Consider the following 55,837-nt stretch of genomic DNA (forward strand, 5'->3'; position numbering starts at 1 on the left):
AATGTGAAATGATCATTGGGATCGGCACGGATTTGTGTGATATCCGTCGAATTGAAACCGCGCTGGAACGCCATGGGGAGCGTTTCATGAAGCGTGTTTTCACCGACGTTGAAATTGCCCGCGCAATTCGAAAGCCGCATCGGACCGCATCATCGTTTGCGATGGCGTTTGCTGCAAAGGAAGCCTGTTCAAAGGCACTTGGTACAGGGTTTCGCCGGGGTGTTTATCACAACACGATGGGTGTGGTACATCAACCAAGCGGCAAGCCGGACATGGTTCTTGTTGATGGGGCGTTGGCGCGATTGAACGAATTAACCCCGGACGGGAAAACTGCTTCGGTGTATGTGACCTTGACGGACGAATATCCCCTGGCGAATGCCGTTGTGGTAATTTCGGCCGACTGACAGATAAATTGATTGGTTAAAAACGGAATGGAAAAGCTTGTGCAGAAAAAGAAAACGGGTGGCCTTTTTGACACCTTGAAGACCGTTTTCTGGGCCATTGTCATTGCACTTTTGGTTCGGACATTTGCCTTCGAACCGTTCAATATTCCGTCTGGTTCTATGATCCCGACCCTGCTGGTGGGGGACTATCTGTTTGTGTCGAAATTCTCCTACGGGTATTCGAAACACAGCATGCCCTTCAGCCTGCCGGTCATTCCGGGCCGTGTATTTGAAACCGAACCGGAACGTGGTGATGTGGTGGTTTTCAAACTGCCGTCCGACACCACCCAGGACTATATCAAACGCGTGATCGGCTTGCCCGGTGATACCGTTCAGGTCACTGACGGGCGCCTTTATATCAACAACAAGCTTGTTGAACGCGAACGGATCGAAGATTACATCCTGACCGATGGTACGGGCCGTTCCGCAGCGGTTCCGCAATATCTTGAAACGCTTCCGAATGGCAAGGTGCATCGTATTCTGGAACTGTTTGGTGATCAGGGTCCAAGTGACAATACCGAAGCCTTTACCGTGCCCGAAGGCCATTACTTCATGATGGGTGACAACCGCGATAATTCGGCAGACAGCCGTGCCTTCCCGTCGCGCTTCCGTTTTGTGCCGATCGAAAATCTGGTCGGCCGTGCTGAATTCCTGTTCTATTCCAAGGACAGCTCGCAGCCGGTCTATGATCTGGGCAGCATCCGGTTTGATCGCCTGTTCCAGGGGGTCAACTGATGAGCGACGGCATACCGGTGATCACCGAGATTGATCACGGTTTTTCCAATCCTGACCTGCTGCGTGTGGCGCTGACCCATCGCAGTGCGGCAAAGGGCAAGGATGCGCTAAGCGGTGGGAACGAGCGCCTTGAATTCCTGGGCGACCGGGTTTTGGGGCTTGTTGTGGCCGAAATGCTTTACACCCGGTTCGGGCGTGAGCGCGAAGGTGCGATGGCCAAGCGTTTCGTTGCGCTGGTGCGTCGTGAAACTCTTGCGCGTGTGGCCAACCAGATCAATCTGGGTGACCATATCCAGATGGCAAAGGGTGAACGCGCTGCCGGGGCGGACGCCAATCCGGCAATTTTATCTGATTGCATGGAAGCCGTGATTGCCGCACTCTATCTTGATGGTGGACTTGAACCGGCGCGCCGCTTTATTGAAAAGCTCTGGACGCCGCTGCTTGATGAAGACAACAAGCCGCCGCAAGATGCGAAAACGCAATTGCAGGAATGGCTTCAGGGGCGGGGCAAGCCGCTTCCGAAATATGAAATGGTCGGACGTGAAGGTCCGGCGCATGCACCGATCTTTACGATCGAACTGACCACCAGTGATGGCGATCGTGTCAGTGCAGAAGGAAAATCGAAACGTGAGGCGGAACAACTCGCCGCCCGCATGATGTTGGACAAACTAAGCGATGAATGAGGTTCCCACACCGGTGGCCGAAGACAGATTACCTTATCAGCAGCGTTGCGGCTTTGTTGCGCTTGTTGGCGCGCCAAATGCTGGCAAGTCGACGCTTCTGAACCAGCTTGTCGGCACCAAAGTGTCGATCGTCTCGCCCAAGGTCCAGACGACGCGTACGCGTGTGCGCGGCATCGTCATGACCGAGGATGCGCAGATTGTTTTCATTGATACCCCGGGTATTTTCGCACCCAAACGCCGTCTTGACCGCGCGATGGTCAAGGCCGCCTGGAATGGTGCGGATGATGCGGATCTGGTGGTTCTTGTCATTGATGCCGGTACCGGCATTACCGACGAGGACCTTGCCATCATCAATCAGCTCAAGGATCAGAACCGCAAGGCTATTCTGGCCCTGAACAAGGTCGACAAGATCGCAGATAAGGAAAAGCTCCTGCGTCTGTCGCAGGATCTGTTTGCCCACGATGTCTTTACCGATGTCTTTATGATTTCGGCCAAAAAAGGTGCCGGCACCCAGGATCTTGTGAACTTCCTGGCTGCAAAAATGCCAGACGGTCCCTGGATGTTCCCCGAAGACGACGTTTCGGACATGCCGTTGCGTCTTCTGGCAGCCGAAATCACCCGCGAAAAGCTTTATTATCAGCTTCAGCAGGAACTGCCGTATTCCGCAACGGTCGAAACCGAGTTGTGGGAAGAACGCAAGGACGGATCGGTCAAGCTTGAACAGACGATCTTTGTCGAGCGCGAAGGCCAGAAGGCCATCATTCTTGGCAAGGGCGGAAAACGGATCAAGGCGCTTGGCAGCGAAGCCCGCAAGGAGCTCGAAGCCATTTTCGAACGCCGGGTGCATCTGTTCCTGTTCGTCAAGGTTCGTGAGAACTGGGGTGATGATCCCAACCGCTTTGCCATGTGGGGCCTTGATCCCAACGCATAACCGTGCGCGTTGCGCAGACAGATTATCAATTGCCGGGTAGATAATGGAAATCGGATCATTCTGGGGTGTCGTGATGATTGTTGTTGGCGCTGCTGCCGCAATGATTGTTGCCCGTGTGGCCAGACGACCGTTCCGTAACCGCCGCGATTATAACGCTGTGCAACGCGAAAAATCCTTTTTGCATCGCCCGCTTAATCTGATTGCGCTTCTGGTTGCGCTTGGCATCTTTGTGCTTGGCCTGTTCTGGAAAATGACGGGCGGAGGACCAAACTGATGACGCCAAATTCAATCGATCCGATCGATCAGGCCATAGACGAGGTCGAAAACCGTTCATGGCTGCGTAAAGTGGTGTTCGGTATTGCGATCTTTGCGCTTTTCTCCTGTCTGTTGGGCATGTTCTTTCTGGTGACCCGTCTGATCGTGCCCAGCGGTTATTTCTAAGAGACCGCGATGGATTGGCGTGATGATGGCATCGTTCTTTCGACACGCAAACTGGGCGAAAGTTCGGTCCGGTTATCCGTCCTGACACGGGATTATGGTCGCCATGCCGGTATGGTCCGTGGCGCCATGAGCAAATCAATGCGCGGCACCCTGGAGCCGGGCAATGAAATCAGGGTAGGGTGGTCGGCCCGCCTTGCCGAACATCTCGGGCAGTTTCGCTGTGAACTGACCGGCGCACATGCCGCGGATCTGTTGTTGCAGCCCGGTCCGCTGATGGCGATGAGTTCTGCCTGTGCGATGCTGGATGCAACATTGCCCGAACGCGAAGCCCATCCCGATCTTTATCATGGCACGGTGGCCCTGATGGCTGCCCTTAAGCTTGACCAGTGGTTGCCGGCCTATATCCGCTGGGAAGTGGGGCTTTTGGAAGAACTTGGCTATGGCCTTGATCTTCAACGATGTGCAGCGACCGATCTTGCCAGTGATCTTGCCTATGTTTCCCCGAAAAGCGGCCGTGCTGTTAGCGAGGCCGCCGGGCAGGCCTATCGCGATCGTCTTTTGCCGTTGCCGGCGTTTCTTGCCCTTGGGCGGGCATCGGGACCACGAGCGGATGCCGATATGCTGGAACAGTTGCGTGACGGCTTGAAGTTGACCGGTTTTTTCATTCACCGCGATATTTTTGAAGCCAAGGGCATAAAACCGGTGGCCGCGCGCGACCGGCTGGTTAGCCATGTCTGGCGGCTGTCAGGGGATGATGAAAAATAAATTGGTCAATTTGGTTCGCATCTGTTGACCAAGCCTATGCCCGGCGTAGTATGTTGCCAATATCGCAAGACATTCGGGGTTAGAATGCCCTTGCACCTGTCCATTCTGCCAAGCAACAAGAAAAATCGTTCATGAGCACCAAGACTTCCGAACCGGCCGGCGCCGGTCAAATCAGGGAAACCCGACTTGCTGATGCGCTAAGCGAACGGTATCTCGCATATGCGATGTCGACAATCATGTCGCGTTCCCTGCCTGATGTACGTGACGGCCTTAAGCCCGTGCATCGTCGTCTTCTTTATGCCATGCGTCAGCTCAAGCTGAACCCTGAACAGGGGTTCAAGAAATGTGCACGTGTGGTTGGTGACGTGATTGGTAAATATCACCCGCATGGTGACCAGTCGGTCTATGACGCACTTGTCCGTCTGGCCCAGGATTTTGCGGTACGCTATCCGCTGGTCGATGGTCAGGGCAACTTCGGCAACATTGACGGCGATAACGCCGCGGCAATGCGTTACACCGAAGCCCGCATGACCGCCGTTGCCGCCGCCCTGATGGACGGTCTGGACGAGGATGCGGTCGATTTCCGCCCGACCTATGACGGGGAGGAGCAGGAACCCGTTGTCATGCCGGCAGCGTTCCCGAACCTTCTGGCAAACGGGGCCGCGGGTATTGCGGTTGGTATGGCGACCAATATTCCGCCGCACAATGTCGGTGAAATCTGTGCCGGCCTGATCAAGCTGATCGACAAGCCCGAAACATCGATTGCCGAACTGGTGCGTTGTGTGCCGGGGCCGGACTTCCCGACAGGCGGGGTTCTGGTCGAGCCGCATGAAAATATTCTCGAAGCCTATGCCACCGGGCGCGGATCGTTCCGACTGCGCGCGAAATGGGAAGTCGAAAAACTCAGCCACGGTCTGTATCAGATCGTCGTGACCGAGGTTCCCTATCAGGTGCAGAAGGCCAAGCTGGTTGAACGTATCGCCGATTTGATGGTGGCCAAAAAGCTGCCATTGCTTAATGACGTGCGCGATGAGTCAACCGATGTCATCCGTCTGGTTCTTGAACCGCGTACCCGTGCGGTCGAACCGGAACATCTGATGGAAATGCTGTTCAAGAATACCGAACTGGAAATCCGGTTTGGCTTGAACATGAACGTTCTGGATGCCGACAATACGCCGCGTGTGATGAACCTGCGCGAAGTGTTGCGTGCGTTCCTTGCCCATCGTCAGGATGTGCTGATCCGTCGTTCAAACCATCGTCTGGCAAAGATCAATCATCGTCTTGAAGTTTTGGAAGGCTATCTTGTTGCCTATCTGAACCTGGACGAAGTGATCCGCATCATCCGGTTCGAGGATGAACCGAAAAATGCGCTGATGGCGGCCTTCAACCTGACGGAAGTTCAGGCTGATGCGATCCTGAATATGCGTTTGCGGTCGTTGCGCAAGCTCGAAGAGATGGAAATCAAGAACGAGCATGCCAAACTGACCGAAGAAAAGCAGGGTCTTGAAGCACTTCTTGCCAGCGAAACGCTGCGCTGGGAGAAAATCCGCGATGAAATCGAAGTCATGCGCGAGAATTTCGGCAAGAAAACCGCGCTTGGCAAACGTCGCACGGAAATTGGCGATGCCCCGGAAGAAATCGAAGTGCCGCTTGAAGCACTGATCGAACGTGAACCGATCACGGTGATCTGTTCGAAAATGGGCTGGATCCGCGCCCTCAAAGGGCACACTGCCGATATCAGTGATCTGAAATTCAAGGATGGCGACGAACATCGCTTTGCCATCAAGGCCTTTACGACAGACAAGCTTCTGATCCTGTCGACGGCGGGGCGTTGCTACACCATGTCTTGCGACAAGCTTCCGGGCGGTCGTGGTCATGGCGAACCGATCCGTCTTTCCATCGATCTGCCCCAGGAACATGACATTGTTTCGATGGTGGTTCACAAGGAAGGCCGCAATCTTCTGGTGGCAAGTTCTGCTGGACGCGGCTTCCAGGTCGCGGAAAAAGACGTTGTTGCCCAGACCAAGAATGGCAAGCAGGTCCTGAACCTTGGAACCGGGGAAGTTGCCAAAATCTTCATCCCGGTTGAAAAGGACCATGTCGCGGTTCTTGGCGATAACCGCAAATTGCTGATCTATCCGGTTGATGAAGTGCCGGAAATGACCCGTGGCCGCGGCGTCATCTTGCAGAAATACCGTCAGGGCGGTCTTTCAGACCTGATCCTGTTTAATCTGGAAGATGGCCTGAGCTGGGCAATGGGCGGCAGCGAAGGGCGGACCCGAACCGTCACCGAACTTGCCGAATGGACCGGCAAACGCGCTGGTGCCGGGCGACTGCCGCCAAATGGTTTCCCGCGTTCGAACAAGTTCGAATGACGAAAACAGACCTGAATTAATGCTTCAAAAGCCGGATGGAATATCGCCATCCGGCTTTTTTCATGCCTGAAACCGGCCCGCGAAGATGCAAACAACATCATATGCTGAGAATTTGGCGAGAAATGGCGGAATTGCGTGCCAAAAGATATGGCGTTTTGGGTGGTTAAAATGTAACTTCGCAACCTGATTAACAGGAAGCCCGCAATATTCCTGTGTGATTCAATAAGGGCTTGGGAGTGAAAAGTGAGATTTCTGGGAAATTTCGTCCACGCGATAGACGGTCTGAATGACTGGATCGGTCGCGGGATAGCCTGGCTGGTAATCCCGATGGTCGTTATCACGTTTCTGGTTGCGACATTGCGTTACGGCTTTGCGGTTGGCTGGGTATCGATGCAGGAAAGCTATATGTGGCTTTACGGCATCATGTTCATGGTAGGGGCGGGATACACGCTTTTGCACGGTGGCCATGTTCGGGTGGACGTTTTCTATCGTCCGGCTTCGGCACGATACAAGGCATGGGTTGATCTTTTCGGATCCCTGTTCCTGATGACCCCGGTTCTGGTCATGATCCTGATGTACAGCTATCCGTATGTTGCGACGAGCTGGCACCGTCTTGAAGGATCTCACGAGACAGGTGGTCTTCCGGGTCTGTTCCTGTATAAATCGGTGATTTTGGTGTTTTGTGTGCTGATGCTGCTTCAGGGGCTTTCGCTTGCTGCGCGCAGTATTCTGGTACTTGCCGGTCACAAAGAATTTGAAATCAAAGAAGAAGAACACGAGGGCGTTTGATGACGGGTGAAATTCTTAGCCTGGTGATGTTCGCCGTGGCCTGCGGCGTGCTTCTTCTTGGTTTTCCGGTTGCTTTCTCGCTTGCGGGCACCGGTCTTGCTTTTGCCCTAATCGGCAATGCAATGGGTACATTCGACATGCCGCTTCTGGGGTCGTTGCCGTCGCGCTATTTCGGTGTGATGACCAACGAACTTTATGTGGCAATTCCGCTGTTCGTGTTCATGGGGGTTATGCTTGAACGCGCGCGGATCGCCGAAAAGCTTCTGACCACCATGGGTATGCTGTTTGGCACCATGCGCGGCGGTCTTGGCATTTCGGTGGTGATTGTCGGCATGTTGCTGGCAGCATCGACCGGTATTGTCGGGGCGACCGTTGTGACGATGGGCCTGCTCAGCCTGCCTGCGATGCAGAAGGCCGGTTATGATCCAAAACTGTCGACCGGTGTGATCTGTGCGTCCGGTACGCTTGGGCAGATCATTCCGCCGTCAATCGTTCTGGTTCTTCTGGGTGATATCCTTCAGGGCGCTTATGCCGAAGCACAGCGTGCGATTGGCAACTGGGCACCGGAACCGATTTCGGTGATGGACCTGTTTGCAGGTGCCTTCATTCCGGGATTGTTGCTGGTCGCACTTTATATCACCTGGATCATTATCAAGTCGTTGATTGATCCCAAGGCAGCCCCGGCACTGGTCGAAGGCAAACGTCCGGAAGGCCTGTGGGGGGAAGTTCTTCGTGCCTTGCTGCCTCCGGGGCTTCTGATTGTTGCTGTTCTTGGCTCGATCCTGACCGGTATTGCAACGCCGACTGAGTCCGCAGCATTCGGCTCGATCGGTGCGATTGTCCTTGCGGCATTCTACAAGCGCCTCGATATGGCGGTTCTGCGCCATGTTGTGCGCCAGACCGTTCAGGTCAGCGCGATGGTGTTTGTCATTCTGCTTGGCGCCTCGGTCTTCTCGCTGGTGTTCCGCGGTCTTGGCGGGGATCATCTGGTTGAAGAATTGCTGCATAACCTTCCGGGTGGCGTTTTCAGTGCCATGCTGGTGGTCATGCTGCTGATGTTCTTCATGGGCTTCTTCCTCGACTTTATCGAGATCGTGTTTGTCGTGATCCCGATTGTCGGCCCGATCCTGCTTAAGATGGATATCGACCCGGTCTGGCTGGGCGTGATGATCGCCATCAACCTTCAGACCAGCTTCCTGACACCGCCATTCGGCTTTGCGCTGTTCTATCTGCGCGGTGTGGCACCGGCAGCGATCAAGACACTTGATATCTATCGCGGTATCATTCCGTTCGTGATGATCCAGATGCTGGGCCTTTGCCTTGTCGCGGCATTCCCGTGGCTCGCAACCTGGCTGCCAAGTGTTCTGTTCTGATCAGACAACAGATGACCATTTCAAAGAAAGGCACCCGAACGGGTGCCTTTTTTATTGCGCGATCCGTGGATCGAGGAGGGGGCATGTCTGGGAATTCCAGCCGTTTTCTCATGTGCAACGGGCAAAGAAAAAGGGCCGGCAAATTGCCGGCCCTTGATCGTTTCCAGAAATGGAATACTTAGTATTTGAACGGCAGGACACGTGCCTGGGCAAATGCCGATTCCGAGAATTTCGACCATGCGATCGACTGGGTACGGAAGGCGATCAGGCTTTCGAAGACTTCCTGAGACAGCGGGTTCGAAGAAACCAGGTCACGCAGAACCTCACCCGAAAGTTTGCCAAGGCCGGTCAGAATGTCGTCAGAGAACGGACGAACATCGACATTATGCTTGTTGCGCAGAGTGTCGAGTGCCTGAACGTTACGGGCGGTGAATTCCGACAGAACCATCTGGTTAACAGCGCGGTTTGCCTGCTCGACAATGGCCTTCAGATCATCCGGAAGCGCATTCCATGCATCCAGGTTGATGAAGTTGTCAAGAACGGTCGCCGGCTCGTGCCAGCCCGGGTAGTAGTAATATTTCGCCGATTTATAAAGACCGAATGCCAGGTCGTTATACGGGCCAACCCACTCGGTCGCGTCAATCGCACCGGACTGAAGTGCCGGCGGGATTTCGCCGCCCGGAAGGTTCACAACGTTTGCGCCAGCCGCTTTGACAACTTCGCCACCAAGGCCCGGAATACGCATTTTCAGACCCTGATAGTCTGCAATGGTGTTCATTTCCTTGTTGAACCAGCCACCCATCTGCGTGCCGGTGTTCCCCGACGGGAAGAACTTACAGTTCAGTTCGGCATAGACCTTGTCAGCAAGTTCCTGACCGCCACCCCACTGGAACCACGCATTCTGTTCCTGAGCGTTCAGACCGAACGGCATTGCTGCGATATACTGGGTCGCGTCAACTTTGCCTTTCCAGTAGTAAGGCGCACCGTGGCCCATTTCGACGGTGCCGTTGCCAACAGCGTCAATGGCTTCGAATGCCGGGACGATTTCGCCCGCACCGAAAACGGTAACTTTCAGGCGACCATCAGATGCCTTGGTGATGTATTCAGCAAGAAGGTTCGCACCGGTACCAAGACCCGGGAAGTTTTTCGGCCAGGTGGTGACCATACGCCATTCACGGACGTCCTGTGCAAGTGCCGGTTTGGCAAAAGTGGATGCGGCAGCAGTCGCACCTGCTACGGCAGCGCCAGAAAGAAATTGGCGACGTTTCATTAGTTACAGCCTCCCAAAGATGCAAGCTCATGATTTATATGTATCAAAGCCGGTTAACCGGCTTTGTAAGGAGCTTATATGCGTCTTTGGATGCAGGCAACCGGGGATCGAGCTGATTTCTAGGACTTTAGTCTAATGTAGAATGATACGAAAGAAGGGTATCCCATCCTATGCACAGGTATCGGGTCCGGTGTCGCTCATCGACACCCATTGCCCGTCCCGGAACCCTTCAAGCGGCTGAAAGCGCATCTTGTAGGACATCTTGCGACAGTCGCCGATCCAGTAACCCAGATAGATATGTGGCAAATCAAGAAGTTGTGCTTCTTCGATCAGGTCAAGGATGATGTAGGTCCCAAGGCCGCGCTTGCGTTCTGCCGGGTCAAAAAAGCTGTAAACCGCAGATAATCCGTCGGCAAGATTGTCCACCAGTGCAACGGCAATCAAACTGTTGTCGGCACTACGATATTCATAGATCGATGTATCAATCGTGCTGTCTTCGATCATGGCGCGATAGTCGCGCGCATCCATCCGGGCCATATCGCCATTGCCATGGCGGGCATCCTGATAGGTGCTGAACAGCTGGTATTGTTCCTGTGTGGCTGTCGGCGGCAGGATGGAACGCGTAAGGTCACTATTCTTGTTCTGGATGCGGCGGAATGACCGACTATATTCAAAATCCGGGCATCTTACCCGCACGGGAACACAGGCATTGCAATCGCTGCACGCCGGAAGATAGGCGATGGAATGGCTGCGGCGGAAACCGGCGCGCGACAACAGATCGTGAATATTGTTGGCCTCTGGGCCTCGCAATTCGGTCACCAGCTTACGTTCAAATCGTCCGGGCAAATAGGGACACGGCATCGGGGCCGTCATGAAGTAATGCTGCGTAAGGCGGCGCTGGTTGACTGTCATCTGGTATTCTCAATCCCGATCACACGCGATCATCTATATTATGAGATTAAGTGCTGTTTGTGACAGTTTAAAGGTCATGCAGCCAAAAGGGCATTCAAATCTGTGACATCGCCATATGTTTATGGTTGTGACGGCACGCCGAAGGTCGGACGACGCGGGGCAGCACCATTGGCCGGTGTCTCGGATTGCTGGGCCGGGGATGCACCGTTGGCAGGGGTGCCATTGCCATTCTGTCCATCTGATCCCAGTTCGGCGCGTTCACCGGTACCACGCAAAAGCGTGATGCTGATGCGACGGTTTCTTTCATTTTTGGGATCATCAGGTACCAGCGGATCGGTATCCGAAAGACCGGCGACCTTGGCAAAGCGGGCGGTTTCCAGACCCAGGTCTTGAAGGGCGCGACGCGTGGCCAGTGCACGGTCTGTCGACAGTTCCCAGTTTGAATAACCGTCAAGGCGGTTGAACGGTACCGCGTCGGTATGGCCTTCGATCGAGATGTCCTGGGGCATTTTTTCAATGACCTCGGTAACTTTTTCGAGAAGAAGCCGCGTATGTTCAGCCATATCGGCACTGCCGCTCGGGAACATGGCAGTCCCGTCTTCATCAAGGATCTGGATCCGAAGACCTTCGTCGGTTTCCTCGATCCGGATGTTCTTTTCAAGACCCTGAAGTTCCGGGCTTTCATCGATGGCCTTAAGGAGTTCTTCCTTGGCCTCGTTGAATTCCTGTTCTTCCATCTGGGCAACACGGATGGCTTCGCGTTCGTCGGGGGACTGCTGAGGCGGGATGTCCATGCTGACAGTTGGCATGCCGAATTCGGAGCGCAATGCGCCTTCTTCTGCAAGGCTGGTCCCGCCGAGCAAGCCGCCCGAACCAGAATCATTCTGTGATATGGTTTCAGGTGTGAAATACATCGACACACCCTGAAGCTGTTCTTCGGTCGCGCTTGAAAGCAGCCACAGCAACAGGAAGAATGCCATCATTGCCGTCACAAAGTCGGCATAGGCAACTTTCCAGGCACCGCCATGGTGCCCGTGCCCACCTTTTTTGATCTTTTTTATAACGATATCGGGCATGTGCTGCGTTGTCCTCTAAACCAAAGCTCCCGGCTCAAGATCAAGCTGTGGGCGCATCTTGCAGCGCTTCGTCAAGTTCCTTGAAGCTGGGCCGAAGGTTATGGGGAAGGGTCTTGCGCGCGAATTCCACCGAAACCTGTGGGGCGTAACCCTGCATGTGACCGATCAGTGCGGCTTTGATACAGCCATAATATTTGCCATCGGAATCAACCGTGTTCTTGATGATCGATGCGGTCGGGCCAACAAAGCCGTATGCGCCAAGAATACCAAGGAACGTACCGACAAGGGCCGCTGCGATCAGGCCGCCGAGAATTTCAGGCGGTTCGGTCACCGAGCTCATGGTCACAATCACGCCAAGAACCGCGGCAACAATACCAAGTGCCGGAAGGCCATCGCCCGCGGTCTGAACGGCCGATGCAACGGCGTGTTCTTCTTCGTGGTGGGTGTCGAGTTCCTGATCCATCACCGCTTCGAGTTCATAGGCGTTGGTGGTTCCCAAAGTCAGCAGGCGCAGATAATCACACATGAATTCCATCGCGTGATGATCTTTCATCAGATTCGGGAAGTTGGAAAACAGGCTGGAACTTTCCGGGTTCTCGACATGGCTTTCAAGCGCCAGATCACCCTTGGATTTGGCCAGACGGAAAATGGCATAAAGGCATATCAGGAGTTCCAGATATGCGGCCTTTTTCTTGGGGCCCTTCATGGCGCGCAGGGTATAGGTGAATGATTTTTTGACGATGCCAAGCGGGTTGGCGGTCAAATATGCACCGAATGCTGCGCCGAAGATGATCAAGACTTCAAGCGGTTGTACGAGAATGCCAAAGTCGCCATGCGGCAGATAGCCACCCAGGACAGAGCCGATTACGACGATATAGCCAATGATCAAGAACATTCTTTTTTCTTCTCCGCTAGCCCAAGCCAGATACCTGAACGATCAACCCCGAGTTCATTGAAACATCTGTCATCTGCGGCACTGCAAAACATGTTTCTGATATCTGTATGCTCTTATTAAGTTTTAATCTTATTAACATCGCGTTTAAATTAGCTGCGAGTTAGGTTTGACAGCGGGATGATTAGACGCCATTTTCCCCAAGCTCCATTCAGCGTGCGTCAACCATCCATATTTGTATACGAGAGCTGCCTTCAATATGTCTTTCTCTGCGCGCGATTTTCGCGATTGCCTTGGTCAATTCACAACCGGTGTTGCTGTGGTAACCACCCGCGCTGCAGACGGTGCAAAAGCCGGCATTACCATCAACAGCTTTGCTTCGGTCTCACTCGATCCGGCACTGGTTCTGTTTTCGGTTGATCACCGTGCGGCAACGCATGCACTGTTTACCGGGGACGCAAAGAGGTTTTGCATCAATATCCTGAGCCAAAGCCAACAGCAGGTCTCCGAACTGTTTTCCGCACCGGGGCAGGATGGCTGGGATCGCGTGGCCTATGAAGATGACAGTCTCGGCATGCCGCGCCTGACAGGAAGTGTTGCGGCACTGACCTGCGAACGTCATGCCCTTCATGAAGGCGGGGATCACAGCATCATCGTCGGCCATGTCCGCGAACTGGTAATGGGCGAAACCGGGGCACCGTTACTTTATTATGGCGGTCGGTATCGTAGCCTGGGTGACTGATCTGCTGGCGATCATGTGATCGGGTTTATACAGAAAAAGGGCCGCGGTGACATACCGGCGGCCCTTTGTCGTTTGGCTGTTGATCAGGCAAAGCCTGATCAGTCGAGTGATGTGTTGCCAAGCAGGCGCCCGCCAAATCCCGCCTTGATCAGGCGTTCGATAACCTGTTGGGCATGGATGGTATCGCGGACTTCCAAAACCATATCGACGTCGGTCTGTTTTGCTGGCACGTCATAGAAATGACGCTGGTGATAGACTTCGATGATATTGGCTTCTTCTTCGCCGATCAGCGAACTTATGGTTGCCAGCGCACCCGGCACATCGGGAATTTCAATACGAACGCGGACAAGACGTCCCTGACGGGCCATGCCGCGCATCAGCACCTGGGCAAGAAGGCGGGTATCAATATTGCCGCCGCTGACAATCAGGCAAACTTTCTTGCCCTTGAATTTTTCTGGATGGTCAAGCAGGGCTGCAAGCGGCGCCGCACCGGCACCTTCGACCACGCTTTTTTCGATCTCGATCAGCATCTGGATGGACCGTTCGATACTGCTTTCATCAACCAGTACGACGTCGTCGAGCTTTTCCTTACAGATTTCAAGCGTCAGGCCACCGGGCTGTTTGACCGCAATGCCTTCGGCAATGGTGACACCGCCGCCGGTATATTCTTCGCCGCGAATGCCCTCATACATGCTGGGATAAAGCTTGGTCTCGACACCGATAATCTCGATATCCGGGCGGCGTGATTTGACAGCCGTTGCCACCCCCGATGCCAGGCCACCACCGCCAATCGGCACGACGATGGTGTCGATATCGACATTTTCGTTCAGGATTTCGAGCCCGACCGTACCTTGGCCGGCAATGATATGGGCATCGTCAAACGGGTGGACAAAGGTCAGGCCGCGCTCTTTTTGAATGCGTCCGGCGGCCTCAAGGCTTTCGGCGAACACATTCCCGGTCAGGACAACTTCCGCCCCGTGGGATCGCGTATGATGGACCTTTGTAAAGGGCGTATTTTTGGGCATGACGATGGTAGCCGGAATGCCAAGCCGTTTGGCGTTATATGCAACACCCTGGGCATGGTTTCCGGCCGAAACGGCAATAACGCCGTTTTCGCGTTCTTCGGGCGTCAGGCTGGCAAGTTTGACATAGGCGCCACGTTCCTTGAACGAGGCGGTATATTGCTGGTTTTCAAGTTTAAGATAAACTTCTGCCTGGCAAATGCTTGAAAGTGTAAGTGATTTTACCAGTGGTGTTTTGGCGACAATGCCATCAAGCAAGCCGGATGCGCGTACAATATCGTGATAGGAAACAGTCATAATTTCCATGCTCCTGCGGCCACCATCGGTGTGATGTGGTGGCAATAATATCATGTGGTGGGTGAATAACGGTAGTTAACCGGACCTGTCATCCGCAGATGACAGGGATCACATTCGCAGGTCGGAAATCCCCATAATCATGGCCATCGCACCGGCACGAAGCGTCGGACGGGAATGCGATGAAAGGATGTCAGTATATGCAGACATAGCCATGTTCTTTCTGGGTTGAAGATGTGTTTTCAAGCGGCAGCTTTGCGGATAAGTCGCCCAAGGTCAAGTGCCGCAATAGAAAAACCGGGTTGCGTGTACCGCAACCCGGCCAAGTGGAACGCCTGGTTTGGGGATCGGGCGTTATTCCATATTCAGAATGACGGTTTTCTTGTAGGTGAAATGTTCAAGCATACTTTCAAGCGATGCTTCCTTGCCAAGTCCCGACAACTTGATGCCGCCATAGGACAGGTTCGGCTGAACAACAAGGTTCTGGTTGACCTGAACAAAGCCCGCTTCAAGGCGTTTGGTGGCGACAAGGGCGGTTTTCAGATCCGTGGTCCAGACCGTCGCCGCAAGGCCAAAGTCGCTGTCATTTGCCAGTTCAAGGGCTTCTTCAAAGGTCTTGAATTTGAAGACACAGGCAACCGGGCCAAAGATTTCTTCGCGGGCGATCCGGGCATTCGGGTCAACATTGGTGAAAATTACCGGACGGACAAAAAGGCCGTCGGAAAGTTCGGCGTCAGCGGGAAGGGCGCTGAGCTCATGCTTGGTTGCACCTTCTTTTTCCCCGATATCGATATAGCCGCATACCTTGTCGAACTGCTTGCGGTTAATGATCGTGCCGATATCGGTTTCCTCGTCAAGCGGGTTACCCATTTTCAGGGTATTAACCTTGTCAATCAGTCGCTTGACGAACTCATCATGAAGTTTTTCATGAACCAGCATGCGTGACGATGCGGTGCAGCTCTGACCCTGACGGGTGAAGCGCATGCCGCCGATTGCACCGGCAACCGCCTTGTCGAGGTCGGCGTCATCCATCACGATCATCGGCGACTTGCCACCAAGCTCAAGGGTGACCGGGATCAGCTTTTCGGCAGCGGCCTTATACACCGTGCGACCAGTTTCAACCGATCCGGTAAAGGAAACCTTTTTGACATCCTTGTGTTCCACAAGCGGACCACCGCAAGACGGCCCAAAGCCCGACAGGATGTTCAAGACGCCAGCCGGAAGAATTTCCTGCATGATCTGGCAGACGCGCAGCACGGTAAGCGGCGTGTCTTCGGCGGATTTCACGACAACCGTGTTGCCGGCAACCAGGGCCGGGGCAACCTTGATCGCCATCAGAAGCAGCGGGACGTTCCAGGGAATGATGGCGCCGACCACACCAACAGCTTCGCGGGTGGTCAGGGTCATCATGTTGGGGTTGAAGGGAACGGTTTCACCTTTGAGTTCCGAGGCAAGCCCGCCAAAGAAGACGAACATGTCGGCCAGAACCGATGCTTCGACACGGCTTTCAGTGCGCAGCGCCTTGCCCGATTCCAGGGCGACCAGTCGACCGAGTTCCTCAGTATGGGCCATCAGGACGCGACCGCATTCGGCAACCAGCTTGCCACGTTCACGGGCAGGGCGTTCTGCCCAGTCTTTCTGCGCTTTCTTGGCAATATCAACTGCAATTGCCACATCGTCAGCATCGCCGTCGGCTGCCTGACCGATAACCTTGCCGGTGGCCGGGTTGATGACGTCAAAGGTCTTGCTGTTTTTGGGGGCAACAAGTTTGCCATCAATCAGGTGGTGGCCGGAGAGTTCCGTCGCCAAAGACATCGGATCAAGGTTCGGTTCGAAAGGCATTTCAGGCTCCCTGTGGGTTGTGTGTGGTTGCGCTTTTTTGCGTGGGGCACACAATATTGGTTATTCGGTATTGGTTTACCAAATTATCGACAGGATGCCGCAATATCAAGATCAATTCGTGTTTACAGGCATGACAGTTTCGCAAAGGGCTGATAACCTTGTCGTGCAAAAAGGCCAGCCCGGCGGCGGTACGTGTCTGGGCGCCAGCATTTCGCAAACGATGGAGTATTTATGCCACGTCATTTCGATACGACGTTCGATGTTGTTAAGGAACTCAAGCCTTCCTATCCGGTTTATTGTCTCAGACCCAATATTCTTCGAGAAACAGCGCAGCGCTTTGTCGAAATGTTCCCGGGCGACGTCCTTTATGCCGTGAAATGTAATCCGCATCCCGAAGTGATGCGCTATCTCCATGAAGGGGGTGTTCGGCATTTCGACACGGCATCGCCAGAAGAAATTTCACTGGTGCGTCGCCAGTTTCCGGGCATGAAGGCCTATTTCATGCATCCGGTCAAAAGCCGTGATGCCATCCGAAATGCACATCGTGTGTATGGCATTGATCACTATGTCATCGACACGATCGAAGAACTCGAGAAAATCCGCGAAGAAACCGAAGGCGACAAGAACCTTGTCATTCATGTGCGCCTGGCAACGCCCCCGGCCGGGGCGACCTATAACCTGTCGGCAAAGTTTGGCGCGCGTCCGATGGTCGCAGCAGAGCTTCTTAAAAAGGTTGATGAATACGGATATGAAGCCGGTCTTTGTTTCCATGTCGGGTCGCAATGCACCACGCCGAACGGCTATCGGATCGCGGTTGAGCTGATCCGCCAGGTTGTCGATTTCTCCGGTGTTCAGGTCAAGCATATTGACGTCGGTGGCGGTTTCCCCGGTCAGTATATGAACCAGCGCGGTGCCAGCCTTGAAGAATTCATGGACGAGATCAAGGATTGCATTCGCTGGCTTGATATGCCTGAAACGACCTTTATGTGCGAACCGGGTCGGGCACTTGTTTCAAGTGGCATTTCCCTGATTACCCAGGTTCACCTGCGCAAGGAAGATACCCTGTTTATCAATGACGGTGTGTATGGAAGCCTGTCGGAAACCGTGACAGGGCAGCTTCGCTATCCGGTGCGACCAATGCGGATCAATGGTGAATTCATCGAAGATGAAACGCTTGATTTCACCATTTATGGCCCGACCTGCGATAATATGGATGTGTTGCCAGCGGCTGTTTCCCTGCCGGCGGACATCCGCGAAGGGGACTGGATCGAATTTGGCCATATCGGGGCCTATAGCAACGCACTTGCGACCCACTTCAACGGGTTCTTCCCGGAAATGCAGGTCACCGTTGGCGAAGCGTTCCCGTTCGTGGATGGCGAATTCCCCTATGTGGCCTGACCGCGCACCGAGTTGCGACGGTTAATTAATTGCCATGCGGGTAAGCAGGGTTCACTGCTTACCCGTTTTTCTTGGGGTGTCGCATTTGGAAAATATCATTATCGGTAAAAAGGTACTTGTTTACCAATAATGATTGATTGCACTATGTTGCCCGCATTCGGAACCGGCAGGGGACCTGTCGGCCAAAAGACCAATCTTCGGGGAAGCAATACAGTGACCAACAGCCTTTTCATGCGTATCCGTGACCGGTTTCCAAAAGACCTTTCGTCGGTTCTGATCGAAACACCGACCGGCAAGACATACAGCTATGCCGACGCGGATACGGCATCGGCGCGGATTGCCGGTTTGTTGACGTCACTTGGTGCGCGCAAAGGGGATCGGGTGGCTGTGCAGGTTGATAAATCCCCCGAGGCACTTTTCCTGTATCTGGGGTGCATCCGGGCTGGCTTGGTTTACTTGCCGCTGAACACCGCCTACCAGGCCGGGGAACTTTCATATTTCATGGGCAATGCATCACCGGTGGTGTTTGTTTGTCTGCCCCATCGATTGGAAGAAGTCACCGCAATCGCCAAGGAGCAGGGGGTAACCCATGTCCTGACACTTGGCGCCACAGGTGATGGCAGTCTTATGGATGGTGCCGCCGGACAATCCGGGCAGTTCGCGCCTGTGGCCTGTGCCGATGATGATCTGGCCGCGATCCTTTATACGTCGGGCACCACAGGAAAACCCAAAGGCGCAATGATGACCCAGATGAACCTGTGGTCCAATGCGGCAACGCTTGAAAAGCTTTGGGGCTTTACCGGGGATGACACCCTTTTGCATGCCTTGCCGATTTTCCACACCCACGGGCTTTTCATCGCCTGTCACTGTGTGATGTTGTCGGGCTCAAAGATGTTCTTCCTGCCGAAATTTGACCGTGACGAGGTCATGGCGCTTTTGCCGCGCAGTACGGTAATGATGGGTGTTCCAACATTCTATGTACGATTGCTGGCAGAAGATGACTTTGATGCGGATGTTACCGCTAACATGCGTTTGTTTATTTCGGGATCGGCCCCGTTGTTGCCAGAAACCTTCACTGCGTTCAAGCAGCGCACAGGCAAGGCTTTGCTGGAACGTTATGGCATGACGGAAATGGGGATGGCGACGTCGAACCCGCTGGACGGGGAGCGTATTGTTCATACTGTTGGCCCGGCACTTCCCGATGTTGAAATCCGCGTCTGTGATGGGGACGGTAACGTTCTGGGAACCGACGAGATCGGCGTTCTTGAAGCGCGCGGGCCGAATGTTTTTGCCGGTTACTGGCAGATGCCGGAAAAAACAGCAGAAGAATTTCGCCAGGACGGATTTTTCATTACCGGCGATATCGCTAAGATCGATGCCAAGGGCTATGTCCATATTGTCGGACGGGCCAAGGATCTTGTGATTTCTGGCGGCTTTAACGTGTATCCGAAAGAAATCGAAACCCTGATCGATAAAATGGAAGGGGTTGTTGAAAGTGCCGTGATCGGTGTTCAGCATCCCGACTTTGGCGAGGCGGTTGTCGCCATAATCGTTCCGACCCGCAAGGACGCCCTGTCAGAAGATGGGGTAATCGGCGCCATCAAATCGCAGCTTGCGAACTTCAAGGTGCCCAAGCGGGTGTTCTTTGTCGAAGAGCTGCCACGCAATGCGATGGGCAAAGTCCAGAAGAATGTCCTGCGCGATGACTATAAGGGCCTGTTTGCCAACTAGGCCGTTGCACAGCCAAGATGTTGAGGTCGCATGAGTGCGGACGTGGCTGGATACTGACAATCCTGAAATGCGGACAAAGAAAAACCCCGGCAGATGATCTGCCGGGGTTTTTCTCAAGGACGCTACGGTCGTGGCTTAGCGACCGAAAGCAACACGGTGTGCTACATCGTCGATCATGTCGCGGTTCAGACCGATGTCAGCCAGTTCGCGCGTATCAAGTTTACGCAGCGCAACCTGGGTCTGGTACTGAACGCGAAGAGCGCGAAGGAAAGCGAAGATTTTAGTTACGATCATTTCATCACCTATTTCAAACCGGCCGTTTAACACGGCGTCTATTCAGATAACCGGCATGTTCTCACCGAAGGTATTCCGTGAAGGAATAGTTAACTGGTTTGACGTGTCGGTTTGTTTACAATGTATCGAATGATCATCTGCTTGATGGCGCATTTACCAGTCGATACGTCCTATTCATTTGGTGAAGGCAATCTACGTCTGATTGTTGTGTTAATCCAATGCGTTTTTTGCATGGCAGCGGCTTGGAAAGCGCAGAAAGTCACCAAATTGCAATGAATTGGCGATAATACGGTTACATGAGGCTTCTTTTGCAACTTTAATTGCTATGCTAATGGTGCATGGCTAATGAAATTGCGTGACGCGTATCGGTTGATTTTGGCAGTTGCGCGCATTTAACAGGAATTGGGATGTATTTGGGGTCGCAATCGCCCGGAAAAGACCGTAACTTGCGCGACCAAATGCACGAACAGGAGAACTGACCATGAGCATCAATCGGCCGCGTTTGAATTTTACGCAGGCAATCGACGCATATTTGCAATATGCGCCGCGATTGCCGCAAGTGCAGGCTGATGCTGTTCCGGCGAAAACCGACTATGTCGAAAATCTTCTGGCGATTGCCGATCAGTTTGATCTGATTGTGTTTGACGCGTTTGGCGTTCTCAATAGCGGCCCGACGGCCATTCCCGGTGCTGTGAAAACCATCGCCACGCTTCAGGAAGCGGGCAAGAAGATTGCCGTTGTCACCAACGATGCGTCCAGTTCGGCAGAGGCCATCCTTGCCCGCCATCGCAAACGCGGGTTTGATTTTGACAACAGCAACCTGATCAGCAGTCAGCAATTCATTGCACCACTGATGCATGAACATGCCGATATTACCCATTGGGGCGCAATGGCCCCGGCGGACTGGCCGTTTCATGTCTTGCCTGACACTGTCGAGCCGCTTGGCGCGGACCGCGCACTCTATGACCGTGTCGATGGTTTTCTGTTGATTGATTCGGAAAACTGGTCAGATCAGCAGCAGGAAATGCTGGAACAAAGCCTTGCGGCCAATCCGCGGCCGATTTTGGTCGGTAATCCGGATATCTGTGCGCCAATGGGGGACTTCCTGTCCGTGGAATCGGGCTATTTCGCCCATCTGGCAGCGGATGCATGCGGGGTGATGCCCCAATGTGTTGGTAAACCGTATCATCACGTGTTTGAAGAAGTTCTGCGTCGCCACCCGGATGTCAGCCGTGATCGCGTCCTGATGGTTGGTGATACGGTGCATACGGATGTCCTGGGCGGTCTTGCATCGGGGATCAAGACGCTTCTGGTGCATCAGGGGGGATTCCTTGATGGTCAGGATATCGAAAGTGTCTTTGCCAAATCCGGTCTGCGGCCGCATTTCTGCGCGCGTGCAATCGGCCATGGTATCGCCGACCCGGTCAGCGAAGCTGCCTGTTGCGCCTGATCATCTGACTTTATGATCCCGGTAAATGCAAAAGGGCCTCGTTTGAGGCCCTTTTTTGTGTTCTGGATCGGGATTGCGTGCTGTGGTTTATCCTTCAAGCGCCTCGGCGACTTCAATGGCGCTATAGGTCAGAACCCCGGATGCGCCCGCACGTTTGAAGCATGAAAGCGTTTCAATCGCGCAGCCGATATAATCCAGCCAGCCATTCTGGCCCGCAGCCCGCAACATCGCATATTCCCCCGATACCTGATAGGCAAAGACCGGCACGCCAAATTCCTGACGCACGCGATACAGAACATCGAGATAGGGAAGACCCGGTTTGACGATGACCGAGTCTGCACCTTCTTCGAGGTCATAGGCAACTTCACGCATCGCTTCGTCGCTATTGGCAGGGTCAAGCTGATAGGTTTTCTTGTCTGCCTTGCCCAGCGCGCTTGCAGAACCGATGGCGTCACGGAACGGTCCATAGAAAGAGGACGCATATTTCGCGGAATAGGCCATGATCTGAACGTTCTTGAGACTTTCGCCTTCAAGTGTTTTGCGGATCGCACCGATGCGGCCATCCATCATGTCGGATGGCGCGACAACGTCACAACCTGCCTGGGCCTGGACAAGAGCCTGACGGACCAATGCTTCGGTGGTTTCGTCATTCAAAATCTGACCATCGACGACGATCCCGTCCTGACCGTCGGAATTAAACGGATCAAGGGCGACATCGGTGATGATGCCGATATTGGGGCAGGCATCCTTGATCGCCTTGGTCGCACGGCACACGACATTGTCGGGGTTATAAGCTTCGCGCGCGTCCTTGGTTTTAAGGTTCGCTTCGATATAGGGGAACAGTGCCAGGGCAGGGATACCGAGTTTTTCTGCATGTTTGGCGGTTTCGACCAATACATCGACAGACTGGCGTTCAACGCCGGGCATGGATGGGATCGGGGTTCGCTGGTTGGTGCCATCAATCACAAAGACCGGCAAAATCAGATCATGTGCGGTCAAGCGGCTTTCCGCGACCATGCGACGGGACCAATCGGACATGCGGTTACGACGCTGCCGGGTGCTGGGAAATGTGCCATAGGCGAATTTGTTGGCCATGATCTGTACTCTGTTCTGTGAGGCGGGGCGAACCTTGGATCCTGCCCGAGGAGTGGACAGGCCAATTTATGGGACAGATTTCATGCGCAATCAACCATTGCTGGCGAATTGCAGCCGTGCACGCATGGTCAGAAGGTAAACCGGGATAATCAGGGCAAGGAAGCTGGCGGTGATCGCAAATGCTGTGACCAGTCCGGCCACCTGGCCGATTGCGCCAATAATCGGCGGTCCTGCCATGATTGCCGAATAACCGGTGGCCGCGATGATCGACACCACCGCGCCGCCACCCTTGCCCGTGGCCTTTGATGCCGCCGACAGCAAAAGCGGAAGAATAACCGCAAGCCCGGTTCCGGCAATGCCGCACCCGATCCAGGCCACGATATAATGCGGTGACAGGGCGATGATAAAGGTGCCAAGGGATGCCAGAACCGAGCTTGTCAAAAGAACCGGTGCACGGCCGAATTTCATCACCAGTGCATCGCCCGACAACCGGGTTGCAGCCATTGCGCAGGAATAAATGGCAAAGCCGACAGCGGCCATGGTCGCACCCGATGACAGTTCGCTATTCATAAAGACTGTCGCCCAATCGGTAATGACGCCTTCGCCGAATTGCCCGATAAAGGCACAAACACCGAACGGAAGCAGCATCAGGAACATCGGGCGGTCCTTTTGCGCGCCGGATGTTCCCCCATTCCCGGTGGCAGCATTGTCTTCCGTTTCCTGATTGTCCTGCAAGACGGCGATTGCATCCCGGTCGGGCAAAAGTTTGGTTTGGGCAATGATATGGGCGATCAGAAAGACCGAAAGAATGACGGGCAGGTGGTAGCTGTTATCAAAGGGCAGGGCGAACCATGCCGCGGCAATCCCGGCACCGGCAAAGCCGCCAAGGCTCCAGCAGCCATGAAGGCCTGACATGATGCTGCGTCCTTTGACCCGTTCGACATTCAGGCCATTGGCATTCATTGCCACATCAAGAAACGCACCGGAAAATCCAAGGGCAAACATCGCAACAGAGATGCTGACATAGGATTGCATGAAAACCGGAATGCCAACCGCAATGAAATAGGCCAGCCCGGAATAGCGCACGACCAGTTCGCTTCCGATGCGATCAGAAAGGCGGCCGGCGATTGGCATCACGGCAAGCACCCCAATGGCAGCAGCCAGCAGAATACCACCCAGTTCGTCATGACCAAGGCCAAGCCGTTCCTGCACCAGGGGGATATGTGGTACCCAGCTTGAAAAGGCGGCGCCATGCAAAAAGAAGATGGTGCGTACCCGGTTATGGGGCTGGGAATATTTTTGCATCTTTGGTGGCTCCGGTCACTGGGCGTTTGGGCAGTCAGGCCTGAACAACGTTCATGCCGCGCTTGGCATAGTTTTTGAGATATCCGGCCGAAAGTTTGCGACCTGTTACAAGGTGGGATATCGCATCAATATCACACACCCGGAATGGCAGGCTGGTTTCAAGTTTGTCGGCGGTGGTGACAGCGATGATTTCGGCGGATTGGCTGATCATTGCGGCCTTTGATGCGCGTTCATCGGGGTGGCTGGTGGACAGTCCCGACTCAGGATGCAGCGCACAGGTCCCGAGCAATGCCAGATCTGCATTATATTTGCGGATTTCGTCAATTGTGGTCGGTCCACAAACAACCATGTCATTTTTCAGAAGCGTTCCGCCCAGCATGATGAGCCGGGCGTTCGGATGGGCGGCCAGCTCGACGGCAATCATCGGGTTGACGGTAATAACCGTCCCGCGAAAGGACGGTTTGAGGTGCCGTGCAACTTCGCAAATGGTGGTGCCGCTGTCGAAAAAGACCACGGCGTCATCCGGGATCAAATCGCGGGCTGTTTTCTGGGCAATGGCCGTGCGTTCAGGCTGAAGATCACGTGCGCGTTCTTCATAGGTTTCGCTTGGCTTGTTGGGAAGCACTGCGCCACCATGGATGCGGCGCAGCTGTCCTTCGTCTTCAAGCTGGCGCAAATCGCGGCGGATGGTATCAAGGGATGCATGAAACAGGGCAGCCAGGTCATGAATATGAACTGTTCCCATGTTTCGCAGCAGTTTCAGGATTTCATCCTGACGGGTGATGACGCTCGACATTTCGGTGCCTGTTTTGCATGTTGTGCATGTTTTGCCGATTTCATCTAGGCCTGTTTGCGAATTTGGTCAATGAAAAACCGGTCGAACGTTGGTTCGACCGGTTGCAGATGACGTCGCAAAGTTTTGCAAGATCAGGCTTTATCAAGGGCCTGTGTCAAATCGGCTAGAATATCGTCAATATGTTCAATGCCGATGGATAGTCGGACATAACCGTCAGTCACGCCCGATGACAGACGATCCTGTTCCGACAACTGGCTGTGAGTCGTCGTAGCCGGATGGATGGCAAGTGATCGCGTATCACCGATATTGGCGACGTGATAGAACAGCTCAAGCGCATTGATGAATTTCTCACCGGCGTCTTTGCCACCCGCCAGTTCAAAGCCCATCAGTGACCCGTACCCACCTTTAAGATAGCTGTCTGCACGACGGCGGCTTTCACCGTCCTGTTTACTGGGATGGATGACCTTGGTGACTTTGGGGTGTGATGCCAGGAAGTCGGCAACCTTGTTGGCATTCTCGCAATGACGTTCCATGCGCAGCGGCAGTGTTTCCATGCCCTGGATGGTCTGGAACGAATTGAACGGGGATGCAGCGGCACCGATGTCACGCAACAGCGTGCAGCGCAATTTGATCGCATAGGCAACCGGGCCAATCGGTTTGACAGCCTGCGTCCAGACCGCACCGTGATAGCTGGGATCAGGTTCGTTCAAAAGCGGGAAGCGTTTGGCATGTTTTTCCCAGTCAAATTTGCCGGAATCGACCACAACACCACCAACCGACGTGCCGTGACCGGCAATGAATTTGGTGGTCGAATACATCACGATGCTTGCGCCATGTTCGATCGGTTTGCAGATGACCGGGGCGGCCGTGTTATCGACAATCAGCGGAATGCCAAGCACGTCACCGATGGTGGCAACTTCGCGGATCGGGAAGACCTGCAATTTCGGGTTCGGCAAGGTTTCTGCATAAAAGGCACGGGTCTTGTCATCGGCGAGTTTGCGGAAGCTTTCCGGGTCAGCCGGATCTGCAAAGCGCACTTCGATTCCCATTTGCTTGAATGTATTGGCAAACAGGTTCCAGGTCCCGCCATACAAATCTGTCGAACTGACAATATTGTCGCCGGCCTGTGCGATATTCAGCACGGCAAAAGTCGATGCCGCCTGACCCGAACCAAGTGCAACCGCAGCAGCGCCGCCTTCAAGGGCGGCAATACGCTGTTCAAGCACATCATTGGTCGGGTTCATCAGGCGCGTATAGATATTGCCAAGTTCCTTAAGCGCGAAAAGGTCGGCGGCATGCTGCGTGTCGCGGAACTGATAACTGGTGGTCTGATACAGCGGAACCGCAACAGACCCGGTCGTCGGGTCGGCGCGATAGCCTGCATGAAGAACAATGGTTTCCGGTTTCGTGGACGACATGATGTGTTTCCCTGATTTATTGTTGTTCCTGACGCGGAGAAGGTAAGCCGACAGCACCATCATCAGCAAGAAACATTTGGAGAAAACGACTGCGGGAATGCACGTAAACAGTGTGATTTTTTAATATTGTGATAATTCGGTACTGTTATACCGAATGAATTGACAAGAGGGTGTTTTCACGTTTACGTAAAGGGAAAACAGATAAACTTCAGAGGCGGCGATCCAATGGAATTCAACCTGTCTGACGATCAGCAGGCATTTGCCCAGGCTGCGCGTGATTTTGCCCAGAACGAAATGGCACCTCATGCGGGTGAATGGGACGCAAAGCACATTTTCCCCGAAGAAACTCTGCGCAAGGCAGCAGAGCTCGGCTTTGCCGCGATCTATACGCGGGAAGAGTTCGGCGGAACCGGGCTTGGCCGTCTGGATGCAGCTGTCATCTTTGAAGAACTTGCTGCGGCGTGCCCGTCTACTGCGGCTTATATCTCGATCCATAATATGGCGTGCTGGATGATTGATAGTTTCGGATCGGACGCGCAGCGCGAAACATATCTGCCCAAGCTTGTGTCGATGGAACATTTCGCAAGTTACTGCCTGACGGAGCCGGGCGCGGGGTCAGATGCCGGATCGCTTCGGACCCGTGCGGTTCGTGATGGCGATCATTATGTCCTTAATGGTGAAAAGGCGTTCATTTCCGGCGGATCACGCAGCGATATATATGTTGTGATGGCGCGCACCGGCGATGACGGCCCGAATGGCATTTCGACCTTTATCATTCCCAAGGACACTGACGGGCTTTCATTTGGCAAGCTTGAAGAAAAGATGGGCTGGAACAGTCAGCCGACATCCGCCGTTATCTTCAGCAATTGCAAGGTGCCGGTCGAAAACCGTTTGGGCGAAGAAGGCGAAGGTTTCAAATTTGCCATGAAGGGGCTGGATGGCGGGCGGCTGAATATTGCGGCCTGTTCGATTGGCGGTGCCCGTGCTGCAATGGAACATGCGCGCGATCACATGAAAGTCCGCAAGCAGTTTGGCAAAAGCCTTGATCAGTTTCAGGCATTGCAATTCAAGTTCGCCGATATGGTAACCGAGCTCGAAGCAGCGCGCCTTATGCTGCACAAGGGGGCATGGAAGCTTGATCACAAGACCGATGATGCAACGCAGTTCTGTGCCATGGCAAAACGTTTTGCCACCGATATCGGGTTCGAGGTCTGTAACCAGGCGCTGCAATTGCACGGCGGGTATGGCTATATTCGCGAATATCCGATCGAACGGCTGTTGCGCGACCTTCGTGTTCACCAGATCCTTGAAGGAACCAACGAAATCATGCGGCTGATCATTTCCCGTGCCGCTTTGAAAGACTAGGCCATGAATAACACGTCTGATACCCAAACCACTGTTGCCGACGCGCCCGTGCTTTTTTCCCAACAAGGTGCAATCGGGCAGATCGTTCTTAATCGCCCGCGTGCGCTTAATGCGCTTGATCTTGTGATGGTCGATATGATGATGGGGCAACTCAAATCATGGGAAACCGATCCGTCGATCAAGGCCGTTGTGATCGAGGGTGCTGGTGAAAAGGCCTTTTGTGCCGGTGGCGATATTCGCGGTCTTTATGATGCACGCAAGAATGATGACGAAGATCTGCTTGATGCCTTTTACCGGCGCGAATATCACCTTAATCATTACATCGCCAATTATCCCAAACCCTATGTCGCGTTGATGGATGGCATCACGATGGGCGGCGGGGTCGGTGTTTCGATACACGGCATGTTCCGGGTGGCGACTGAGCGGACCCTGTTTGCAATGCCTGAAACCGGAATCGGGTTTTTCCCCGATGTTGGCGGTGGCTATTTCCTGCCACGATGCCCGGGGCAGATCGGCATGTATCTTGGCCTGACCGGTGCGCGGATAAAGGCCGCAGACTGTCTTTATACAGGTCTTGCAACTCATGGCGTTGCAACCGACAAGCTTGACAGTCTTAAAGCCGATCTTGCGGTGGCGTCCTATGATGGTGATGCAAAGGCGGTGGTTGCAGATATTCTCAAGCGCTATGAAACGGCTTTTGGTGAAGCACCGCTTGCGACCATTCGCGATGATATTGACCGGACGTTTGCCGGTGACAGCGTTGTTGCAATCTTCGAGGCGCTTGAACGTGAAGAAACCGCGTTTGGCAAGGAGACCCTTGATATTCTGGCAGCAAAATCACCGACGGCACTGTGCGTCAGCTTTGACCAGATCCGTCAGGGTCGTGACATGACGCTGGCTTCGGTTCTGAATATGGAATACCGCATGTCACAACGAATGGTGCGCAAGCCCGACCTGTTTGAAGGGGTGCGGGCCGTGATCGTTGATAAGGATCATGCCCCGAAATGGCAGCATGGCGATATCGGCCAGGTCGATCCGCGTGAAATTGCCGAGTATTTCGAACCGCTTCCGGTGGAAAAAGAACTTAATCTTTAAAACGATCCGGACCATTCTATGGTCCTGAAAAATCAAAACAAAAGTCCCGCACGGGATGTCAGAGGAGACTTCAAATGGCGACTATCGGTTTTATCGGTCTTGGCAATATGGGCGGCCCGATGGCGGCAAACCTTGTCAAGGCAGGGCACGACGTCAAGGTATTCGATCTGTCTGCAGATGCGGTGGCCAAGGCAGTTGATGGCGGTGCGGGCAAGGCTGCAACAGTAGCCGAAGCAGCAAGCAATGTTGAATTTGTTGTAACCGTTCTTCCGGCCGGAAAACATGTTCTTTCGGTATATGACGGCCCTGACGGTGTGATTGCCAATGCCAAGGCCGGTACAGTTCTGATTGACAGTTCCACGATTGAGGTCGATGCCGCGCGCAAGGCATCTGAGCTTGCCCGTGCGGCGGGCCTTGGCGCGGTGGATGCACCGATTTCCGGCGGAACCGCCGGGGCCGCGGCCGGGACCCTGACCTTCATGGTTGGTGGTTCGGATGCAGATTTTGCCCGCGCAAAGCCGATCCTCGAAGGAATGGGCAGCAACATCATCCATGCAGGTGACAGTGGTGCCGGGCAGGCGGCAAAGATTTGCAACAATATGGTGCTGGGGGTCAGCATGATTGCTGTTTCCGAGGCTTTCATGCTGGCCAAGCGTCTTGGCCTTGATGCCCAGAAGCTTTTTGATATCTCGTCAAAGGCATCTGGGCAGTGCTGGTCGCTGACCAGCTATTGCCCGGTTCCGGGGCCGGTGCCGACATCCCCGGCAAACCGCGATTATCAAGCGGGATTTGCAGTTGATATGATGCTTAAGGACCTGAAATTGGCCCAGCAAGCCTCGGCGGCGTCGGGGGCGACAACACCGATGGGGGCGCTGGCGGAAAGCCTTTATGCGCTTTATTCCAATAGCGGCCATGGGGGCATGGATTTCTCGGCCATTGTAAAAATGCTGGACGGGGAAAAGTGATCTCGTTCTCAGATTCTGTATCAAAGCGGGTCCGGATTTCCGGGCCCGTTTTTGTTATCTATTGCGTTGTCCGAGAATGGGCGCACAATAGGGGGCGGTTACATTCCCAAGGATCTTCAGCATTACAATGACCACGCGACAGAATACGTCAAACGAGATTTACTTTGAACTTCGTCAGGTGGGAACCTATCTGCGTTGTACGGCGATTGATGGCAAAACCGGGGTGGAGGTAACCGTTGCGGGACCTGTGAGTCGGAATCCTGAACAGTTGAAAAGGGTCGCCGCACAAAAACTTGAATACGTCCTGAAAAAGGGATAATGTATACAATATAAAGAGCGGGTGGCTTATCGGATCAGTGTTTTATTCCAATATCAATTCCTGATTTGGTGATTTTCACTAAAATCTTAAAGCCGCTTGCAGCCTTTGAACACATGTGTCTAAGGTTCACGCTCTAATCGCGCTTTCGGAAGTAAGAACCACAAACAGAATGGTCGGCTCCGAAGGCTAAAACCGGGTCATACCCGATAACAATAAGACGGAGGCTTCGCGGGTTTGCAAGGGGGCAATGGGGAGACTATGTCTCATCCAATCAATACATATATATGTGGCTTGATGCCTTCTGCCGAGCTGGCGAGGACCTTGTTTGTCTGTGCCAAATCTAAGGTTGTGCAATGGATTGGGCTTATTTCCTACAACAATTGATCAACGGTCTGACGCTGGGAGCCATTTATGGTTTGATCGCCATCGGTTACACGATGGTGTACGGCATCATCGGTATGATCAACTTTGCGCACGGCGAGATTTATATGCTCGGTGCGTTTCATTCCCTGATTACCTTCCTGATCTGTCAGGCGGCAGGGATCAGCGGCATTCTTCCGCTCACACTTCTTTTGATGCTGTTCGTTTCAATGGTTCTGACCTCGATTTACGGTTGGGGCGTGGAACGTGTGGCATATCGGCCCTTGCGCGGATCCTTCCGACTGGCAGCCCTGATTTCTGCCATCGGCATGTCGATCTTCCTGCAGAACTTTGTTCAGATTTCGCAGGGCGCGCGCGTTAAGCCGATGCAGCCGCTTGTTGAGGGCGGCATTACCCTTATGGAAAGCGCGAATTTCGACGTCCAGCTCAGCTACATGCAGATCGTGATCATCGTTCTGACCTTTGTGCTGATGGTTGTCTTCTCGCTGCTGATCGCCAAAACCTCGCTTGGTCGTGCACAGCGCGCTTGCGAACAGGACCGCACCATGGCGGGCCTTCTGGGCGTGAATGTGGACCGCACGATTTCGACCACCTTTGTCATGGGGGCCGCACTGGCATCTGTCGCCGGGATGATGGTGACCCTGTATTACGGTGTGATCGATTTCTATATCGGCTTCCTGGCCGGTGTGAAGGCCTTCACCGCTGCCGTTCTTGGCGGTATCGGGTCGCTGCCGGGCGCCATGCTTGGTGGGTTGCTGATTGGTCTGATCGAAGCATTCTGGTCGGGATATCTCACGATTGAATACAAGGACGTTGCAACGTTCGGTATTCTGGTTCTCGTGCTGATCTTCCGCCCGTGGGGTCTGCTTGGCAAGCCGGAGGTTGAGAAAGTCTGATGTCATCTGCATTTGCATCAACTCGTACCAACGGCTCGGAAGTTGTTAAGGAACTCGCGTTCTTTGCAGTTGTCGCGCTGCTGATGTCGGTCATGATCCTTGGTGTTGAAACGGTTGACCGTCCGACCGGTCTGGAACTGGCCGTTCGCTGGGATCTTGTTCTGATTGCCATTGGATCAACCGTGGTTGGGCGTCTTGCCCTGATCATGCGCCGCGAAGGCATGTCCCGAATTGTCCAGGCATTGCTGATTACGGTGACTGCGGTTGCCGTGTTCGAAATGTTTGTTCGTTTCCGTGACATGGATGATCGCTGGGCATCGCCGGTGGTCTTGGATATGGCATTTGGCAGTGTGCTTAGCACCGTTGTCGCCATCGCCTTTGTCGCCATCGTTTTTGCCATCGCCTATTTCTCGATGAAGGAAAAAGGCGCGGTTGAAGTCGATGAAAGCGCAAAGCTGTCGTCCAAGATCCAGCTGGTTTATCGCTCAAACACCAAAAAGATCGGTCTGGTGGGGATTATCTTCTTCATCATCTTCCCGTTCCTGTTCGGGGAAAACCGTTCCGCGATCGACCTTGCGACCCTCGTGATGATTTACATCATGCTGGGGTGGGGGCTTAATATCGTGGTTGGCCTGGCTGGTCTTCTTGATCTTGGTTATGTGGCATTTTATGCAGTCGGGGCCTATTCCTATGCATTGCTGTCACAGAACTTCGATCTGAGCTTCTGGCTCTGCCTGCCGCTTGCCGGGATCTTTGCAGCCAGCTTTGGCATCATTCTTGGCTTCCCGGTTCTGCGTTTGCGTGGTGACTATCTGGCCATCGTGACGCTGGGCTTTGGTGAAATCATCCGTGTTGTTCTGATCAACTGGTATGATCTGACCGGCGGCCCGGATGGCATTTCTTCGATCGAACGTCCGAGCTTCTTTGGCCTTGCCGATTTCTCCCGCCGTGTGCCTGAGGGCTCCGTTGCCTTTAGCGACCTGTTCGGGATGGACTATTCGTCCATGCATCGCCTGATCTTCCTGTACTACCTGATCCTTGCACTGGCACTTGTGACCAACTTTGTCACCATGCGCCTGCGCAAACTGCCGATCGGTCGTGCATGGGAAGCGCTGCGTGAAGACGAAATCGCGTGCCGTTCGCTTGGCATCAACCCGACCAACACCAAACTTTCGGCTTTTGCGATTGGTGCGATGTTCGGTGGATTTGCCGGGGCCTTCTTTGCCACCCGTCAGGGCTTTATCAGCCCGGAAAGCTTCACCTTCCTTGAATCGGCCGTGATTCTTGCGATCGTGGTTCTGGGCGGCATGGGCAGTCAGATCGGTGTGGTTTTGGCCGCCATCGTGATGATCGGTTTCCCGGAAATGTTCCGTGAACTTGCCGAATACCGCATGCTGATCTTTGGTGCCGGTATTGTTGCCATCATGTTGTGGCGTCCGCGCGGTCTGTTGTCCTTCCGTGACCCGACCATTCTGCTCAATATGAGCCAGAAAGAAAAAGTTGCCGGAGAGTTGAAATGACCGACAACAAACTGCTCGAAGTCGAACACCTGACCATGCGCTTTGGCGGCCTGGTCGCGATTGATGACCTGTCTTTCACGGCTAATAAAAGTGAAATCACAGCAATCATCGGCCCGAACGGTGCTGGCAAAACCACGGTGTTTAACTGCCTGACCGGGTTCTATGTCCCGACCGAGGGGCGTTTGACCCTGCATGCCAATGATGGCCCCCGTTTGCTGGAACGGACCGAAGGGTTCCGCATTCCGCGCAATAACGGTGTTGCACGTACATTCCAGAACATTCGCCTGTTTACCGGGATGACGGTTCTGGAAAACCTGATCGTTGCGCAGCATAACCGACTGATGGAAGCATCTGCATTTTCCATTGCCGGGCTGTTCAACCTTGGCCGCTATGCAAAGGCGGAAAAGGAAGCGATCGAAAAGGCGAAGTTCTGGCTGAACAAGGTTGGTCTGTATGATCAGGCTGACTGGAATGCCGGTAACCTGCCATATGGTTCCCAGCGTCGTCTGGAAATCGCACGTGCAATGTGTACTGATCCGTCACTTCTTTGCCTGGATGAGCCGGCAGCGGGTCTTAACCCGCGTGAGTCGGCGGAACTGAACATCCTGTTGCAAAGCATCCGTGATGATCAGGGCGTTGGTTGCCTTCTGATCGAACATGACATGAGCGTCGTGATGCAGATTTCCGATCATGTGATCGTTCTTGATTACGGACGAAAGATTGCCGATGGCAATCCCGATGCCGTCAAGAATGATCCGGCCGTTATCCGCGCCTATCTTGGCGAAGAAGAGGATGACGAGCTTCCGCCGGAAGTTGCCGCCGACCTTAATGTTGATCCGAATGCGCACTGAGGGAGTTCATCGATATGTCCATGCTTAAAATCGAAGGTGTTCATACCTTCTATGGCAATATCGAAGCCCTCAAGGGCATTGATATGGAAGTCAACGAAGGTGAAATCGTTACCCTTATCGGCGCCAATGGTGCCGGTAAGACCACGTTGCTGATGACTTGCTGCGGATCGCCGCAGGCAAGCAAAGGCCGGATTTTGTTCGAAGGTCAGGATATCAGTCGCATGCCGATGCATGAGATCTGCAATCTTGGCATTCAGCAATCGCCGGAAGGTCGTCGCATCTTCCCGCGGATGTCGGTTTATGAAAACCTTCAGATGGGGGCAATTACCCAGGATCCGAAACATTTCGATTCGGATCTTGAAATGGTGTTTGATCTGTTCCCGCGCCTGAAGGAACGCATCAGCCAGCGTGCAGGGACCATGTCCGGTGGCGAGCAGCAGATGCTTGCGATCGGCCGTGCCCTTATGGGGCGTCCGCGTCTTTTGCTGCTGGATGAGCCGTCACTTGGTCTGGCACCGCTTGTGGTGAAGCAGATTTTCGAGACCGTTGAAAAGATTAACCGCGAAAACAAGGTAACTGTCTTCCTTGTCGAGCAGAACGCATTCCATGCGCTCAAGCTCGCTCATCGTGGTTATGTGATGGTCAATGGCAATATTACGCTCTCGGGGACGGGTGCGGAACTTCTGGCAAACCCGGAAGTTCGTGCAGCCTATCTCGAAGGCGGCCACTAAGGAGGTCTGATATGGAATCCATTACGGGGACCAGCATTGGCGTCACCATTGGCATGACCATCATTCTGATGGGCTTCTGTGCCTTTATGACCGGACAGGCCATCGCCAATACCTGGCGGCCGTCATACCAGCTTTTGCCGTATGCGCTGTTGCTCGGTCTTGTTGATCGTTTCATGGTCTATGCGCTGTTCGAAGGCGAACTTCTTTCGCTTTCAGGCTATATTTTTGACACGGTAATCTTGTTTGCAATCATGCTGGGGGCCTTCCGGTTGACCCAGGTGAACAAGATGCTGTCGCAATATCCGTGGCTTTATGAACGCGTTGGTCCGTTTGCATATCGTGCCCGCGAAGGGGCGGATGTGCGCTGATTTTTGTGGTGGCGTTTTGCGCCACCACACCATTGCTAAATAATTGGCAATACACCAGTTTGTACTATTGCACACCAATTCAGGGGTGTTAAAGTACTAGGGAGCTGAAACCGGTAATCGGCGAAGAATATGAGCCGGTTTCGGGTCCGAAAAGATGGTTCCGTCATGGTGATGGAACCAACCTTTGGAACAGGGAGACTTCTCTAATGTCGAAAACCAAGCTCGGCCTTCTTGCCACTGCTTCCGCGCTTGTTCTTTCAATGGGTGCTGCCAAGGCTGACATCGTGATCGCGACCGTTGGTCCGATGACCGGTCCTTATGCGGCGTTCGGCGAACAGATGACCAAGGGCGCAGAGAAAGCGGTTGCTGACCTCAACGCTGCTGGCGGTGTGAATGGCGAAAAAGTCGTTCTCGAGATCGGCGATGACGCTTGCGATCCGAAACAGGCAGTTGCAGTTGCCAACCAGCTCGTCAGCAAAAACGTTGCTCTCGTCGCTGGTCACTTCTGCTCGGGTTCCTCGATCCCGGCATCGGAAGTGTATTTCGAAGAAGGCATCGTTCAGATTTCCCCGGCTTCGACCAACCCGCAGCTGACCGAGCGTGACATGGACAACGTGTTCCGTGTTTGCGGTCGTGATGACCAGCAGGGTGAAGTCGCAGGTAAATACCTGGCGGAAAACTATGGCGACAAGAAAATCGCCATCGTTCACGACAAACAGGCTTATTCCAAAGGTCTGGCTGACGAGACCAAGAAAAACCTGAATGCTGCCGGCGTTACCGAAGCCATGTACGAAGCAATCACCCCGGCCGAGAAAGATTACTCGGCACTGGTGACCAAGCTGAAATCAGAAGGCATCGACGTTCTGTATTATGGTGGTTACCACACCGAGCTTGGCCTGATCGTTCGTCAGATGCGCGCTCAGGGTATGGATACCCTTGCCATTTCGGGTGATGCTCTGAACTCGCTCGAATACTGGTCGATCACTGGCGACGCTGGTAAAGGCACGCTGTTCACCGCTGGTCCGGCTCTTGAAAAAGATCCGCGCAACGCTGAACTCGTCAAATACTTCGAAGGTCAGGGTTACAAGCCGGAAGGTTACACCCTTTACACCTATGGTGCGATCCAGGCTTGGGCACAGGCTGTTGCCAAAGCCGGTACCACTGATTCCGAAGCTGTTATCGAAGCTCTGCACAGCGGTGCAACCTTCGACACCGTTCTTGGTTCGATCTCGTTCGACGCCAAGGGTGATGTTGCGGCTCCGGGTTACGTATTCTACGAGTGGGACAACGGTTCCTACGACTACGCAAACTAATCAAATCATCCGATTTGGAAAAAGCCCGGCACATGCCGGGCTTTTTTTATGACCGGACATAAGAAAACGCCGTTCCTTTTCGGGAACGGCGTTTTCTTGTCAGCAAGACTGCAGATATGCAGGGCAGTCTGAAAAGTTACTTCGCCTTGCGACCAAGGCCGATCTTTTTGGCAAACTGCGAACGCTGTTTGGCGTAGTTCGGTGCGACCATCGGGTAGTCGGCCGGCAGGCCCCATTTCGCACGGTATTCTTCCGGCGTCAGGTTGTAGGTCGTGCGCAGGTGACGTTTGAGCATCTTGAGCTTTTTGCCGTCTTCAAGGCAGATGATGTAATCATCGCCAATCGATTTACGCACAGGAACAGCGGGTTTGAGCGGTTCTTGTTCAGGTTCTTTTTCAACTTCACGAATGTCGTCAAGCGAAGAAAAGACAGTAGAAATAAGTTCAGGAATCTGCGCAGCAGCAAGTGCATTGTTGCTGACATATGCAGAAACAATATCAACGGTCATCTGCAAGAGTTCGTCGCGGTCAAGCACGCTGTTCTCAGTTTCGGCCATGATTGAAGTAACCCTTCATTTGAAAATTCACATTAAAACTAATGCACTATTCCAAACAGATAGTCAAACAACAGAAAATAACAAGGGTCATTTATCTGATGTTATCATCAGACAAGTATATAGGGGTGCGTATAAGGTTATCGTAATTAGTACTTTTACGCGCATAGTTATGCCGTGAGGGCAGATATTTTGACCAATTGGTTAATATTGTCTTCGTGATTAAATCTCGAATTCTTTGCCGGGACAGTAAAGGGACGCTACTTTGTGGTGTTTCTGGATTTCGCTTAATACTATTGCGTGTCAAATCCCGGGGCCGGGCAGGTGACAATATATATGCGTCCATCAATGCGCATATCTGGGTTTCGCAAAACTTGCCATTCTGGCCGAGCTCTGCGTTGGCAGGGACACCGCTATATGCTACAAGGCGCTCAATTTTACTCTTTGACTTTTAAATAAAGGCGCGCAGATGACCGTCAAAACCCTTGCCATTGCGTCCGACCATGGCGGCGTTGAACTGAAATCAGCCATTATCGAACTTCTGAAAGGCCGTGGTGTCGAGGTTTCCGATCTTGGTACCAATGGTTCTGCATCGGTGGATTATCCGGACTTTGCACAGGCCGTTGCCAAATCGATCATCGACGGCTCAGCCGAGGCCGGCATTCTGGTTTGTGGTTCGGGTATCGGTATGAGCATCGCGGCCAACCGGTTCCCGCAGGTCCGTGCTGCCCTTGTTCATGACCGTCTTTCGGCCGAACTTTGCCGCCAGCATAATAACGCAAATGTTCTGTGCCTTGGCGCACGCCTGCTTGGCGAAGCGACGGCACTTGATTGTGTTGATGCATTCATTTCGACCGAATTCGAAGGCGGTCGTCATGAAGGCCGTATTGCAAAGATGTCCTGAGCAAACATATTTCACCGCCATCTGGCATTAACCAGACCGGGCAGGGTGCGTTTGATTGTTGCCCGTCCTGTGACCTTGCCCTGTAACCTTGCATCGAAAGAGGCCCCAGCATGTCGTTCAAAGGCTTTTTCTCTACCAGCTTGTCCGACGCCGATCCGGCATTGTTCAAATCCGTCACGGACGAACTTGCCCGTCAGCAGAACCAGATCGAAATGATCGCTTCGGAAAACATCGTTTCCAAAGCCGTTATCGAAGCACAGGGTACTGTCCTGACCAACAAATACGCCGAAGGTTACCCGTCGCGTCGTTATTATGGCGGTTGCGAATATGTTGACGTTGCCGAGGCCCTGGCGATCGAACGCGCCAAGGAAATCTTTGGCTGTGAATATGTCAACGTTCAGCCGCATTCCGGCGCACAGGCAAACGGTGCGGTCATGCTGGCACTTTGCAAGCCGGGCGATACCATTCTGGGCATGTCGCTGGATGCCGGTGGTCACCTGACGCATGGTGCGCGTCCGGCACTGTCGGGCAAATGGTTCAATGCGATCCAGTATGGCGTGCGTGAAGACGACCTGACCCTTGATTACGATCAGGTTGAAGCGCTGGCCGTTGAACACAAGCCGACCCTGATCATTGCAGGTGGTTCTGCCATTCCGCGCCAGATCGATTTCAAACGGTTCCGTGAAATCGCTGACAAGGTTGGCGCGCTTCTGATGGTTGATATGGCGCACTTTGCCGGTCTGGTTGCCGGTGGCGTTCATCCGAGCCCGCTTCCCTATGCTGACGTCGTCACCACCACCACGCACAAAACCCTTCGTGGTCCGCGTGGCGGCATGATCCTGTCGAACAATCTCGACATTGGTAAAAAGATCAATTCTGCGGTCTTCCCGGGCTTGCAGGGTGGTCCGCTGATGCATGTGATTGCAGCCAAGGCGGTTGCCTTTGGCGAAGCACTGCGTCCGGAATTCAAGGCATACGCCCAGCAGGTTGTCGACAATGCCAAGGCACTGGCCGAAGTACTGGTCAAGCGCGGCTTTGACATCGTGACCGGTGGCACCGATACGCATCTGATGCTGGTTGACCTGCGTCCCAAAGGTCTTAAGGGCAACACCGCAGAAGTCGCACTTGAGCGTGCGGGCATCACCTGCAACAAGAACGGCATTCCGTTCGATACCGAAAAGCCGACCGTTACCTCGGGTATTCGTCTTGGTACGCCGGCTGGTACGACCCGTGGCTTTGGTGTTGAAGAATTCAAACAGATCGGCGAGCTGATCGGTGACGTTCTTGATGCCATGGTTGACAACCCGGAAGGCAATTCCGAGGTCGAAGCCGCTGTTCGTGCGAAGGTCGAAGACCTTTGCAAACGCTTCCCGATCTATTCCTGATCGCAAGAGCCGAGTATAGATAATGCGTTGCCCGTTTTGCGGACATACTGATACCCAGGTCAAGGATTCCCGCCCGACAGAAGAGCATCATGCCATTCGTCGTCGTCGGTTCTGCCCTGCTTGCGGATCGCGCTTCACAACGTTTGAACGTGTGCAGTTGCGTGAATTGATGGTGGTCAAAACGGACGGGCAACGCGAATTGTTCGACCGCGACAAACTGGCGCGGTCGATCTTTCTTGCCTGCCGCAAGCGTCCGATTGAAGACGAGCGCGTCGAGAAGGCCTTGAATGGTATTCAGCGACGCCTGGAAAGCAGCGGAGAAAGCGACATTTCAACCGATACCATTGGTGAAATGGTGATGGAGGCGTTGAATGCCCTCGATCAGGTTGCCTATGTACGCTACGCTTCGGTCTACAAGAATTTCCGCGAAGCACGCGATTTTGAGCAATTCGTGGAAAAGATGAATGACGGGGAAGAAGAGGCGGACGCAGAGTAATGGCACCCCCCGCGTTTAGCGAAGACGACCGGCATTTCATGCGGGTCGCATTGAGCCTGTCAAAACGCGGTTTGGGAAATGTCTGGCCGAACCCGTCCGTTGGTTGCGTCCTTGTTTCAGCAGACGGCGTGATTGTCGGCCGTGGCCATACCAGGCCCGGTGGTCGTCCCCACGCCGAACGCGTTGCCCTGGATATGGCCGGTGATCTGGCCCGCGGGGCGACGGCCTATGTCACACTTGAACCCTGTAGCCATTTCGGAAAATCTCCCCCCTGTGCGGCCGGCCTGATTGAAGCCGGTGTTACCCGTGTCGTCAGTGCACTGACCGATCCGGATGATCGTGTATCGGGGCGGGGGCATGCGATGCTCCGTGACGCGGGTATTTCCGTGGATGTTGGTCTGTTTTGCGATGAAGCTAGAAAAATCAATGAAGGTTTCCTGTCGCGGGTGGAGCGCAAAAGGCCATTTGTGACCTTGAAGCTTGCCGCCACCATGGATGCACGATCGGCCACCCGGTCCGGTGAAAGTCAATGGATCACCGGCGACGCGGCACGCGAACACGGGCATTTGTTACGGGCCAATCACGATGCCATTCTGGTTGGCGCGAAGACGGTTCTTGCAGATGACCCAACGCTGACCTGTCGGTTGCCGGGGCGCGCCCATCAATCACCGGTACGGGTTATTCTGGACCGCCGGGGCGAGGTCCCCGAAACTGCGAAACTGATCCGGACGGCATCCGAGGTTGCCACCTGGGTCGTGACGTCCGGCGCAAAATTTTCCGAACTATCGGAAAAGTTTGAAAAAACTTCGGTAAAAGTGATCGAAGCCGGATGCGACGGCGATCATTTGGACCTACATGACGTCATGCAAAAGCTTGGCGATGCCGGACTGACCCGGGTGCTTGTCGAAAGTGGCGGGGCCTTGGCCGCAGGGCTGGTCAATGCGCAATGCGTTGATCGTATCGTGCATTTTGTTGCGCCAGCCCTGTTGGGGGATGATGGCAAGGCAATGATCGCCGAACTTGGTGTTGAACGGCTTGTTGATATGCCGCGCTTTACCCGTACATCTGTTTGTGTTCTGGGTGAAGATGTCGCGGTAACTTACGATTATAAAACGGGATAATTGCATGTTTACTGGCATCATTACCGATATCGCGACGGTGCGCGCAATCAAGAAAACCGGCGATACCCGGTTTGAATTCACGACATCTTTTGATACGTCGAAGATTGTGCTTGGGGCATCGATCGCATGTAACGGTGCGTGCATGACCGTGATTGAGACCGGTGATGACTGGTTCGCGATCGAGGCATCGGCCGAAAGCCTTGATCGCACCACGTTGGGGGATCTGACGGTTGGGGCAAAGGTGAACCTTGAACAGGCGACCCGTGTCGGTGATGAACTTGGTGGTCATATCGTCTCGGGGCATGTGGACGGTGTCGCAACCCTGACCAAACGCATTCCGGAAGGCGATTCTTTGCGTCTGACCTTTGAGGTGCCCGAAAAATTTTCAAAATATATCGCGTCCAAGGGCTCTGTGACCCTTGAAGGTGTTTCTTTGACCGTCAATGAGGTTGACGGAAACACATTTGGTATCAATCTGATACCACATACGCAAACGCATACGACCCTGGGTTCGAAACAGCCGGGTGACCGGATCAATTTCGAAATCGATATGCTTGCACGCTATGTCGCGCGCATGCTGGGTAAGGATTGATCATACATGTCGCATCAATATCTTTCGCCAATTGAAGAAGTCATTGAAGAAGCCCGCAATGGCCGGATGTTCATTCTGGTCGATGACGAAGATCGTGAAAATGAAGGCGATCTTGTCATTCCGGCACAGATGGCAACACCCGATGCCATCAATTTCATGGCGACCCACGGGCGCGGTCTGATTTGTCTGACCTTGGAATCTGAACGGTGCGACGAGCTTGGCCTGACCATGATGAGTGCCCATAACGGCACCCGCCATGAAACCGCATTTACCGTCTCGATCGAAGCAAAGACCGGGGTTACCACCGGCATTTCGGCACCAGATCGTGCGCGGACGGTTGCAGTTGCCATCGATCCGAATGCCGGGCGCCATGATATCGTGACGCCGGGGCATGTATTCCCGCTGCGTGCGCGTCCGGGCGGTGTTCTGGTTCGCGCCGGCCATACCGAGGCATCGGTTGATATCGCGCGTCTTGCCGGGCTGAACCCGTCAGGCGTGATTTGCGAAATCATGAGCGAAAATGGCGAAATGGCGCGTTTGCCCGAACTGGTGGAATTCGCCAAGAAGCATGGTCTTAAAATCGCGCAGATAGCCGATCTGATCCGCTATCGCCGCAAACATGAAAAAGTTGTTCAGCGCAAGGCGACCACCAAAATTCAAAGTGTGAATGGCGGCGAATTTGACATGCATCTTTATGTCAACAACGTCACCTATGCGGAACATATCGCGCTGGTAAAGGGCGACATCAGCGATCCGGCACCCGTTTTGACCCGTGTGCATGCACTAAATGTTCTTGAAGATGTTCTTGGCGATACCCAGACCGGGCATCATGGGCAACTGGCCGCTGCCATGCGCCAGATTGGCGAGGAGGGGCGCGGTGTTGTTGTTCTGATCCGTGAACCGCGGCCAAACACCCTGTCATCATCGATTGCCAAACTGATCGAGCTTAATGGCGGTGATGGCGAATCCCTGCGTCAGGAACTTGCCGAGGCAACCGGTGATGCAGATTTGCGTGATTATGGTGTTGGTGCGCAAATCTTGCATGATCTGGGCATTCGCGACATGATTCTGCTTTCAAATACCAAACGCCACATTGTAGGACTTGACGGCTTCGGCCTAAATCTGGTTGATCAGCGTCCGCTTGTCGTCTCGGAGGAATAAAACCATGACCAATGCCCCCCACATTCTGATTGTGGATGCGCCATATTACACGCATATCGTTGAAGACCTTGTCAAAGGGGCTGCTGCGACTCTGGAAGCCGGTGGTGCTACGTGGGACCGTATTTCGGTGTCTGGTGCGTTCGAGGTGCCGATTGCGATCCGCTATGCCGTCCAGTCGATGGAAGAATTGGCAACCGGGCCGCGCTATGACGGGTATCTAGCACTTGGTTGCGTTATCCGCGGCGAGACGACACACTATGATCACATCTGCGAAGAAGCCAACCGTGCACTGATGCAGCTTTGCCTTGATTACAATCTTGCGATTGGCAACGGTATTCTGACCGTTGAAAATGAGGCACAGGCGCTGGCACGGGCCAAGGCGGACGAAAAGAACAAGGGCGGCGAAGCTGCCAATGCTGTTCTGCGCCAGATCGAAGTTCAAAACCATTTTGGAATACATCACAAGTAATGACCGATAAACCAAAGGCATCAGCCGCTCAGCGGCGCAGCGCAGCGCGTTTCGCCGCAATTCAGGCGCTTTATCAGGCCGAATTGTCCCAACTTTCGGCCATCGACATCGTGCGCGAATATTCCGACTTCCGCCTTGATGGTGACGGTGGACGCGACCTTGATGTCAGCAATGAAGACCTGATCGATCCGGATCGTGGTTTCTTTGCCGATCTCGTGCAGGGTGTGGCTGCGCGGATGATCGATATTGACGCGCTGATTGACGGTGCGCTTGAAAAAGGCTGGACCACCAAGCGCCTTGAAACCGTCCTGCGCAGCATCCTGCGTGCGGGCACCTATGAGTTGATGGCGCGTGAAGACGTTCCGATGCGGGTGGTGATCACCGAATATGTCGATGCGGCACATTCGTTCTTTGACGAAAACGAACCCAAGCTCGTGAATGCTGTGCTTGACCGTATTGGCAAGAACCTGCGTCCTGGTGAAGCCGGGCAGAATTGATATGGCGGCGCGATCTGGCGAATTTGATCTGATCGCGCGGCACTTTGCGCCTATTGCGCAACGGGACCCGGCCGCATTGTCGCTTTTGGACGATGCGGCCATTTTTTCGCCGCCGGCCGGGCACGAAGTCGTTGTGACGACTGACGCACTGGTGGCCGATGTCCATTTCCGAACCATCGATACCCCGGAAACGATCGCGCAAAAGGTATTGCGTGTGAACCTGTCTGACCTTGCCGCGATGGGGGCGCGACCCGGCGGGGTTGTTTTGACCACCGGATATAATCGCGACCTATCCGAAGACTGGATTTCCCGGTTTGCCAAAAGTTTTGGCCAGGATTGTTTGTCTTTTGACGTGTCGTTGCTTGGCGGTGATACCGTTGGCACACCCGGCCCGACATTTTTCAGTTTAACCGCGTTCGGCTATGTTCCAGCGGGCAGGGCGCTTCGCCGCGATCAGGCGCGCCCGGGCGATGTTATTGCCGTATCCGGAACACTTGGCGATGCCGCACTGGGATTGTCGGTCTTAAGCGGTGATTTGACGGGCGTTGCCCCACCTATGGAAGATTTCCTTAAGGACCGTTACTGGGTGCCTCGGCCGCGACTGGATGTGGCAAAGGCCTGCCTGGGTCTTGAAACCCGTATCGCCGCCATGGACCTGTCGGACGGGCTTGCCGGTGATTGCCGCAAGATTTGCGGCCCGTCAAAGGTCGGTATGGTCTTTGAGCTGAAAGATATTCCGCTTTCGGATGCGGCACGCGCTGTCGTGGCATCCGATCCGTCACGCTGGAACCAGATTCTCGGGGGCGGTGACGACTATGAATTGCTGATTACCGGGGCGGCAAATGACATCGCGGCCCTGGGGGATCAGGTCACGGTGATCGGGTCGGTGACCGATCAGGTTGGCGAGGTTCTTGTGCGGGAGCTGGATGGCAAAATGGCCGAACTCGCACCAGGCGGGTTCGACCATTTCAAATAAGGTGGCAACGATCAAACGTTGCTGATCAGCTTCTACTTGTTTTCACTGAACCGGCCAAGGTTGCCGAACAGCTGCTGAAGGATCGTTATTTCACGACCGGCAGTCGGGGTTACCCGGTCGGTCGGGATGACAGGCTTGCCGTCTTCAAGATCATACTGGCTCAGGATTTCGACACGGTTGGCGGCGTCAAAGCTGATCAGGATCACTTTCTGTTCGACGGTTTCCGGCTCGAAAAAGGCGACTGTTTCGGTGGTTCTGGAAATATAAAGCCAGACATTTTCGTCAAAGGCGGCAATCGTGGACGGAGAGCCAAGAATATCGGTGACATCACCCTTGGTCGATTCTCCCACCGAGATCTGTTCAAGCAGTTCTGGGTCCGGTGCGTTGCCGCGTGTGGCGATCCGCGGGCTGCATGCCGAGACATAGACAACAGCCAATCCTGCCAGCATGATCAGGGGAAAGCGGGTAATTTTGTTATGCATGAAGCTCACCAGAGCGACCCTCTTGTTGAAACCTAACCGGAATTGCCTTGAGTTTCTGCGCTAGGCGCATGATATTGCCGGGCAATGATCGGGGCAGAGATGACCCGAAAAAGATTTACGGCATTCTGCGTGCCATGACAGGAATGTCAACGAAGGAGTGTTACTGTTGTTTGGATGGCTTAAGAAAAAAGACCGCAAGCAAACTGCTGCCTTTGAACTTTACACCGCAATGGTAACCCAGGCACGCCAGCCGGACTTTTATGCAAAGCTGGGCGTTCCCGACACGATGGAGGGACGGTTTGACCTGATTCTGGTCCATGCATTTGTTCTGTTTCGTCGTTTGAAATCCGACGAAGGGGACAAGGATCTGGCACAGAACATCTTTGATGTGATGTTTGCCGATCTTGATCAGAACATGCGCGAGATGGGCATTGGCGATGTCGGAATCCTCAAAAGGATCCGCAAGATGTCAGAATCCTATCATGGTCGGATCGTTGCCTATGAGGAAGGAGTTCAATCTGGCGCGGCTGAACTCGCCGCCGCATTGAACCGCAACCTTTATGCGGACACAGAGGTGTCCGATGAACAGCTTATGGCGATGGTCGGCTATGTGCATGATGCACTGGCGTCCCTTGCCAAACAGCCTATTTTAGATTTGCAGCGCGGTGTTGTGCATTTTCCCGATGCGCCCAAACTTGCCGTGACTGCCCCGTAATAGAAAGAAAGACCTGATGCCTGATACCTTCGCACCCGAATTTTCGCGTATCGTCAAAACGGACGAACAGGTAAGCGCGAAAGAAAAGCTGGCGATCGAAGCCAATGAAAAGGAACGCGCCGCACTGGCCAAGCGTTTCGAGCTTGTGTCCATTGACAGCCTGAAGGCGGAATTGACGATCAGTACCGCGTCGAATGGCGAAGTCACTGTGCGCGGACCGATGACGGCCGAAATCGTACAGAATTGCGTTGCGACGCTCGAACCGGTTCCTGAACTGGTCGAAGACACCATTGAAGTTCTGTTTTCACCGCATGTATCCGAAGACGACTTGCCGTCTGATCCGGATGATCTGGAAGACCTGTCAGAAGAAGAACTGATGGCGTTGCTTGATCAGCCGGAACCGTTGGTCGATGGCAAAATCGATTTGGGCGAGGTCGTGGCACAGTTTCTGGCCGTTGCCATGAACCCGTATCCGCGCAAGGAAGGTGCGGAACTGCCAGCAGCGGTCAAAACCGAAGAAGAAGCTGACGAAGAAAAACGTCCGAACCCGTTTGCACAGCTTGCCGGTCTTAAAGACAAGCTTGAAAAGAAAAATTGACGGCTGCAAACGGCCAAAAGCCTGAGAATTAGGGAGCTTGAATATGCCGGTATTTACCGGCATTTCACTTTTGGCCGGCACTATGGCGGTGCGCAAAGAGGGGATGGTCTGTATAACTGGCTCGGCTTTACCTTGTATCTGGTCGAGAATTCCGGTAATTACGGGCGTTCCGGTCACCAGTTGACCGTGCTTAGCCATATGGCTGACCTGCCGGATATCCGGTTCAGAAATTTTAGAACAACCATAAGAGAATACGTTGCCTGAACAGGTTTGCATATCACTTGACGCGATGGGAGGAGACCACGCGCCAGAGATGGTCATAGCAGGTGCTGAAATCGCACTTAAACGGCTGCCCCATCTCAAGTTTCTGATGTTTGGTGATGAAGCACGGCTCAAGCCGATGCTTGCGAAATATCCTGCATTGGAAGCCGTAAGCGAGGTTCGCCACGCATCGCAGGAAGTCTCGATGGAAGACAAGCCTTCTGTCGCCCTGCGCCAGCGCCGTGATTCCAGTATGCGTCTTGCCATCAACGCCGTGAAAGAAGGGGACGCGCAAGGTGTCGTGTCTGCCGGAAACACCGGTGCCCTGATGGCCATGGCCAAGTTTGTGCTGAAAACCGTCCGCGGCATCGACCGCCCGGCAATCGCGACATACATGCCGACCCAGCGTGGCGAGACCGTCATGCTGGATCTGGGTGCCAATATTGAATGCGACGAAAACAACCTCGTGCAATTTGCACTGATGGGCGAAGTGTTTACCCGCATTCTGTTCGGCCTTGAAAAACCGTCGGTCGGTTTGCTCAATGTCGGGATCGAAGAACTTAAGGGTAACGAGTCTGTCAAAAAGGCTGCCGCGATCCTGCGTGAAATCGATCTACCAATCCGTTTCGAAGGCTTTGTCGAAGGTGATGACCTTGCCAAGGGCACGGTTGATGTGATTGTCACCGATGGCTTTACCGGTAACGTGGCGCTTAAAACCGCCGAAGGTACCGCCCGTCTTCTGGTACATTTCCTGCGTGAAACATTCAAAAGCTCCTTCTTTGCGAAGGTCGGCTATTTGTTGGCCCGCCGCTCGTTGCAGCGTTTCCGCGACCGTATGGATCCGCGACGTTATAACGGTGCGATGCTGCTTGGACTTAACGGTATTGCTGTGAAAAGTCATGGTGGCACCGATGCACTCGGCTTTTCCAATGCCATTGGCGTTTGTCATGACCTTATCGTCAACAAGCTCAATGACAGCATCAAAGATGAACTTGCAGCTTTTGAACAGGCGATGACCGGACTGGAAAACGTCGAGCAGGAAGTCGCAGTTCCGGCTGGTCAAGCCGACTGATAAACTCACCAAAACATCAAGATAACTGGCGGTCCCCAAATCATGACAGTTCGTTCTCGCATTATTGGTTGCGGCTCATACCTTCCTGCAAATGTTGTAACCAATGATGATCTGGCAAAGCGTGTCGATACGTCTGATGAATGGATTGTGGCGCGTACCGGCATTCGTCAGCGCCACATTGCGGCCGACGGTGAAACCACCAGCGATCTTGCCTATGAAGCTGCCGTCAAGGCGATGGATCATGCCGGTGTAACCGCCGAAGACATCGACCTGATCATTGTCGCGACGGCGACCCCGGACAACACATTTCCGGCAACCGCAACCAAGGTTCAGAACCGCCTTGGCGTTACGGGCTTTGCCTTTGACGTGCAGGCAGTATGTTCGGGCTTTGTCTATGGTTTGACGACGGCGGATATGTATATCCGCAACGGACAGGCCAAAACCGCGCTTGTCATCGGTGCTGAAACGTTTTCGCGCATCCTTGACTGGGAAGACCGCCGGACCTGTGTGTTGTTCGGTGATGGTGCCGGTGCTGTTGTTGTCCAGGCTGTTGAAGGGGCAGGGACCATCGATGATCAGGGGATCCTTGCCAGCCGCCTGCATTCCGATGGCAGCAAATATGAATTGCTGTATGTCGATGGCGGTCCGTCTGCGACGCAGACCGTCGGGCATCTGCGCATGGAAGGCAAGGAAGTCTTCCGTCATGCGGTGACCAATCTTGCCGGTGTTATTCGCGAAGTTCTTGCTGATACCGGAATTGATGCATCTGAAATTGACTGGCTGGTTCCCCATCAGGCCAACCGTCGTATTCTTGACAGTACGGCCAAAAAATTCGGTATTTCGCCTGACAAGGTTGTTGTCACCGTTGACCGGCATGCCAATACATCGGCGGCATCGATCCCGCTTGCGCTGTCCGAGGCTGTCCATGACGGTCGCATCCAGCGCGGCGACATCGTGATCCTTGAAGCAATGGGCGGCGGATTTACCTGGGGTGCTTCGCTGGTCCGCTGGTAAAACCCCGCGATCGGATTGCAGCTTTGGGGCGGAAAAACACGGCATTTCCGCAAAAATCACAACATTCCGCCGCAAAGCAGTGTATCCTGTTGATATTGACTGATTTCGCCACCAGATATAGCCTTGTGTATAAAGTCCCGTAATAAGGAGGCGGCCTGATATGTCGGAAACAACGATTACCCGTGCGGATCTCGCAGAAGCCGTTTACCAGGAAGTAGGTCTGTCGCGGAACGAGTCCGCCCAGCTACTCGAAACCGTTCTTGATGAAATTTCGACGGCGCTGATCAAAGACGAAGTAGTGAAGATTTCCTCGTTCGGGAGCTTCTCTGTACGTCAGAAAGGACAGCGTATCGGTCGGAACCCGAAAACGGGCGAAGAAGTACCGATCCTTCCGCGGAAGGTGCTTGTTTTCCGGCCGTCACAGGTTCTGAAAGCCAGAATTAACGCTTAAGAAAAAGAACTCATGAAAACGAACTTGGGGGCTGCGGCGGGATCAACCCGCCGTTCAGCAAAGTCTGACTCTGCTTTTCGCACAATTAGCGAGGCCGCGAAGGAGCTTGGTCTTCAACAGCACGTACTGAGATTTTGGGAATCCAAGTTTCCACAGATCCAGCCGATGAAACGTGCTGGTGGGCGTCGTTATTACCGGCCGGAAGATATCGACTTTCTGGCAAATATCCGCTCGCTGCTTCATGATCAGGGTTTCACCATCAAAGGTGTCCAGAAGCTTCTTGATCAGAACAAGGGCAAGTTGCCGTCTGAAATTACGGTCAGTGCATCCGAAGCCGAACAGGAAAGCACATCCGCCCATGTTGCTGGTGGTGTGGCGTCTGGTACTGCTGACGCATCGATTGATAAATCGGCACTGCAAAGCGTTCTGGGTGAATTGCAAGAGCTGCAAGGCATCCTTCGGGCGAGCCTGCAGGAAGTCAAAAAAAATCCGTAAAAATCATTTGCGTCTTTGGCGTGGCGCCGCTATTTATCGAGCCGCGCCACAGAGCGCATCTATACGGTCGGAGCGTGGCGCAGCCTGGTAGCGCACCTGCATGGGGTGCAGGGGGTCGGAGGTTCGAATCCTCTCGCTCCGACCAATATCTTCCCAACAGAAATTTGATCGCAAATGGTCGCTTGATCCGGTTATGGCATCAGACGGGCAAGTGTTTCTATTTTGCCGTTTTCCGTCGCCCTGATCAGAATGATTTCACCTGATCGGGGATATATTCCGGTCAGGGCCGCGATGTTGACCTGATGGGTTACCAACAGTGTTTTGGTGCCCGGCGGCAGTTCCGACAACAAATCGGTTATTTGGCGGGTTTGCGCGCGTTCTGTGCTGCTATCGCGGAAGAATGAATTCAGTGATGGCTCCTTGGTGACCGGGCCAAGGTCCAGCAATATCGCGGTATCGACACAGCGGCACCATTCGCTGCTTAGCACCAAATCAATCCTGATCCCCATTTCCCTGATTTTACGGCCGGTTTCGCGGGCCTGATCGCGACCGGTTTGATCAAGGTTTCGTTGTGTGCTGCAATCGCCAATTCGGAAATTGGCCGGATCACCGGTTCCCGGGGCGACCGCATGGCGCATCAGGGCGTGCACACCATCCCGCTTCCAGATTTCCCACGGGGCGGTGTCATCGGCCTCAGTTGCCTGTGACGGGCGGGGCAGGGCGCAACATATCAGGATGGTCAGGAAAACCGGAAGAGTTCTGAGCAAGGTCATGACGAACATGCATGTTGTGAACGGGGTATATATTGATACCCCGTGCCCGGATGATCGGATCAGTATGCTTTGGTGATGGGATGCAAATGACCGTGGTCGGTTTAATTGTCGCTGATGGCGCTTGCGACCCGGCGTCCTTCATCGGTCAGTTTGCAAATCAGCCAATCGGGTTTGACAGGGTTGTCAAACCATGGGGCCGCCCAGCCATGTTCAATGCAGCTGCGGACAGTTTTTTCGCTGATTTGTTTGCCGTTGCCATCAAATAGCGGCAATTTACCACCAGGTTGGCTTAAGCCACGGCGAAGCCATTCAAGTTGTACGTCGGTGGGTTTCGAATGTTTTTTCCCCGTCATCGGTACTCCCCGCACCGTTATGATATGATTGGTGTCATAAACATCGTCTGTTATCCAGTGTGACGGATTATCAACCATGGAGCAATCGCAATGACAGAAACCGGATTTCAGGACAGTGAAATGTCGTTTCTTTATGTCACTGTACCGGACATGGAAATCGCACGCGTCATCGCCGGGGGTGCGATCCGTGAAAAGCTTGCCGCTTGCGCAAATGTTTTGCCCCAGATGACGGCGATTTATGAATGGAATGGCGATGTTGAAGAAGAAAGCGAACTGGTCGTGCTTCTGAAAACATCACGAAACAAGGCCCAATTTCTGGCCAAATGGGTTGAAGAACATCACCCCTATGAGGTGCCCTGCATTCTTGAAATTCCCTTGGGCCGTGGCAATCACGACTATGTTTCATGGTTACAGGGACAATTGGGAGCCGGATCACGGTTGATGTGATTGCATCGATTGTCGTGGCCCCCTAGGATGGCACAAATTCAATTCATGAAGTGAAGTGCTTTTAATGAACCAGCTTACCAAAATGGCCCTGGAAATGGGGCCGTTGATCCTTTTCTTCGGGGTCAATGCGACGACCAATCTGATGACGGCAACGGCCGTATTTGTGGCAGCAACGGTTGTTGCGCTGATTACGTCCTATGTGATTGCCCGAACCATTCCGGTTATGCCGTTGATCGGCGGGGTTTTTGTGATCGTCTTTGGCGGGTTGACGCTGTATCTCGATGACGATCTGTTCATCAAGATCAAGCCGACAATTGTGAACCTGTTGTTCGCGGCCATCCTGTTTGGCGGTTTGATGGCGCGGAAGCTGTTTTTGAAACTGGTTCTTGAAAGTGCATTCAAGGCAACCGACGAAGGGTGGCGCATCCTTACCTGGCGCTGGGCGTTCTTTTTTGTGTTTCTTGCCGTGGTGAATGAATTCGTCTGGCGCAATTTTTCGACCGATACCTGGGTGGCCTTCAAGGTCTGGGGAATTATGCCGATCACCATGGTCTTTGGCATGGCGCAGGTGCCGGTTCTGATGAAACATCAATTGCCGGAAGAAGAAGGCGGTTCTGCGGCCTCGTAAAAACGTCGGCCGCACTGATATTCAAATACAAAGGGCAGGATCATGATCCTGCCCTTTGCTGTATCTATCGGATTTATCTCAGATGAATGATCAGCCGATCGGCAGGGCAATGTTTGCCGCGGCCTGGGCGGCAATGCCTTCTTCGCGTCCGGGAAAGCCAAGGCGTTCGGTCGTGGTGGCTTTGACATTGACGCGATCGACATCGATTTCGAGAATTTCGGCCACCTTTTCGCGCATGGCTTTGGTGTGGGGGCCGATCTTGGGACGTTCACAAATCAGCGTCAGATCGACATTCACGATGCGGCCACCGCGCTTGCGGACAAGATCGGCTGCATGTTTGAGGAAAATATCAGATGCGGCACCTTTCCATTGCATGTCGCTGGGCGGAAAGTGCTGACCGATATCGCCGGCCCCGATGGCCCCGAGAATGGCATCTGTCAGGGTGTGCAAGCCAACATCCGCATCGGAATGGCCGTCAAGACGTGCGGTATGCGGCACTTTGACACCGCACAGGATGCAATGGTCACCGGGTGCAAAACGGTGAACGTCAAAGCCGGTACCGGCACGGTATTCTTCCTGCTGCATAGATGCATTATCCTTGTTGGTGCTGTCGATCCAGTCGTGGGCGCGGTCAAAATCATCGCGTTTTGTGATCTTGTCATTTGCCGATGTGCCTTCGACGCACATCACGTCAAGTCCAAGTTCCTCAAGCAGTGCGGCATCATCTGTGAATTCCTGGCCTTCGAATTGTTCATGCGCGGCCAGAATGTTTTCAAAGACAAAGCCTTGTGGCGTTTGTGCACGTTGCAATGTGTCGCGCGGGATGGTTTTCGTGATCACGCCATCGCGGGATGTCTGTTTGATAGTATCGGCGACCGGTAATGTGGGAATGGCACCGGTATGGGTTTCCAGTGCCTTGATCACGCGGGTAATCACGTCATCGGAAATACCCGGCCGTGCCGCATCGTGGATCAGAACAATATCGGGCTTTTGTGCTGACAGTGCGCGCAGGCCATTCAGGACCGATTGCTGGCGCGTCACCCCGCCGCCAACCGGCGCGGGCAGGGCGGTGATGATATCAGCCCCGAGTGCTGCAATCGCGCCATCATACCAGTTCTGATGTGCGGGGTTATATACAACCTGCACAAGTTCAGGGGATGTATGGCGGGCAAAACATTCGATACAATGGCCAAGCAGTGTTTTGCCGCCAAGCGTGTGATATTGTTTTGGTATTGGGTCGCCAAATCTGCTACCGCTGCCAGCTGCAACGATGACAACCCCGATTTTTTTGGTCATAAACGTGATGCCATGGCTTGTCTGAATTGCGCCGCAGGCTATCTTTCTGCGAAGCCTTTGCCAAGTCGCCATTTGGTTTTTCAAGTCTTATCGAAGTCTTGTGACAGAAACGGACCAACACATGCTTGCTGCCTATATTCATATTCTGGCCTTGCTGCCGCTGACAGCCCAGATCATGCGGGCCGAACCCAAGCGTGACATATGGCTATATGGATCGATTTGCCTGGCGGCGATCGGAACGATGGTCGTACTTGGTCTGAGCGGTGAGGAAGTCCAGTCGCGCGGGTTTGCAGCAGCCCTGCATTGGTCCGAACTGTCTGTCATCATGATTTTTGGCGGGCTTGTGATTTGCAAAGGCCCCCATCAGGTATGGCGGCTTGCCGGATATATTGGCGGGTACCTGCTTCTGTTTGCGTTGCTTGCTGCGATCTTTAATCTGTTTGGCAAACATGTGCCGCCGACTGTAACCGGGCCTGCGCTTTATTCCGGCTGGCTTTGGGCCCATATCGGAAGTTCGCTTGTGACCTATGCGCTGGTAACATTGGCGGCGATTGCCGCGATGGCCTATATCGTGCAGGAACATGCCCTTAAGCACCGTAAACCAACACGCTGGAGCCGCCGGCTGCCGCCACTTCGCGACAGCGAGTATATGCTGGTCGGGTTTTTGAAATGGTCCGCCTGGGTTCTGATTATCGGGATCGTATCCGGCTTTGCGCTGCGTTATGTCGAAGGCAGCAGTCTTTGGGCAATTGATCACAAGATGCTTTTGACCTTGCTTGGATTTGCCACGATCTGCGTTTTGATCTTCATTCATGAAAAATCGACGCTGCGCGGGCGCATGGCTGTTCGGTTTGTCCTTGGTGCATGGCTGCTTTTGACGCTGGCCTTTCCGGGTGTGCGGCTTGTTACCGGATATATTGTCGGCTAGCCCCCGAAACCATAAAGCCGATAGCGTAACCGATAACGGATTGAGGCACTTTCGGCATCAGAGCGGATAGGGTGTCGGTTATCGTCTGAGCTGTGGTCTCTGCGTGTGATGGACCCGCGTCAGGCAACGATAATTTCCGCAAGACGCTTAGAGTTGTTGCAACTCGTAGCCAGTTTTATTAATCTGCCCAAGTTTTAGGCAATCGGATTACCTTCATGTCATTGCAGATCGGTTCTGTACATGTGCCAGAGAATGTTATTCTGGCACCAATGTCAGGTGTGACTGACCTTCCATTTCGTCAGCAGGTCCGCCAGTTTGGCGGACATCTTGTTGTGTCTGAAATGATTGCGTCTGATGCCATGACCCGCATCCAGCGACATGAAAAAGAAGTGCGCAAGATGCACGGTGATTGCGCAGCCGAAAGCCCGCTTTCTGTTCAGCTTGCTGGAACCGAGCCCGAAGAAATGGCCGAGGCCGCCCGCATGAACGAAGCGCGCGGGGCAATGATCATTGATATCAATATGGGCTGTCCGGCCAAAAAAGTCACAAAGGGCTATGCCGGATCAGCATTGATGCGCGATGAAAAACTTGCTGCTGATATCATCAAGGCAACGGTTGATGCTGTTTCTGTGCCGGTAACGCTGAAAATGCGTCTGGGCTGGGATGATGACAACCGCAATGCGCCGTCCCTTGCGAAAATTGCCGAGGATCTTGGCATTAAGATGCTGACCATCCATGGTCGAACCCGCTGCCAGTTCTATAAGGGGGACGCGGACTGGGATGCCATTGCACTGGTAAAGGACGCTGTTTCCATACCGGTGATCGGTAATGGTGACGTTACCAGCGAAGAAGACGCCGAAGAATTGCTGCGTCGATCCGGTGCAGACGGTGTCATGGTCGGGCGCGGGGCACAGGGCCGCCCGTGGTTTTTGGCGCAAGTATCGCACTATCTTAAAACCGGGGAAAAGCTGGCATCACCGAGCCTTGAAGTGCAATTGCAAACGATCTTGCGCCATTACGACGCAATGATTGACCATCATGGCCGTCAGGGTGTGCGCATCGCACGCAAACATCTGGCCTGGTACTGCAACAGTTTGCGCAATGCCACGGAATTTCGGCGTGTAGTCAACGTGTTGGATGATCCTGATCAGGTAAAAGGTGAAATTCGCGCGTTTTATGAACCGCTGATCGAAAACGAAGTCAAATACAGTCAGGAAGCAGCCTGACTGCTCGATAACAATAATATGGCGATATAAAACTAACGTCGTCGGGGAAGAATTGAATGAGACTGGGATTTGGAAAAGGCAACGGGGTTGACCCGACCGGGGTGCTGAACGCAATTGCAAGCGCAGTTGTCGTCGCCAACCGGGATGGGAAGATCCGGTTTGTCAATCAGGCCACCGAACAGCTGTTTAACACCAGCGCCAGCGTTCTGTGCCGCAGCGATCTGAGCGACTTTATACCGTCAGATAGTCCGGTTTTTTCGCTGATCAAGCAGGCAATTGACGAGGCGACGCTGGTTGCAGACCACAATCTTCTGATTGAAAGCCCGAAAATCGGCAAGCACACAGTGAACCTTACCGTTGGTTCGATGCCCGATGACAGCGACTGCGCGGTTCTGACATTCGAGCCGCGCTCGATTGCCCAGAAGATCGATAATCAGCTTCTAAGCCGCAATTCTGCCCGTTCTGTCAGTGCGATGGCCGCCATTCTGGCCCATGAAATCAAAAACCCGCTATCGGGTATTCGCGGGGCGGCCCAGTTGCTTGAGCAAACCAGTAATGAGGATGACCGTGTTCTGACCCGTCTGATTTGTGACGAGGCCGACCGCATTGTCGAGCTTGTCGACCGGATGGAGATTTTCTCCGACAAGCCGATGGAACGCGGAGCTGTAAACATTCATACGGTTCTTGAACATGTGCGCCGTCTGGCCGAAAACGGTTTTGCCAAGAACCTTGCGTTTGAGGAAATCTACGATCCGTCCTTGCCGCCGGTATTTGGCAACCGCGATCAGTTGATCCAGGTGTTTCTTAATCTTGTGAAGAACGCCGGCGAAGCCGTTGATCCGCAAGATGGCAAAATCATCATATCAACCCGTTATCAGCATGGCATCCGGCTGGCTGTTGCCGGCGGTGATGCGCGTGTGCATTTGCCGTTGGTAGTATCGGTCCGTGACAATGGTCCGGGCATTCCGCAAGACATGCGAGAAAGCCTGTTTGATCCGTTTGTCACGACGAAACCGACCGGTTCGGGGCTTGGTCTTGCGCTGGTTGCGAAAATCATCAATGACCATG

60 protein-coding genes and 1 tRNA gene (2 of these 61 only partly in view) are annotated in these 55,837 nt (G+C 53.8%); 45 read left to right on the forward strand and 16 right to left on the reverse strand.

Annotation, left to right across the window (positions count from 1 at the left end; all coding sequences use genetic code 11):
* The 11 genes from AUQ42_RS10215 to AUQ42_RS10260 form a co-directional block, all read left to right on the forward strand.
* Positions 1-12: the 3' end of a pyridoxine 5'-phosphate synthase gene (locus tag AUQ42_RS10215; protein WP_068518984.1), read on the forward strand. It extends 741 nt beyond the left edge of the window; only the last 12 of its 753 coding nucleotides appear in the window; its start codon lies off the left edge, out of view; its stop codon occupies positions 10-12.
* Positions 9-404, forward strand: a complete 396-nt coding sequence (gene acpS, locus AUQ42_RS10220) for a holo-ACP synthase (protein ID WP_068518985.1) — start codon at positions 9-11, stop codon at positions 402-404. The genes AUQ42_RS10215 and acpS overlap by 4 nt, the downstream gene beginning before the upstream one ends.
* A 27-nt stretch (positions 405-431) precedes the next feature.
* A complete protein-coding gene (lepB, locus tag AUQ42_RS10225; protein WP_068518986.1) occupies positions 432-1,178 on the forward strand; it encodes a signal peptidase I in 747 nt (248 codons plus the stop codon).
* The gene (gene rnc / locus AUQ42_RS10230; RefSeq protein WP_068518987.1) at positions 1,178-1,861 is read left to right on the forward strand and encodes a ribonuclease III; all 684 of its coding nucleotides are present in this window, start codon (positions 1,178-1,180) and stop codon (positions 1,859-1,861) included. Before lepB ends, rnc begins: the two co-directional genes overlap by 1 nt.
* On the forward strand, positions 1,854-2,792 hold the full coding sequence (gene era / locus AUQ42_RS10235; RefSeq protein WP_068518988.1) for a GTPase Era: 939 nt from the start codon (positions 1,854-1,856) through the stop codon (positions 2,790-2,792). Before rnc ends, era begins: the two co-directional genes overlap by 8 nt.
* Before the next feature lie 43 nt (positions 2,793-2,835).
* Positions 2,836-3,066 (forward strand): hypothetical protein, encoded by a 231-nt coding sequence (locus tag AUQ42_RS10240; protein WP_068518989.1) that lies wholly within the window; start codon positions 2,836-2,838, stop codon positions 3,064-3,066.
* The gene (locus tag AUQ42_RS15800) at positions 3,066-3,233 is read left to right on the forward strand and encodes a hypothetical protein (protein ID WP_156480870.1); all 168 of its coding nucleotides are present in this window, start codon (positions 3,066-3,068) and stop codon (positions 3,231-3,233) included. The genes AUQ42_RS10240 and AUQ42_RS15800 overlap by 1 nt, the downstream gene beginning before the upstream one ends.
* A gap of 9 nt (positions 3,234-3,242) precedes the next feature.
* The gene (gene recO / locus AUQ42_RS10245) at positions 3,243-3,998 is read left to right on the forward strand and encodes a DNA repair protein RecO (RefSeq protein ID WP_068518990.1); all 756 of its coding nucleotides are present in this window, start codon (positions 3,243-3,245) and stop codon (positions 3,996-3,998) included.
* 131 nt (positions 3,999-4,129) lie between these two features.
* Positions 4,130-6,373 (forward strand): DNA topoisomerase IV subunit A, encoded by a 2,244-nt coding sequence (gene parC, locus AUQ42_RS10250; RefSeq protein ID WP_068518991.1) that lies wholly within the window; start codon positions 4,130-4,132, stop codon positions 6,371-6,373.
* A 243-nt stretch (positions 6,374-6,616) separates the two neighbouring features.
* Positions 6,617-7,162, forward strand: a complete 546-nt coding sequence (locus tag AUQ42_RS10255; RefSeq protein WP_068518992.1) for a TRAP transporter small permease subunit — start codon at positions 6,617-6,619, stop codon at positions 7,160-7,162.
* Positions 7,162-8,535 carry a TRAP transporter large permease subunit gene (locus AUQ42_RS10260; protein WP_068518993.1) on the forward strand — a complete coding sequence of 458 codons (1,374 nt, stop codon included), beginning with the start codon at positions 7,162-7,164 and terminating at the stop codon, positions 8,533-8,535. The genes AUQ42_RS10255 and AUQ42_RS10260 overlap by 1 nt, the downstream gene beginning before the upstream one ends.
* A gap of 178 nt (positions 8,536-8,713) precedes the next feature.
* Here the strand turns inward: AUQ42_RS10260 and AUQ42_RS10265 are convergent, their stop codons facing one another.
* From AUQ42_RS10265 to motA, 4 genes are all read right to left on the reverse strand, one after another.
* Positions 8,714-9,805 (reverse strand): TRAP transporter substrate-binding protein, encoded by a 1,092-nt coding sequence (locus tag AUQ42_RS10265; protein ID WP_068518994.1) that lies wholly within the window; start codon positions 9,803-9,805, stop codon positions 8,714-8,716.
* Between the two features lie 168 nt (positions 9,806-9,973).
* Positions 9,974-10,717, reverse strand: coding sequence for an arginyltransferase (locus AUQ42_RS10270; protein WP_068518995.1), 744 nt, complete (start codon positions 10,715-10,717; stop codon positions 9,974-9,976).
* 119 nt (positions 10,718-10,836) lie between these two features.
* Complete coding sequence (locus AUQ42_RS10275) at positions 10,837-11,793, reverse strand: flagellar motor protein MotB (protein WP_068518996.1); 957 nt, start codon at positions 11,791-11,793, stop codon at positions 10,837-10,839.
* Positions 11,794-11,833: 40 nt separating this feature from the next.
* Positions 11,834-12,688, reverse strand: coding sequence for a flagellar motor stator protein MotA (gene motA, locus AUQ42_RS10280; protein WP_068518997.1), 855 nt, complete (start codon positions 12,686-12,688; stop codon positions 11,834-11,836).
* A 256-nt stretch (positions 12,689-12,944) separates the two neighbouring features.
* On the opposite strand from motA, the gene AUQ42_RS10285 reads away from it, so the two are divergent.
* Positions 12,945-13,427, forward strand: a complete 483-nt coding sequence (locus tag AUQ42_RS10285) for a flavin reductase family protein (protein ID WP_068518998.1) — start codon at positions 12,945-12,947, stop codon at positions 13,425-13,427.
* Between the two features lie 98 nt (positions 13,428-13,525).
* Here AUQ42_RS10285 and AUQ42_RS10290 read toward each other — a convergent pair whose 3' ends face one another.
* Positions 13,526-14,746 (reverse strand): threonine ammonia-lyase, encoded by a 1,221-nt coding sequence (locus AUQ42_RS10290; protein WP_156480871.1) that lies wholly within the window; start codon positions 14,744-14,746, stop codon positions 13,526-13,528.
* A 351-nt stretch (positions 14,747-15,097) separates the two neighbouring features.
* Complete coding sequence (locus AUQ42_RS10295; protein WP_068519000.1) at positions 15,098-16,585, reverse strand: aldehyde dehydrogenase family protein; 1,488 nt, start codon at positions 16,583-16,585, stop codon at positions 15,098-15,100.
* A gap of 231 nt (positions 16,586-16,816) precedes the next feature.
* Between AUQ42_RS10295 and AUQ42_RS10300 the strand changes: the two genes are divergently transcribed.
* Both AUQ42_RS10300 and AUQ42_RS10305 read left to right on the forward strand, forming a co-directional pair.
* The gene (locus AUQ42_RS10300; RefSeq protein ID WP_068519001.1) at positions 16,817-17,983 is read left to right on the forward strand and encodes a type III PLP-dependent enzyme; all 1,167 of its coding nucleotides are present in this window, start codon (positions 16,817-16,819) and stop codon (positions 17,981-17,983) included.
* Between the two features lie 213 nt (positions 17,984-18,196).
* Positions 18,197-19,714, forward strand: coding sequence for a malonyl-CoA synthase (locus AUQ42_RS10305; RefSeq protein WP_068519203.1), 1,518 nt, complete (start codon positions 18,197-18,199; stop codon positions 19,712-19,714).
* Positions 19,715-19,849: 135 nt separating this feature from the next.
* Here the strand turns inward: AUQ42_RS10305 and AUQ42_RS15655 are convergent, their stop codons facing one another.
* Positions 19,850-20,008, reverse strand: coding sequence for a DUF1127 domain-containing protein (locus AUQ42_RS15655; protein WP_082817820.1), 159 nt, complete (start codon positions 20,006-20,008; stop codon positions 19,850-19,852).
* 481 nt (positions 20,009-20,489) lie between these two features.
* On the opposite strand from AUQ42_RS15655, the gene AUQ42_RS10315 reads away from it, so the two are divergent.
* Positions 20,490-21,458 (forward strand): HAD-IIA family hydrolase, encoded by a 969-nt coding sequence (locus AUQ42_RS10315; RefSeq protein ID WP_068519003.1) that lies wholly within the window; start codon positions 20,490-20,492, stop codon positions 21,456-21,458.
* An 87-nt stretch (positions 21,459-21,545) separates the two neighbouring features.
* Here the strand turns inward: AUQ42_RS10315 and hemB are convergent, their stop codons facing one another.
* The 4 genes from hemB to AUQ42_RS10335 all read right to left on the reverse strand — a co-directional run bounded on the left by hemB (position 21,546) and on the right by AUQ42_RS10335 (position 26,072).
* Positions 21,546-22,553, reverse strand: coding sequence for a porphobilinogen synthase (gene hemB, locus AUQ42_RS10320; RefSeq protein WP_068519004.1), 1,008 nt, complete (start codon positions 22,551-22,553; stop codon positions 21,546-21,548).
* Positions 22,554-22,643: 90 nt separating this feature from the next.
* A complete protein-coding gene (locus AUQ42_RS10325) occupies positions 22,644-23,858 on the reverse strand; it encodes an MFS transporter (protein WP_068519005.1) in 1,215 nt (404 codons plus the stop codon).
* 34 nt (positions 23,859-23,892) lie between these two features.
* Positions 23,893-24,654 (reverse strand): DeoR/GlpR family DNA-binding transcription regulator, encoded by a 762-nt coding sequence (locus tag AUQ42_RS10330; RefSeq protein WP_068519006.1) that lies wholly within the window; start codon positions 24,652-24,654, stop codon positions 23,893-23,895.
* Positions 24,655-24,785: 131 nt separating this feature from the next.
* The gene (locus tag AUQ42_RS10335) at positions 24,786-26,072 is read right to left on the reverse strand and encodes an O-acetylhomoserine aminocarboxypropyltransferase/cysteine synthase family protein (RefSeq protein WP_068519007.1); all 1,287 of its coding nucleotides are present in this window, start codon (positions 26,070-26,072) and stop codon (positions 24,786-24,788) included.
* A gap of 225 nt (positions 26,073-26,297) precedes the next feature.
* Between AUQ42_RS10335 and AUQ42_RS10340 the strand changes: the two genes are divergently transcribed.
* The 9 genes from AUQ42_RS10340 (at position 26,298) to AUQ42_RS10380 (ending at position 35,876) form a co-directional block, all read left to right on the forward strand.
* The gene (locus AUQ42_RS10340; RefSeq protein WP_068519008.1) at positions 26,298-27,437 is read left to right on the forward strand and encodes an isobutyryl-CoA dehydrogenase; all 1,140 of its coding nucleotides are present in this window, start codon (positions 26,298-26,300) and stop codon (positions 27,435-27,437) included.
* 3 nt (positions 27,438-27,440) lie between these two features.
* Positions 27,441-28,532 (forward strand): enoyl-CoA hydratase/isomerase family protein, encoded by a 1,092-nt coding sequence (locus AUQ42_RS10345; protein WP_068519009.1) that lies wholly within the window; start codon positions 27,441-27,443, stop codon positions 28,530-28,532.
* A gap of 74 nt (positions 28,533-28,606) precedes the next feature.
* The gene (mmsB, locus tag AUQ42_RS10350) at positions 28,607-29,497 is read left to right on the forward strand and encodes a 3-hydroxyisobutyrate dehydrogenase (RefSeq protein WP_068519010.1); all 891 of its coding nucleotides are present in this window, start codon (positions 28,607-28,609) and stop codon (positions 29,495-29,497) included.
* 672 nt (positions 29,498-30,169) lie between these two features.
* Positions 30,170-31,093, forward strand: a complete 924-nt coding sequence (locus AUQ42_RS10355) for a branched-chain amino acid ABC transporter permease LivH (RefSeq protein ID WP_068519011.1) — start codon at positions 30,170-30,172, stop codon at positions 31,091-31,093.
* On the forward strand, positions 31,093-32,613 hold the full coding sequence (gene livM / locus AUQ42_RS10360) for a high-affinity branched-chain amino acid ABC transporter permease LivM (protein WP_068519012.1): 1,521 nt from the start codon (positions 31,093-31,095) through the stop codon (positions 32,611-32,613). Before AUQ42_RS10355 ends, livM begins: the two co-directional genes overlap by 1 nt.
* On the forward strand, positions 32,610-33,464 hold the full coding sequence (locus AUQ42_RS10365; RefSeq protein WP_068519013.1) for an ABC transporter ATP-binding protein: 855 nt from the start codon (positions 32,610-32,612) through the stop codon (positions 33,462-33,464). Before livM ends, AUQ42_RS10365 begins: the two co-directional genes overlap by 4 nt.
* A 20-nt stretch (positions 33,465-33,484) precedes the next feature.
* A complete protein-coding gene (locus AUQ42_RS10370) occupies positions 33,485-34,195 on the forward strand; it encodes an ABC transporter ATP-binding protein (protein WP_068519204.1) in 711 nt (236 codons plus the stop codon).
* 11 nt (positions 34,196-34,206) lie between these two features.
* On the forward strand, positions 34,207-34,563 hold the full coding sequence (locus AUQ42_RS10375; protein ID WP_068519014.1) for a DUF6867 family protein: 357 nt from the start codon (positions 34,207-34,209) through the stop codon (positions 34,561-34,563).
* A 206-nt stretch (positions 34,564-34,769) separates the two neighbouring features.
* The gene (locus tag AUQ42_RS10380; RefSeq protein ID WP_068519015.1) at positions 34,770-35,876 is read left to right on the forward strand and encodes a branched-chain amino acid ABC transporter substrate-binding protein; all 1,107 of its coding nucleotides are present in this window, start codon (positions 34,770-34,772) and stop codon (positions 35,874-35,876) included.
* A gap of 136 nt (positions 35,877-36,012) precedes the next feature.
* On the opposite strand, the gene AUQ42_RS10385 is transcribed toward AUQ42_RS10380, so the two are convergent.
* A complete protein-coding gene (locus AUQ42_RS10385; RefSeq protein ID WP_068519016.1) occupies positions 36,013-36,432 on the reverse strand; it encodes a MucR family transcriptional regulator in 420 nt (139 codons plus the stop codon).
* A gap of 466 nt (positions 36,433-36,898) precedes the next feature.
* Here AUQ42_RS10385 and rpiB point away from each other — a divergent pair, with 466 nt between their 5' ends.
* From rpiB to thiL, 9 genes are all read left to right on the forward strand, one after another.
* Entirely contained in the window at positions 36,899-37,333 is a 435-nt protein-coding gene (gene rpiB, locus AUQ42_RS10390) for a ribose 5-phosphate isomerase B (RefSeq protein ID WP_068519017.1), read from the forward strand.
* 110 nt (positions 37,334-37,443) lie between these two features.
* Positions 37,444-38,718: a serine hydroxymethyltransferase gene (gene glyA / locus AUQ42_RS10395; RefSeq protein ID WP_068519018.1), complete on the forward strand. Its 1,275-nt coding sequence runs from the start codon at positions 37,444-37,446 to the stop codon at positions 38,716-38,718.
* 22 nt (positions 38,719-38,740) lie between these two features.
* Positions 38,741-39,214 (forward strand): transcriptional regulator NrdR, encoded by a 474-nt coding sequence (gene nrdR / locus AUQ42_RS10400; RefSeq protein WP_068519019.1) that lies wholly within the window; start codon positions 38,741-38,743, stop codon positions 39,212-39,214.
* A complete protein-coding gene (ribD, locus tag AUQ42_RS10405; protein ID WP_068519020.1) occupies positions 39,214-40,335 on the forward strand; it encodes a bifunctional diaminohydroxyphosphoribosylaminopyrimidine deaminase/5-amino-6-(5-phosphoribosylamino)uracil reductase RibD in 1,122 nt (373 codons plus the stop codon). The genes nrdR and ribD overlap by 1 nt, the downstream gene beginning before the upstream one ends.
* A 4-nt stretch (positions 40,336-40,339) precedes the next feature.
* Entirely contained in the window at positions 40,340-40,927 is a 588-nt protein-coding gene (locus tag AUQ42_RS10410; RefSeq protein ID WP_068519021.1) for a riboflavin synthase, read from the forward strand.
* A 6-nt stretch (positions 40,928-40,933) separates the two neighbouring features.
* On the forward strand, positions 40,934-42,088 hold the full coding sequence (gene ribB, locus AUQ42_RS10415; RefSeq protein ID WP_068519022.1) for a 3,4-dihydroxy-2-butanone-4-phosphate synthase: 1,155 nt from the start codon (positions 40,934-40,936) through the stop codon (positions 42,086-42,088).
* Between the two features lie 4 nt (positions 42,089-42,092).
* Complete coding sequence (gene ribH / locus AUQ42_RS10420) at positions 42,093-42,557, forward strand: 6,7-dimethyl-8-ribityllumazine synthase (protein WP_068519023.1); 465 nt, start codon at positions 42,093-42,095, stop codon at positions 42,555-42,557.
* Complete coding sequence (gene nusB / locus AUQ42_RS10425; protein WP_068519024.1) at positions 42,557-43,054, forward strand: transcription antitermination factor NusB; 498 nt, start codon at positions 42,557-42,559, stop codon at positions 43,052-43,054. The genes ribH and nusB overlap by 1 nt, the downstream gene beginning before the upstream one ends.
* A 1-nt stretch (position 43,055) precedes the next feature.
* The gene (gene thiL, locus AUQ42_RS10430) at positions 43,056-44,030 is read left to right on the forward strand and encodes a thiamine-phosphate kinase (RefSeq protein ID WP_068519025.1); all 975 of its coding nucleotides are present in this window, start codon (positions 43,056-43,058) and stop codon (positions 44,028-44,030) included.
* Between the two features lie 32 nt (positions 44,031-44,062).
* On the opposite strand, the gene AUQ42_RS10435 is transcribed toward thiL, so the two are convergent.
* On the reverse strand, positions 44,063-44,512 hold the full coding sequence (locus AUQ42_RS10435; RefSeq protein WP_068519026.1) for an outer membrane protein assembly factor BamE: 450 nt from the start codon (positions 44,510-44,512) through the stop codon (positions 44,063-44,065).
* 166 nt (positions 44,513-44,678) lie between these two features.
* Between AUQ42_RS10435 and AUQ42_RS10440 the strand changes: the two genes are divergently transcribed.
* The 7 genes from AUQ42_RS10440 to AUQ42_RS10470 all read left to right on the forward strand — a co-directional run bounded on the left by AUQ42_RS10440 (position 44,679) and on the right by AUQ42_RS10470 (position 49,263).
* Entirely contained in the window at positions 44,679-45,227 is a 549-nt protein-coding gene (locus AUQ42_RS10440) for a ubiquinol-cytochrome C chaperone family protein (protein WP_068519027.1), read from the forward strand.
* A gap of 16 nt (positions 45,228-45,243) precedes the next feature.
* Positions 45,244-45,825, forward strand: a complete 582-nt coding sequence (locus AUQ42_RS10445; protein ID WP_068519028.1) for a DUF177 domain-containing protein — start codon at positions 45,244-45,246, stop codon at positions 45,823-45,825.
* 256 nt (positions 45,826-46,081) lie between these two features.
* A complete protein-coding gene (plsX, locus tag AUQ42_RS10450) occupies positions 46,082-47,158 on the forward strand; it encodes a phosphate acyltransferase PlsX (RefSeq protein WP_068519029.1) in 1,077 nt (358 codons plus the stop codon).
* A 42-nt stretch (positions 47,159-47,200) separates the two neighbouring features.
* Positions 47,201-48,172 carry a beta-ketoacyl-ACP synthase III gene (locus AUQ42_RS10455; protein WP_068519030.1) on the forward strand — a complete coding sequence of 324 codons (972 nt, stop codon included), beginning with the start codon at positions 47,201-47,203 and terminating at the stop codon, positions 48,170-48,172.
* 160 nt (positions 48,173-48,332) lie between these two features.
* Positions 48,333-48,623, forward strand: a complete 291-nt coding sequence (locus AUQ42_RS10460; protein WP_033069712.1) for an integration host factor subunit alpha — start codon at positions 48,333-48,335, stop codon at positions 48,621-48,623.
* A gap of 12 nt (positions 48,624-48,635) precedes the next feature.
* Entirely contained in the window at positions 48,636-49,118 is a 483-nt protein-coding gene (locus AUQ42_RS10465; RefSeq protein WP_068519031.1) for a MerR family transcriptional regulator, read from the forward strand.
* A gap of 68 nt (positions 49,119-49,186) precedes the next feature.
* Positions 49,187-49,263: transfer RNA gene (locus AUQ42_RS10470), tRNA-Pro, on the forward strand.
* Positions 49,264-49,309: 46 nt separating this feature from the next.
* On the opposite strand, the gene AUQ42_RS10475 is transcribed toward AUQ42_RS10470, so the two are convergent.
* Positions 49,310-49,891: a histidine phosphatase family protein gene (locus tag AUQ42_RS10475; protein WP_231856736.1), complete on the reverse strand. Its 582-nt coding sequence runs from the start codon at positions 49,889-49,891 to the stop codon at positions 49,310-49,312.
* A gap of 101 nt (positions 49,892-49,992) precedes the next feature.
* Positions 49,993-50,322, reverse strand: coding sequence for a hypothetical protein (locus tag AUQ42_RS10480; RefSeq protein ID WP_318271663.1), 330 nt, complete (start codon positions 50,320-50,322; stop codon positions 49,993-49,995).
* 12 nt (positions 50,323-50,334) lie between these two features.
* On the opposite strand from AUQ42_RS10480, the gene cutA reads away from it, so the two are divergent.
* Together cutA and AUQ42_RS10490 are read left to right on the forward strand one after the other, a co-directional pair.
* Positions 50,335-50,691, forward strand: a complete 357-nt coding sequence (gene cutA / locus AUQ42_RS10485) for a divalent-cation tolerance protein CutA (RefSeq protein ID WP_068519032.1) — start codon at positions 50,335-50,337, stop codon at positions 50,689-50,691.
* Between the two features lie 64 nt (positions 50,692-50,755).
* On the forward strand, positions 50,756-51,319 hold the full coding sequence (locus AUQ42_RS10490; RefSeq protein ID WP_068519033.1) for a septation protein A: 564 nt from the start codon (positions 50,756-50,758) through the stop codon (positions 51,317-51,319).
* A gap of 90 nt (positions 51,320-51,409) precedes the next feature.
* Here the strand turns inward: AUQ42_RS10490 and AUQ42_RS10495 are convergent, their stop codons facing one another.
* Complete coding sequence (locus tag AUQ42_RS10495; protein ID WP_068519034.1) at positions 51,410-52,615, reverse strand: bifunctional 2-C-methyl-D-erythritol 4-phosphate cytidylyltransferase/2-C-methyl-D-erythritol 2,4-cyclodiphosphate synthase; 1,206 nt, start codon at positions 52,613-52,615, stop codon at positions 51,410-51,412.
* Between the two features lie 121 nt (positions 52,616-52,736).
* Here AUQ42_RS10495 and ccsA point away from each other — a divergent pair, with 121 nt between their 5' ends.
* From ccsA to AUQ42_RS10510, 3 genes are all read left to right on the forward strand, one after another.
* Positions 52,737-53,543, forward strand: coding sequence for a cytochrome c biogenesis protein CcsA (ccsA, locus tag AUQ42_RS10500; protein WP_068519035.1), 807 nt, complete (start codon positions 52,737-52,739; stop codon positions 53,541-53,543).
* A 215-nt stretch (positions 53,544-53,758) separates the two neighbouring features.
* Positions 53,759-54,769 (forward strand): tRNA dihydrouridine synthase DusB, encoded by a 1,011-nt coding sequence (dusB, locus tag AUQ42_RS10505; protein ID WP_068519036.1) that lies wholly within the window; start codon positions 53,759-53,761, stop codon positions 54,767-54,769.
* A gap of 56 nt (positions 54,770-54,825) precedes the next feature.
* Positions 54,826-55,837: the 5' portion of a nitrogen regulation protein NR(II) gene (locus AUQ42_RS10510; protein WP_068519037.1), read on the forward strand. 137 nt of this gene lie beyond the right edge of the window; only the first 1,012 of its 1,149 coding nucleotides appear in the window; it begins with the start codon at positions 54,826-54,828; the stop codon falls past the right edge of the window.

This window comes from Thalassospira sp. MCCC 1A02491 (genome assembly GCF_001613785.1).
In the GTDB taxonomy this organism is placed as follows: Bacteria; Pseudomonadota; Alphaproteobacteria; order Rhodospirillales; family Thalassospiraceae; genus Thalassospira; species Thalassospira povalilytica.

What these genes read in the sequence shown, in the direction of transcription:
- acpS (WP_068518985.1), top strand. Translation starts at nt 9, where the DNA reads ATGATCATTGGGATCGGCACGGATTTGTGTGATATCCGTCGAATTGAA.
- lepB (WP_068518986.1), top strand. Translation starts at nt 432, where the DNA reads ATGGAAAAGCTTGTGCAGAAAAAGAAAACGGGTGGCCTTTTTGACACC.
- rnc (WP_068518987.1), top strand. Translation starts at nt 1,178, where the DNA reads ATGAGCGACGGCATACCGGTGATCACCGAGATTGATCACGGTTTTTCC.
- era (WP_068518988.1), top strand. Translation starts at nt 1,854, where the DNA reads ATGAATGAGGTTCCCACACCGGTGGCCGAAGACAGATTACCTTATCAG.
- AUQ42_RS10240 (WP_068518989.1), top strand. Translation starts at nt 2,836, where the DNA reads ATGGAAATCGGATCATTCTGGGGTGTCGTGATGATTGTTGTTGGCGCT.
- AUQ42_RS15800 (WP_156480870.1), top strand. Translation starts at nt 3,066, where the DNA reads ATGACGCCAAATTCAATCGATCCGATCGATCAGGCCATAGACGAGGTC.
- recO (WP_068518990.1), top strand. Translation starts at nt 3,243, where the DNA reads ATGGATTGGCGTGATGATGGCATCGTTCTTTCGACACGCAAACTGGGC.
- parC (WP_068518991.1), top strand. Translation starts at nt 4,130, where the DNA reads ATGAGCACCAAGACTTCCGAACCGGCCGGCGCCGGTCAAATCAGGGAA.
- AUQ42_RS10260 (WP_068518993.1), top strand. Translation starts at nt 7,162, where the DNA reads ATGACGGGTGAAATTCTTAGCCTGGTGATGTTCGCCGTGGCCTGCGGC.
- AUQ42_RS10265 (WP_068518994.1), bottom strand. Translation starts at nt 9,805, where the DNA reads ATGAAACGTCGCCAATTTCTTTCTGGCGCTGCCGTAGCAGGTGCGACT.
- AUQ42_RS10270 (WP_068518995.1), bottom strand. Translation starts at nt 10,717, where the DNA reads ATGACAGTCAACCAGCGCCGCCTTACGCAGCATTACTTCATGACGGCC.
- AUQ42_RS10275 (WP_068518996.1), bottom strand. Translation starts at nt 11,793, where the DNA reads ATGCCCGATATCGTTATAAAAAAGATCAAAAAAGGTGGGCACGGGCAC.
- motA (WP_068518997.1), bottom strand. Translation starts at nt 12,688, where the DNA reads ATGTTCTTGATCATTGGCTATATCGTCGTAATCGGCTCTGTCCTGGGT.
- AUQ42_RS10285 (WP_068518998.1), top strand. Translation starts at nt 12,945, where the DNA reads ATGTCTTTCTCTGCGCGCGATTTTCGCGATTGCCTTGGTCAATTCACA.
- AUQ42_RS10290 (WP_156480871.1), bottom strand. Translation starts at nt 14,746, where the DNA reads ATGACTGTTTCCTATCACGATATTGTACGCGCATCCGGCTTGCTTGAT.
- AUQ42_RS10295 (WP_068519000.1), bottom strand. Translation starts at nt 16,585, where the DNA reads ATGCCTTTCGAACCGAACCTTGATCCGATGTCTTTGGCGACGGAACTC.
- AUQ42_RS10300 (WP_068519001.1), top strand. Translation starts at nt 16,817, where the DNA reads ATGCCACGTCATTTCGATACGACGTTCGATGTTGTTAAGGAACTCAAG.
- AUQ42_RS15655 (WP_082817820.1), bottom strand. Translation starts at nt 20,008, where the DNA reads ATGATCGTAACTAAAATCTTCGCTTTCCTTCGCGCTCTTCGCGTTCAG.
- AUQ42_RS10315 (WP_068519003.1), top strand. Translation starts at nt 20,490, where the DNA reads ATGAGCATCAATCGGCCGCGTTTGAATTTTACGCAGGCAATCGACGCA.
- hemB (WP_068519004.1), bottom strand. Translation starts at nt 22,553, where the DNA reads ATGGCCAACAAATTCGCCTATGGCACATTTCCCAGCACCCGGCAGCGT.
- AUQ42_RS10325 (WP_068519005.1), bottom strand. Translation starts at nt 23,858, where the DNA reads ATGCAAAAATATTCCCAGCCCCATAACCGGGTACGCACCATCTTCTTT.
- AUQ42_RS10330 (WP_068519006.1), bottom strand. Translation starts at nt 24,654, where the DNA reads ATGTCGAGCGTCATCACCCGTCAGGATGAAATCCTGAAACTGCTGCGA.
- AUQ42_RS10335 (WP_068519007.1), bottom strand. Translation starts at nt 26,072, where the DNA reads ATGTCGTCCACGAAACCGGAAACCATTGTTCTTCATGCAGGCTATCGC.
- AUQ42_RS10340 (WP_068519008.1), top strand. Translation starts at nt 26,298, where the DNA reads ATGGAATTCAACCTGTCTGACGATCAGCAGGCATTTGCCCAGGCTGCG.
- AUQ42_RS10345 (WP_068519009.1), top strand. Translation starts at nt 27,441, where the DNA reads ATGAATAACACGTCTGATACCCAAACCACTGTTGCCGACGCGCCCGTG.
- mmsB (WP_068519010.1), top strand. Translation starts at nt 28,607, where the DNA reads ATGGCGACTATCGGTTTTATCGGTCTTGGCAATATGGGCGGCCCGATG.
- AUQ42_RS10355 (WP_068519011.1), top strand. Translation starts at nt 30,170, where the DNA reads ATGGATTGGGCTTATTTCCTACAACAATTGATCAACGGTCTGACGCTG.
- livM (WP_068519012.1), top strand. Translation starts at nt 31,093, where the DNA reads ATGTCATCTGCATTTGCATCAACTCGTACCAACGGCTCGGAAGTTGTT.
- AUQ42_RS10365 (WP_068519013.1), top strand. Translation starts at nt 32,610, where the DNA reads ATGACCGACAACAAACTGCTCGAAGTCGAACACCTGACCATGCGCTTT.
- AUQ42_RS10370 (WP_068519204.1), top strand. Translation starts at nt 33,485, where the DNA reads ATGCTTAAAATCGAAGGTGTTCATACCTTCTATGGCAATATCGAAGCC.
- AUQ42_RS10375 (WP_068519014.1), top strand. Translation starts at nt 34,207, where the DNA reads ATGGAATCCATTACGGGGACCAGCATTGGCGTCACCATTGGCATGACC.
- AUQ42_RS10380 (WP_068519015.1), top strand. Translation starts at nt 34,770, where the DNA reads ATGTCGAAAACCAAGCTCGGCCTTCTTGCCACTGCTTCCGCGCTTGTT.
- AUQ42_RS10385 (WP_068519016.1), bottom strand. Translation starts at nt 36,432, where the DNA reads ATGGCCGAAACTGAGAACAGCGTGCTTGACCGCGACGAACTCTTGCAG.
- rpiB (WP_068519017.1), top strand. Translation starts at nt 36,899, where the DNA reads ATGACCGTCAAAACCCTTGCCATTGCGTCCGACCATGGCGGCGTTGAA.
- glyA (WP_068519018.1), top strand. Translation starts at nt 37,444, where the DNA reads ATGTCGTTCAAAGGCTTTTTCTCTACCAGCTTGTCCGACGCCGATCCG.
- nrdR (WP_068519019.1), top strand. Translation starts at nt 38,741, where the DNA reads ATGCGTTGCCCGTTTTGCGGACATACTGATACCCAGGTCAAGGATTCC.
- ribD (WP_068519020.1), top strand. Translation starts at nt 39,214, where the DNA reads ATGGCACCCCCCGCGTTTAGCGAAGACGACCGGCATTTCATGCGGGTC.
- AUQ42_RS10410 (WP_068519021.1), top strand. Translation starts at nt 40,340, where the DNA reads ATGTTTACTGGCATCATTACCGATATCGCGACGGTGCGCGCAATCAAG.
- ribB (WP_068519022.1), top strand. Translation starts at nt 40,934, where the DNA reads ATGTCGCATCAATATCTTTCGCCAATTGAAGAAGTCATTGAAGAAGCC.
- ribH (WP_068519023.1), top strand. Translation starts at nt 42,093, where the DNA reads ATGACCAATGCCCCCCACATTCTGATTGTGGATGCGCCATATTACACG.
- nusB (WP_068519024.1), top strand. Translation starts at nt 42,557, where the DNA reads ATGACCGATAAACCAAAGGCATCAGCCGCTCAGCGGCGCAGCGCAGCG.
- thiL (WP_068519025.1), top strand. Translation starts at nt 43,056, where the DNA reads ATGGCGGCGCGATCTGGCGAATTTGATCTGATCGCGCGGCACTTTGCG.
- AUQ42_RS10435 (WP_068519026.1), bottom strand. Translation starts at nt 44,512, where the DNA reads ATGCATAACAAAATTACCCGCTTTCCCCTGATCATGCTGGCAGGATTG.
- AUQ42_RS10445 (WP_068519028.1), top strand. Translation starts at nt 45,244, where the DNA reads ATGCCTGATACCTTCGCACCCGAATTTTCGCGTATCGTCAAAACGGAC.
- AUQ42_RS10455 (WP_068519030.1), top strand. Translation starts at nt 47,201, where the DNA reads ATGACAGTTCGTTCTCGCATTATTGGTTGCGGCTCATACCTTCCTGCA.
- AUQ42_RS10460 (WP_033069712.1), top strand. Translation starts at nt 48,333, where the DNA reads ATGTCGGAAACAACGATTACCCGTGCGGATCTCGCAGAAGCCGTTTAC.
- AUQ42_RS10465 (WP_068519031.1), top strand. Translation starts at nt 48,636, where the DNA reads ATGAAAACGAACTTGGGGGCTGCGGCGGGATCAACCCGCCGTTCAGCA.
- AUQ42_RS10475 (WP_231856736.1), bottom strand. Translation starts at nt 49,891, where the DNA reads ATGACCTTGCTCAGAACTCTTCCGGTTTTCCTGACCATCCTGATATGT.
- AUQ42_RS10480 (WP_318271663.1), bottom strand. Translation starts at nt 50,322, where the DNA reads ATGGTTGATAATCCGTCACACTGGATAACAGACGATGTTTATGACACC.
- cutA (WP_068519032.1), top strand. Translation starts at nt 50,335, where the DNA reads ATGACAGAAACCGGATTTCAGGACAGTGAAATGTCGTTTCTTTATGTC.
- AUQ42_RS10490 (WP_068519033.1), top strand. Translation starts at nt 50,756, where the DNA reads ATGAACCAGCTTACCAAAATGGCCCTGGAAATGGGGCCGTTGATCCTT.
- AUQ42_RS10495 (WP_068519034.1), bottom strand. Translation starts at nt 52,615, where the DNA reads ATGACCAAAAAAATCGGGGTTGTCATCGTTGCAGCTGGCAGCGGTAGC.
- ccsA (WP_068519035.1), top strand. Translation starts at nt 52,737, where the DNA reads ATGCTTGCTGCCTATATTCATATTCTGGCCTTGCTGCCGCTGACAGCC.
- dusB (WP_068519036.1), top strand. Translation starts at nt 53,759, where the DNA reads ATGTCATTGCAGATCGGTTCTGTACATGTGCCAGAGAATGTTATTCTG.